This is a genomic window from Bacillus sp. C1 (assembly GCF_054570475.1).
Genome location: NZ_JBTMZT010000002.1, coordinates 749,191 through 806,861, shown reverse-complemented (window position 1 = coordinate 806,861; position 57,671 = coordinate 749,191). Strand labels below are relative to the sequence as shown.

The window sequence follows — 57,671 nt, the reverse complement described above, 5'->3', positions numbered from 1 at the left end:
CCTCCGAAATCTTTATATTTTTAAGTAATACTATAACTAGCGATTTCTGACCGGATAAAAAAGAAAAAAATATATATACTACTAATGAATCTTGTAATGAAAGGAAAGATTATTTTGACTGATAAATATAATGAACGAAGTCGAGCGAAACAAGGCGATTATAAGGAAGAATACGCGGCCGAAGTTGCTCCTCAGCATATCAACTATAACGATAGAGACGAAGTAGATGAAGTAAAATCAAATACAGCGGGGTCAACTGCTGGTTTTATCGCACTCGCTCTTGCTGTATTGTCTCTCTTTACATTCCCTACACTTTTTGGACTTGTTTCCGTTTTACTTGGTATTTATGCATATAATCGCGGAGCTACTGTAACTGGTGGGATCGCAGCTATTGTAGGTGGGATTGCTGCACTTGTCGCTCTCTTATTCCGCATGGCAATTATTGGTTTATTGTTCTCGCTCTTTTAAAGAAAAAAGGTATCTCGCCCTTTGCGAGATACCTTATCCTGTAAAAACATCCTCTGATGGATATCGAATTTTTTGTTTTGCTGGTCGCGCTAGAGAAAATACAAGCGTTAATGGACCAACTAACCCACAAAACATAACAAACATAATAATACATTTTCCAACCGCTGATAACTTTGCTGTAATTCCCATCGTCAATCCAACCGTACCAAAAGCTGAAATTGTTTCAAATAATAGTTGAATAAAACTGAATTTCTCTGTAAGCATCAATAAAAATACTGATACCAAAATAAGAATTTGACTAGCAACAGCAATGGCTAAAGCTCTCGTTACTGTCGATATTTTAATTGTACGATGGAATAAAACAAAGTCTTCTTTCTTTCTAAAAAAGGAAATGACCGATGTAATTAAAATGACAAACGTCGTTAACTTAATTCCTCCACCTGTTGAAACACTTCCTGCACCTATGAACATTAAAATCATCGTAAACAAGATCGAAGTTTCTTCCATTCCTCCATAATCAACCGTATTAAATCCTGCAGTTCTCGGTGTAATTCCTTGGAAAAACGAAGCCCATAACTTCTCACTGAAAGATAGGGGTCCTAGTGTTTTCACATTGTTATACTCTAATATAAAAATTACAATCATCGCAATAACATTAAACGCTACTGTTCCAACAATCATAATTTTCGAATGAAGTGATAGTTTCTGAAAACTACGGCTATACCATATATCAATTAACACTGTAAATCCTAAACCACCTGTAACAATTAAAGAACAAATCCCAATATTAATAATAGGGTCCCCTACATACCTTGTTAAATTATCTGGCCATAGCGCAAACCCTGCATTATTATAAGAGGCGATAACGTGAAAAATACTGTAATATAATCCTTTACCAAAACCAAATTCCGGAATAAATCGAATAGATAAAAAAAAGACTCCTACTAACTCAATACAAATTGAAAAAACAAAAACTCGTTTCACTAACTTTACAAGTCCGCCTATATTCGTTTGATTAAACGCTTCCCCAATTAATAATCGATGACGAAGTCCAATTTTCTTCCCTAGTACCCAAACAATTAAAATAGCAATCGTCATTAATCCGAGTCCACCTGTTTGAATTAACAACATAATGATAATTTGACCAAACATTGTAAAAGTACTAGCGGTATCTACTACTCCTAAACCAGTTACTGTCGCTGCCGATGTTGCGGTAAAAAATGCATCCACCCAACTAATCGACTCTTTTGTCGCGAATGGTAATTTCAATAACATTCCCCCGACAACAATTAAACAAAAAAAGCCCATTGCTAAAATTTGCGGCGGACTTAATCGTATTATACGATTATAAAACCCTTGTTTTTTTGTTGTTTCCATCTCATTAACTCCCTTAATAAAGTAAAACAACTATCCTTACGATAATAACTCGTTTTCAATAAGCAAAATCTTACGGAAAGTAAATTACCACCTAACTTTTTCCATTCCTCACACTTTTAGAGCGAATTTATTCGTATGGATAAATCTTTATACTCTTATAATATAGTTGAGCATAATCCTTTTTTTCCTATATTTCAACTTTTATTTTCACAATCATTGAACTAGTATTCATTCGTTTACCAAACTAATTCTACATACAAAAACACAGTTTTTTGACTATTTTTGTTCCTTATCCTTATTTCACCAATGTGCTCCTAATCATTCTTACTGTTTCCTAAGAAAATACTTAGCTGCTTTTCCATTCCTTATCTACCATGATCAACATATTTCTAAAATCCCCATACCTTTCACTTCAAGTTCACATTGAAGTCACATTTATCTTTTATATTATAACTATCGAAGCTGTCCTCCCTAATAATGAGACATTCCCCAGTGTCTCAAACAGCTTCCATCCCTAATTAAAATTGACATAAATTGTCCCCTTCCCAGGTCATCTTGTATTAACAAGATGACCTATTTTTTTATATTAGAATACCATTCAAATTTCCCAACAAAAAAAGAGTGAATAGATTCACTCCTTTTTTGATTTACTTCCTTTTTTCGAACGGTATTCTTTCCCTTTATTATCATTACCAGTTGTAATTTCCGAACCAAACTCTTGTTGGAATTGTCCTGATTTTGGTGAACCTTGATTGCCACTTCCCTGACTTCCGTTACGGTTACTCATCATTCTCCCCCCTTTCATCATTGTTAGTATGTCTTTCTTGTCGTAATCATACACATAACATTCTTCTATGTAACACATTTTGATTTTTCATTTCATATAAAATGAAACTTTAATCAATCCTCACCAATCAGGCTTTTACGGGCAGCCCGCTTCCCGCAAATCGCAGGATAAATAAAAAAATCCTCCAAAGACAAGGAAGGATTCTCTATTAGCTATAGTTCATACAGCTTCTTTCTATATAAGCTTTTTCGAAATAGATATCATTAGATGCATTTCTTCTTCAGATAGGGCTGAAAATCTTTCTTTTAAATACTGTTTTTTCGCCAATTCCATCTTTATTACTAACTCTTTTCCTTGTTCCGTAATTTCCAAATATACAACACGACGATCGGATAGAGAACGAGAACGCGTCACAAAACCTTTATTAATCAACTTTTCTGTAACAGCTGTAATATGGCTGTTTGATACATGTAGTTCATTTGCTACACGAGAAACCATCTCTTTTTCATTACGATTTAATATGCGGAGCACAAGGAACTCGTTCCAAGGTATATAATCTCCAAAAATTTTCCCAATATCATTCCGCAATGAACGAAACATAGCAAAAACATTTGTAGATAAATCCTCCATTAATTGTTCACGATTATGAGACAACGTTTACATCTCCCTTTTAATTCATATAGTTAAATAAAAACTATATGAATTATATTACCTTATATTTTACATTTTGTCATCTTTTTTCCTTATAAAATCCCTCATATCGGATTCACTTCTTTCATACAAAAAAATACTAGAAAAAACTGTTATTCACTAGATCACGTATCATTTATTATCTATTTGGAAATAAATGATACAGGTTGCTTTTCTAACACGCTGAAACTCACATCAGCCGCAAAAAGGGTGCGATTTGTCGCACCCTTTTTGCTTTATCATGCTATAATAAATTGTAAAAAATACCCTATTTTATAAATTGAATGATCAAGAGGATTATAATGAATTTAAATGAAGAAAAATTTTCTGATCTAAGTAAAAAAGATAAAACAATCGCTATAAGTAGTATTACCCTTCTTATCATTATTGCTATCACCTTTATCTTCTTTGTATCTGTCGGCGTTTTTCGTCTCATTGGTGTCGAATATACATCGCGAACTGCACTATTTCTCTTTTTTTTATTAACTCTCATACTAAATGGCATTAGTAGTTTCTTAATGATATTTTTCAAAGTACTTTTAACACCCCTGCTCGAACACACACCAAAATGGATGTCTTTCTCATCTTTTTCTCTCATAGAAATTTCACTTAATTGGCTTGCTATTCATACTGCAGATGATTGGATGGAAAGTGTTTTGATTTCAAATAGAGCCGAACTACTTATTGTTCTTGTCTTTTTTATTTTGGATAAAGCATGGCCTACTGATAACAAAAAGAAAGAGTAAAATTACAAGCTTTTCTCTATAAAAATTGATACAATAAAAGCAAAATATACGAAAGAGGTGTTACTTATGACATTACAACAATGGGCTGATAAAGGCATGTCCTTTGATACATACGTAAATAACATGACTGTAAACCAGTATGAATTACTACATATTTATAATAACTTTTTAATTCCGAACGAACTACTTCCTGTGTTAGAAGAGCGTCAAAATGACGGATGGCGTGTGATTGTTCTAACTGCTGATTGGTGCGGGGACGCCCTTCTTTGCGTACCCGTTATGAAACGTATTTGTGAAGTTTCCAATATTGAAATGAACCTACTCATTCGTGATGAAAATTTAGAACTAATGGATCAATATTTAACGAACGGAACAGCACGTGCTATTCCAATCTTTATTTTCATCGATAAGGATGGGAAAGAACAAGCTGTTTGGGGACCACGTGCTCCAAAAGTACAAGAACTAGTAACCGCAATGCGTGCTACGTTACCAGAAAAAGACGATCCACAATTTGAAGAAAAACAGAAAGAAATGTATGCGAATTTCCGTGCTACATTAGCTGATGACACTTCACTTTGGGAACATGTTCTGGAAGATATGATTAAAAAAATCGTAAAATAAAAAACTGCCATTTCGGCAGTTTTTCTTATGACATAATGAAGAAATAGAACACCGCTGCTAAAATAAAGCGATAATAAGCAAATGGTGTTAACTTTACACGAGCTAATAATTTTAAGAATGAAACAATCGCCAGCATCGCAACAAGGAATGCTGTAATAAAGCCACTTACAAATAATGTAATATCTGCCGAACTTAATACGTCCCAGCTTTTAATTAAATCTAACCCTGACGCTGCAACCATCATTGGTACTGCTAAAATAAATGTATATTCAGCAGCTGCTGTATGAGATACACGAGCTAGTAATCCACCACTAATTGTAGACCCAGAACGTGAAAAACCTGGCCACAATGCTAAACATTGGAACATACCAATTGTAAATGCTTGTTTATACGTGATTTCATCTAATGTTTTTGCTGTACTTGGTCTTGAAAATTTCTCAGCAACAATCATTAAAATACCACCAACAACTAAACTAATAACAACAGGTCCTGTTCCAAATAAAACTTCTTTAATTTTACTGTGGAATAAAACACCAAGTACTCCCGCCGGAATCATACCGATAATGATATGTAATAAGTTTAAAGATGGCCCTTGTGTTACCTTTCCAATCCCAACTAATGACCATAAACGTTTCCAAAATACAACAACAACTGCTAAAATCGATCCCAATTGGATGACAACTTCAAATACTTTCGCTCTCTCATCATCGAATCCAATTAAATGTCCTGTTAAAATCATGTGTCCCGTTGAAGAAACTGGTAAAAATTCCGTTAATCCTTCAACAGCTCCCATGATTAAACCAATTAACCAATCAGCCACGAGTAGTGCCTCCTTAATACCTTATATTTACTTTTTTTCACACCTTATCATAATACCTTATCCATTTTCAAAGTGCATCTGTTTTTTTTATTCCTTCAAAATATAACAATATATTCACATATGTATATTTCTTTTCTATTTTCTTATTCAATTGTATGATAGAAAGAGTTTGGTTCTACATAGAAAGGAGCTTTTATGAAAGAAACACATTCATTCTTACAAAAAATAAAACAATTTGTATTACTATTTTTCCCGATTTTTGTAACACAAATGTCTTTATTTGCGATGAGCTTTTTTGATACAACAATGTCAGGACATGCGAGTGCTACTGATTTAGCGGGCGTCGCAATTGGAACAAGTATATGGATTCCTGTAAGTACTGGATTAACAGGAATCTTAATGGCTACTACCCCTATTATCGCCCAACTTGTTGGCTCAAAACAAAAAGAGAAAGTTCCTCATATCGTCATACAAGCTGTGTATTTAGCTGTCGCAGTTAGTTTACTTGTTATTCTTATCGGTTTCTTTGTCGTTTCACCAATTTTAAAAGGTATGCATTTAGAAGAACAGGTTGAACACATCGCTGCTCAATTTTTAAACATTATTGCAATTGGTATCATTCCTTTATTTGTCTATACTGTATTACGTGGGTTTATTGATGCATTAGGCAAAACACGTACAACAATGCTTATTACACTGCTTTCCTTACCTATTAACGTCATTTTAAACTATTTACTTATTTTCGGTCATTTCGGCTTTCCGAAACTAGGAGGCGTTGGTGCAGCAATTGCTTCTACAGCAACATATTGGTGTATTTTATTTATTACGATTGTTATTATCCGCATGCAGGAACCATTTGCATCTTTTGGCATTTTCAAACGCTTATACCGACTTTCTCTTTCAAGCTGGAAAGAATTATTAAAACTTGGGGTACCTATCGGATTTGCCATCTTTTTTGAAACAAGTATTTTCGCTGCGGTAACACTCATGATGAGTAATTTTAATACAACAACAATTGCTGCACATCAAGCAGCGATGAATTTTGCTTCACTTTTATATATGACACCTTTAAGCTTAGCGATGGCGATGACAATTGCAGTTGGTTTTGAAGTGGGCGCGAATCGCTATACAAATGCCAAACAATATAGTTTTATTGGAATTGGTTTGGCACTTGCTTTCGCCTTACTATACTCCATCCTACTCTTTTTCTTTGATGATCAAATTGCATCTATTTATACAACAAATATTGTTGTTCATGATTTAGCAAAAGAATTTCTCATTTTTGCGATTTTATTTCAAATCTCAGATGCAATTGCCACTCCAGTACAAGGGGCACTCCGTGGTTATAAAGATGTGAATGTTACCTTAATTATTACACTTATTTCCTACTGGGTCATCGGTTTACCACTCGGTTATATATTTGCAACCTACACTTCTTGGGCAGCGAAAGGGTATTGGATCGGTCTTATTATCGGACTCGCATTTGGAGCCACCTTTCTGCTTGTTCGTCTCTTTCAAGTACAACGTAAATATACAGCGAAAAAAAGTCACTCATTATAGTGACTTTTTTTCATGCATAGTTCCCATTCAAACGTGTAACATAATGAAAAAGAAAGGTGTGAGCCTATGGATGAAAAGAAAAAACAGAAACCCTATAATGAGGAGTTCGCTCCTGAAATCTCACCTGGATACAGACAAGATATTCATCAACCACCTCAATATAAAAACACGTCCTTTTTAATTGGAATTAGTATTTTTGGCGCAATATTACTTGTACTTATTATTTTCGTCTACTTTAAATGAAAGGGGAATTATATGACCAAACAATCTTCCATCTTTTCTAAAAGAGTTGTAAAAGCAGAAAAAGGTTATGCAGGCGATTCTGTAAATGTGCATAAACAAGTAGAACAAGGAAATTTAGAAATCGCAAAAAAAGAAATTGGCCAACAAAATGAGAACCTATGAAGATCTCCTTCCCTACACGTACTTGAGGAAGGAGACTTCTACTAACATATTGTTACAAACAAAAATGTCCCCTGCTTCTGGGGACATTTTATTCTACATACTGCCGCTGCCCTGCAATCTTAAACGTTTCATTCTCTTTTACAATCCTCATTTTAAAGTTTAAACTCATTTCCCCTCTCTTACCATTCTCCATACCCGAAACATATGCTATAGCACAGTAAGTAAAACTTTCATCCATTTCTTCACATATTTCTTCATTAGAAAATCTATATTCTAACGTATGAAAACGATTCGGATAATAGTTTCTCATGAGTTGTCTATAACCACTCTCTTTATTATCTTCTGCAAAGATTTCCAGTCCTATCTTTTTTATCTTCTCTTTATCATGAAGAGAAAAAATAGATAACTGTGCTGTAACAAGATACTCTCCGATTCTTTTCTTTTCATCAAAAGTTAACTGTTCTACTTCTTTTCTCTTTAATTCGTCACATATTTGATACTGACTTTTCGGCTTAAATTTCGCAAAAGCTTGCATTTTATATATTCCTAAAAACAAGATGCAAACGAACAAGATCAAAATCATCATTGCTACTTTTTTGTTTTTATTTCGCATCATATACCCTTTCTATAAGTCATTTATCTTATTTTATCACAAAGATAGAAAATTCTGTTATTATGAAATTAACCTAACTTATTTAAGGGAGAAATGAGGAAAAATATATGTACTCTTACAAACAATATATACAACAAGCACTACCGAATACCACCATACACTCTTATGAACAAAATGAGAACGGATGGGATAATGTAGCGATTATTATGAATCATGAATGGCTCTTCCGCTTCCCACGTAAAGCGGAGTATGCAGAGCGAATACCTCGCGAAAAACAACTATGCGAAGCACTTTCTCAATCATTACAAAAGATAGAAGTCCCCAAATACAATGTTTTGTATAAAAGCGAATCAGATTGCATTCCATTTTGTAGTTACTATAAACTCATTCACGGAAAGCCATTAACAAGAAAGATAATAGAAAGATTGACTGTACAAGATCGTAAAACAATTACCACACAGCTCGCCACCTTTCTCGCTTCTTTACATACCATTCCAATAGAAGAGGCGACAGAATGGGGGTTTGTTGCTGAGAAATCTATCTCATATTGGCGACAACTTCAATTAAAATTGTATGATTCTCTCTCACACATACTTACATCAATAGAAAGAAATGCTTTTAATGGTTTCTTCGAAGGCTTTTTTGAACAGGTGCGTGCATCTGATTTCAAAAGAACAATGATCCACGCTGACTTCACGCATCATCATATTTTATTTGATGAGGAGAAAAGAAGCATTACTGGTATTATCGATTTTGGTGATGCCCAAATTGGAGATTCTGCATTTGACTTTGCTGGATTATATAATGATTTTGGTAGTGATTTTACAAATGACGTTTATAAACAGTACTGCAACTGCACTCCTCATCATGATTCATCTTTTTTGAAACGGGTCATTCGATTTTATCAATATAGTCCATTGCTCCACACCCTTGTATATAGCTTTGAAACAAATAATGAACAGGAAATAAAAAAGAATCTAACAGGTTTACAAACTATGCTTCAGGGAACGAATTAACTTCTTTCCCTTGTTTCATTTTCCTCGTATCTCATTAATTTTTTATCCATTTCTACAATTAGCTTATACATTTGAAACGCCTGCAAAATTTGTAATTGAATCCAAAAAGGAGCTTGTTGTTCTTTTAACCATTGAAATACTCTTGTTTCATTTCCCACTGATTATCCCTCCATTTTCTATTCTCACTTTACATACGTAACATAAATGATGAAATGCTTTTCATGTCAATAACAAAAAAGGATGCAAATTTTGCACCCTTTTTTAATGAATTATTGAATGGTTTTGAATTGTTGCATGTTGCACTTCGTCTACTTTACATTCATTACGAAAAGCGCATCCAATACACTCAGGACGAAATGTTCGTTCTGTATACAGCTTTGGTTGCTGTAACAGCTCTTTCATTCTATATAAATCGTTCATTCCGTCCATAATATCTTGCTCTTTTGGAACATAATCATACTTAATTCCTTCTATTAAATTAACAATTTCAATTCTTTCAGGGAGAATTCCAAAAGCTTTATAGCTAAAAACAGCCGTTAACTTTTGACAAAGTGCAAGCATCTCTTCATTTGCATCAATAACATATTTTTTGATTACAAACGATTGCGAGGACCACTCACCAACTTCAAACGTTAATGAAATGCCCACTCCTAGTTCCTCCATATATGTTTGAAACTTCTCATATAAAAATAAAGGTAGCCTTTTACTCACTTCATTTTTCACAAATTTCAATAAATGGTCCGTTAATTTCGCCAAAACAATATAGTATTCTGCTTTAGAAGCAAACATACGAATCTGTACTTTATGCCAATGTTTTTCCAACAACTCTAACAAAAAAACTGTACTTTGTCTTTCTGGTGGTGACGTGTAATAGTCACTAATAATTTGATTTACAATCGCTTGCACCATTTGTTGCCATTCAAATGAAGAAGGTTCTCTTCTTTTTATATGACGAAAATAAAACTTATGTGGACAACGCATAAAATCATATAAATGATAATCTGTCATCGTTTTAATTGCTATTTTCCCCTGCACCTATCTTCATCTCCCTCTCACCATTTAAGAAAGGTTTTTTACAAATTCAGTACCAAATTGAAGACACTTCTCTACATCTTCATCTTCTGGTGTTAATTCCACTTTTAGCCCCTCTAGTACAACTTCAGCACCACGCTCTCGTAATTTTTCTTCTAAAATATCAACAGCTACTCCATATTTCGGATATGCAGAATCACAAGAACCAAATACCGCTGCTTTTTTACCAGTTAAATGAATTTCATCCATCTCATCATAAAAATCTAAGAAATCATCAGGAAGTTCACCATCTCCCCACGTATACGCCCCTAAAATAATTCCATCATATTCTTCTAATATAGAAGCCTCTGGTGTCGTCATAATGTCAATGACTTCAATCTCATTTCCTGTTTCACGAATCGCTCCAGCTATATGATCAGCCATCTCCTCTGTATTTCCACTCATACTTGCAAAAACCATTACTAATTTACTCAATTGACTCTCTCCCTTAATTATGTATATTTTTTCTGTATTATTTGTTTTCTTCTCATCTACATATTCAGCACGAATTACACGCCATTGCCATTCCATATCTTTATTTTAAAATTCCCTTTGTCACAAACGGAATATTTTTTCATCTCTTTCATTCATCCTAAGGCCTATTAATCCGCTGATAATAATTATCAATTCTGACTGTATGTTTAGATTAATTGAAAATGATTATCAAAGTCAATGATTTTTTTTAAAAAAAATAATGAAAAGGCACAAGCTTGTCCGCCAACGTTTCATATACTATAAATGAGCATAGTTCTTTCTCATTCCTCTCTAACGGAAAGAAATAAAAGCAACTGCGATAGGCGCAGTTGCCTTTTTTATTTTCAAGCTTGTAGTAACTTCATTGTCGCTTGTAAAAATAACTCTGCCCCATCAATTAAAGCGGACTCATCCACATCGAATTTTGGATGATGGTGAGGATAACAAGTATTGATTTTCTCATTTCCAGTTCCTAATTTAATAAAACATCCTGGTGCTTTTCTTAAGTATGCAGAGAAGTCTTCTCCTCCCATTGAAGGAGCGAGTTTTACAATTCTCTCTTTTCCAAACAACTCTACCGCACTTTCTTCTACTATTTTTGTAATAAACGGGTCATTGATTACCGGATCATACCCATAGCGATATGTATACGTGTACGCCGCACCATGTGCCTCTGTAATTCCCTTAGCAATTTGTTCGATCTTCTCTTCTGCTTCTTTTCTCAATGCTTGATCAAAAGAACGAACTGTTCCCATCAAATATGCTGCACTTGGAATAATATTATCTGCTGTTCCCCCGTGGAATTGTGTAATTGAAACAACTCTTTGCATAAAAGCGCTTGTATTTCTAGATACGATATGTTGTAAATTCGCAATGATTTGTGCACCAATTGCTATCGGATCTATCGTTTCTTCTGGCCTAGCAGCATGGCCTCCTCTCCCTTTTACTTCTATTGTAAATACATCAGGAGCAGCCATCATCGGACCATATACGATTCCAATCTTTCCAGTTTCTAACCCCGACATGACATGTAGTCCGATAATATAATCTACACCGTCCATGACACCAGCTTCCACCATTTCTTGCCCACCACCAGGATACACTTCTTCAGCATGCTGAAATAAAAGGCGAATTTCTCCTTCCCATTCTTCATTCATATTTGCGATTGCTTCTGCTGTCCCTAATAAAATTGCAGTATGCGCATCATGTCCACATGCATGCATAACTCCTGAAATAGTTGATGCATACGACTTACATGTTTCTTCTTGAATCGGCAAAGCATCCATATCTGCACGAATTGCTACTACTTTTCCAGCCTTACTCCCCTTTTTTTTTGCCATTACACTGTATGGCGTCGGTCTTGTCACCTCAAAATTTGCAAATGAACACAGTGTTTCATATATAAATTGTGAAGTTTTTTCTTCCTGGAAGGACAGTTCAGGAAATTGATGAAGATGCCTCCGCCACTTTATAATATTTTCCTCTGACACATATATTTGCCACACTTTGTTCAAACGCTCCATTCCTAACGGCCTCCTTTTTATTGCTTATTTCAATGCAATTGCTTACGGGTTTCTTTTTCAGAGAACACTCTTCCTACTCATGTAAAACAACAAATCCATTACAAATTCATGTAGAATGTAATATAATTGTTAAGTTAGGGATTTTCTTTTTTAGTATTTAGTGCTACTATCAAAAAAGAGCCTTTTTATCTTATTTTTACCTAAAATGTGGAATTTTGTTTTTTTCACAATGATGTAGGTTATGATATCTACATATAGTTATTATTTCATAAGAGAGGGAAAGACATGGAAAGATTAAAAGAGATATGGTCTCGACCACTCATACAATGGTTTGCAAAAACTTTTTATTACCTGGCAATTTTATTTGCTTTGCTTTGGTTGTATGGATTCCATGATACAAACACAAGCACATTTATTTACAATGAATTTTAGGGTGGGAACGTTATGAAGTTATTAGAACAAATCGAAAAGTGGGCGATTGAAACTCCAGACCAAACCGCTTTCGTTTGGCGAGATGCGAAAATTACGTACAGACAATTAAAGGAAGACTCTGATGCGTTAGCCCATTGGATTTCTTCCGAGTATGCAGATGATCGTTCACCAATTATGGTTTATGGCCATATGCAACCAGAGATGATCATGAGCTTTTTAGCATGTGTCAAAGCCGGACATGCTTACATTCCAGTAGATTTATCTATTCCAGCTGATCGTGTACAACGTATTGCTGAAAGTTCTGGTGCGAAATTACTTCTATCACCAGTAGAAGTGGCAGTAACTGATTTACCAGTTCGCACTGTATCTGAAAACAACTTAAAAGATATTCTCTTTACTCATAAAGGGAAAACACCAAACCCTACGCATGCGGTAAAAGATGATGAAAACTTCTACATTATTTACACATCAGGGAGTACAGGCAATCCGAAAGGTGTACAAATCACGCATAATTGTCTTGTAAGTTTTACAAAATGGGCAGTAGAAGACTTCCACTTACAAACAGGACAAGTATTCTTAAACCAAGCACCTTTCTCATTTGATTTATCTGTAATGGATGTTTACCCATCATTAGTAACAGGTGGTACGCTTTGGGCAATTGACAAAGATATGATTGCACGTCCAAAAGATTTATTTGCTTCTTTAGAACAATCAGATGTACAAGTTTGGACATCCACACCATCGTTTGCAGAAATGTGTTTAATGGAGCCATCTTTCTCTGAAGGTATGCTGCCAAACATGAAAACATTCTTATTCTGCGGTGAAGTATTATCAAACGATGTAGCAAGAAAACTAATTGAGCGCTTCCCAAAAGCAACAATTATGAATACGTACGGTCCAACAGAAGCAACTGTAGCTGTAACAGGTATTCATGTTACACAAGAAACTGTTGATGCATATCAATCACTTCCAGTTGGGTATTGTAAGTCTGATTGCCGCATTCTTATTATGAAAGAAGATGGCAGCATTGCACCAGATGGTGAAAAAGGTGAAATTGTAATCGTTGGTCCAAGCGTTAGTGTTGGCTATTTAGGAAGCCCTGAATTAACAGAAAAAGCATTTACAGTTATTGATGGCGAACGTGCCTACAAAACAGGAGATGCTGGCTATGTAGAAAATGGTCTTCTTTTCTATAATGGTCGTCTCGATTTCCAAATTAAATTACACGGTTATCGAATGGAGTTAGAAGAAATTGAACATCACCTTCGTGGCTGCTCTTACGTAGAAGGAGCTGTCGTAATTCCAATTAAAAAAGGTGAAAAATATGATTACTTATTAGCGATTGTTGTGCCAGGAGAGCATTCGTTTGAAAAAGAATTCAAACTAACATCTGCAATCAAAAAAGAACTCAATGAGCGATTACCAAATTACATGATCCCAAGAAAGTTCATGTATCAATCTTCTATTCCAATGACACCAAATGGAAAGGTAGATCGCAAAAAATTATTGAGTGAGGTTACAGCATGACCGCATATGGATCATTTTATTTTTTCGCTATAGTAGGCATTTTATTAATACCTACTATCATAGCTGGATTAAAAGGTAAAATGTTGCGTAAATACAATGCTGTTCTAACACTAGTCATGCTTGCTATTATCTTCTCGGATAAACCAAAGCAAGCGATGATGTTAGGAGCATTTATTATTTGGCAATACATCCTTATTAAAGGCTATTTATTATTAAGAAAACAAAAAAATAGCACGTTCATGTTTTACATGGCTGTTATTTTATCGATTTTGCCACTAATTCTGACAAAAATCGCACCATTTGTACCTGAATTGAAATTCATTGTATTTGCTGGTATGTCTTATGTAACATTCAGGGCTGTACAAATGGTATTTGAGGTTCGTGATGGTTTAATTAAAGAACTTACATTCTTTAATTTCTGGGAGTTCGTTTTGTTCTTCCCAGCTATCTCAACTGGACCTATCGATCGTTATCGTAGATTCCAAAAGGATATTCAAAAACCACCAAGTGCTGAAGAATATCAAAAGTTACTATACACAGGGATGAACCGTATTTTCCAAGGTTTCTTGTATAAATTTATTATCGCGTATTTACTACAGAAGTATTTCGTTGATGCGGTATTTGCAAATCAAGATACCATTTTCTCTAATACCATCTATATGTATAGTTACAGTTTATACCTATTCTTCGACTTTGCAGGTTATAGCGCATTCGTAATTGGTGTCAGTTATATGATGGGTATTAAAACGCCAGAAAACTTTAATAAACCGTTCATCAGTCGTAATATTAAAGACTTTTGGAACCGTTGGCACATGAGCTTATCGTTCTGGTTCCGTGATTTTATTTACATGCGCTTCGTCTTTTTTGCAACAAAGAAAAAGTTAATTAAAAATCGCTACACCATTTCATACATTGGTGCCTTTTTAAACTTTTTCATTATGGGGATTTGGCATATTTTAGGTGCACACGTGTATCAGTATATTATTTACGGACTCTATCATGCTGCTTTGTTTATTTTGTTTGATATTTTCGAGCGAAAAAATAAGAAGCATAAGTTTTGGCCAAATAATAAATTCATGCATGTCCTTGCAATTGTGATCACGTTCCATTTCGTATGTTTCGGTTTCCTAATCTTCTCTGGTCACCTAAACAGATATTTCTAATGAATAGCTTCTTATAACTAAGAAGTTACACATAATACATTCCGGATATAAAGGAGATTTTAAAAATGGCAGAATTTAAAGATCAAGTATTAGATATTTTAGAAGAAGTTTGTGAAAATGATATTGTAAAAGAAAATCCAGATGTTCAATTATTTGAAGAAGGTATCCTTGATTCTTTCGGTACAGTATCTTTATTAGTAGAATTCCAAGAACGTTTAGAGATTGAAGTATCTATTTCTGATTTCGATCGTGATGAGTGGGCAACACCAAACATGATCGTTAAGAAGTTGGAAGAGATCCGATGAAAAAAGCGACTTTTGGACCGATGCTCTTAGCATTGGCCCTTTTTGCTGTATTCTTACTTATTCCAACACGCTTCCTACTTCCACTTGTAAGTGATAAGAAAGTAGAACAAGCTGCTGCTTCCAGCGAACAAGAAAAAATACAAAGTATGATTTTACAGCAAAAAATGTTAGAAGATCCGAAATATCTTCCGATGTATGGTTCATCGGAATTTAAACGACTAGATGCATATCATCCATCTAGTTACTTCAAAGTAAAATCTGAAGGCTTTACTCCATTCCTGCTCGGTCGCGGTGGAACACAAGACCTTATTCATGTTTTAAATTTCGCATCCACAATGGATGATTTAAAAGATAAGAAACTAGTCTTTGTTCTTTCACCACAATGGTTTGTACCACATGGAATTGATGAGACACACTTTGCACCCAACTTTTCAAAACAACAAGGCTACCATTTCATTTTTAACAATGATTTAGAGCCTGAAATGAAAAAGCAAATTGCAAAGCGTTTATTAAACTTTGAGATTGTAAAAAAAGAAACATTGTTAAAAACTTCTTTAGAAGGCATTGTCTACGATGATACAAAGCATAAAATAAAAGCAATTGCTACTAAACCTTTCGCTTATCTGTATCGTAACATTTTAGATCGAAAAGACTTATTTAACATCATGTTTAAAATTAAAGCACCTAAAGAACACCTTGACCCTTCATTACAAAATATGAACTGGGAAGAAGCACGTAAACACGCTGATCAAACTGGTGCATTAGAATCAAAATCTAATCAATATGGTATTGAAGACGATTACTTCAATAAAAAAATTAAACTGAAATTAAAGCAACGTGCAGGTTATTTAAAACATGATGCTTATGATAAATCTCCAGAATACGAAGATTTACAACTAGCACTTGATTTATTAAAACAAGCAGGTGCAAAACCGCTCTTCATTTCTGTGCCTGTAAAAGGCCCATGGTATGATTATGCTGGCTTCCCAAAAGAACGACGCGAATTATACTATACGAAAGTTCATGAGCAAATTAAACAAGCTGGCTATCCAATTGCTGACTTCTCAAATCATGAGTATGATAAGTACTTCTTAAAAGATCATATGCACTTAGGATGGAAAGGCTGGGTATACATCGACGAAGCCATCCAGCAGTTTTATAAAACTAACTAATAAAAAGACCGCTTGAATTATTCAAGTGGTCTTTTTATGTATGCATCTTGTAATTTTTTTACCGTTACATTTACTTCTTCCACCACCTGTTCCACAATTTTCTCTGCTGAGTCTTCCCTTGCTAATGAAGACGCTTGTCCAGCCCAAAGGGACATATATTCCCCTTTATTTTGCTTTGCTGCTTCCTGACGTATTTTAGAAGTTAATACATTTTGAACTGGATACATCGGGAGACCACCTTCTTTCCCCTCATGCTGCTCGATAAATACATTACGAATCCCTCGTGCGTATTTTCCAGAAAATGCTCTCGTTACAGTTGTACTTGTATCTGTACTTTGTAATATTGCCTCTTTATATACATCGTGTGTAATACTCTCTTCACTCGTTAAAAAGGCCGATCCCATTTGAACGCCTTCTGCACCTAATACATAAGCTGCCACCATGCCTTGGCCATTCATAATGCCTCCTGCCGCGACGATTGGGATATGTGGTACTGCGGCTACTATTTGTGGGATTAATGCGAATATACCGATCATAGAATCTTGTTCTTTCCCAATAAAAGTTCCCCGGTGTCCGCCTGCTTCACTGCCTTGTCCGACAATTACATCAACACCTAATTCCGCAAGTACCTTCGCCTCTGCTACATTTGTAGCTGTTCCAATTATTTTTGTGTTCTCTTTCTTCAATAATGCGATTTCTTCTTGTTCTAACGTGTGAAATGCAAAGCTTACAACTGGAACTTTTTCTTCCATCAATACTTGCAGTTGCTTTTTATAACCTTTTGGAAGTTGCAAAGGCTCATGATTTTCCTCTATACCTAATTCCTTTCGCACCGGTTCCAACACATTTCTAGCTGCTTGTACTTTTTCTTCTTCAATTTGTATTTCTTTCGTAAGTAACAGATTAACTGCGAACGACTTATCTGTTAACTCTCGTATCTTATAAATAGATTGACGAATTTGTTCGGGGCTCATATAACCAGCCCCAAGCGTTCCGAGTCCACCGCTATTACTTACAGCCGCAACAAGTTCTGGTGTCGTAATCGCTCCTGCCATGCCTGCTTGAATAATTGGATATTTTATTTGTAGTATGTCAGTTACTCTGCTTGTAAACATCGTTCTTCTCCCTTCTTACCTCCTCTTATATCTTCTTGATTCAACAAGCTTTTCCTTCTTGTAAAAGGATTGAACTCCTTATAAACGAATATATTGAAAGTGAAGGAGGAGATTTACATGATTCAGCCAAATGCTCTAAAGCAAGGTGATATGGTAATGATCATTGCTCCAGCAGGACCACCCGCATTAGAACACGTCCTTACAGGAAAAAAAGCATTGGAAGAAATGGGGCTATCCGTCATAGTGGGTCAAAGTGTTTACGAGAAATACGGCTATCTCGCTGGCAATGATGCAATCCGCCTTCATGATATACATGAAGCATTTGCAAACGCTAAAGTAAAAGCTATTTTTTGCGCAAGAGGTGGATACGGTAGTGGTCGTCTTCTTCCTCATATTCAATATGAACTCATTTCAAGCAATCCAAAAATTTTCTGGGGATATAGTGATATCACTGCTTTACATATTGCTTTTTCACAATATGCAAGACTTATTACTTTTCATGGACCAATGATTGAGGAAGTAGGGAAAGGGATTGAACCCCTCTCTTTGTCTTCTTTCAATCAACTATTCCATCCGTATTCGGCCATTTTACTTGGGGCAGAATGTATTGCAACTACATCTACTTGCGTTATTTCCGCCCCATTAACTGGGGGGAATTTAACGGTTTTGGCAAGTACACTAGGCACCCCCTACGAAATCGATACAGCAAATAAAATTATATTACTTGAAGATATTGGAGAAGAGCCCTATCGTATTGATCGCATGTTGAACCAACTACATTTAGCAGGAAAATTGCATGAATGCGCGGGGGTAATCTTCACAAGCTGCCATGACTGCATTACTTCAAAGCAATCTTTATCATTACAAAACATATTGTATGACTATCTCTCCCCGTACAATATTCCAGTATTATTTGGTCTTCCTATTGGACATATACAGCCCAATATCGGGATACCACTTGGAATAACTGTTACAATGAACACTGAAAAAAATACCATTTCTATCCCTCCTGGTATAAAATGTATTCCACACTAACTGACAGTAAACGCTCGGTAAATAAACATTCACAGCAAAAAAGGAAAAGCCTGTATCGCTTTTCCTTTTTATTATCTTTCCTTATACCGAGATTTCTTACTGGTAATAATGAAAAATACGTCCAGATGCTATATCCGCAATTTCTTCCGGAATAAATGTTTTGCTAAGCTCTGTCCCAACATTTAATACCGCTGTTGCTTCTTGATCTAAATTTTTAAACAATTCTTTCCCTCGTATCGTAATAAGGGGCGTTTCTTCCGGCAACACTTCTTTCACAAATTCTAATTGTGTAAAGAACGGTACGATCCATCTACCCTCTCCTTGGAAATAGCGCAAACGAAGTGTTCCTTCTGCTGCAGAGTCATCCGCCTCTATCGATCCAGCAACATAAAACTGAGTTGTTAATAGCAGTTCATAAAATTCCTTCTGTTTTTGTTTATCCTCTTCCGCTAGAACGAGTACTGTTTCTATTTTCTTTACTGGAATTTGCTCCATATGCTGCCACCCCTGTTTTCAAAATGATTGTACTTTGATTATACGAAATATTCTTATTTTTTTCTACATAATTATCCAAATATTTTATTAAAATAGTATCAAATTCACCTTATCTTCTCTACTATCTCTAATGTTGTCACAATAGTAGCAAACTCTTCATGCAAATTCACTAGTGTCATATTATGAATGTCTTCTGCACAATATTGTATGCCATCTGGCCCTTTTCGGTTAAATGTAGCTGTCGCATCACTTACTAAATACGTTAAAAATCCTAAGTTTCCAGCCATCCGTGTTGTTGTCTCGACACAGTGATTCGTCGTTAATCCGACAATAACAACCGATTCACAGTTTTTTTCTTTTAATTGCTTTTCTAAATCAGTTCCAATAAATGCACTGTTAACACGCTTTTGAACGACTATTTCTCCTTGTAATGGTTGCACTTCTTCTTTGAATTTAACTGTTTCTGCATTTGGATGAAACATTGATTCAGCGTTTTCCATGTTCACATGCTGAACATGGAAAATTGGAAAATCTCTTCCCCTCCACTCTTCTAATAAACGTTTCATATTTTCTTCTGCAAAAACGTTATTTCGCTCTCCCCAATACGATAGGTCAAACGCTTTTTGTACATCAATTATAATTAGTGCTGGCTGATTCACTACTACTCCCCCTATTCTCCTGGCTGTAATTGAAATAAAAAGCCAAGTTGTTGTGACGCGGTGATGAAGCAAATATATGCACAAAGCTCTACAATCTCTGCCTCACTCCAATATTGTTTTAACACATCAAACATCTTATCATCTATCGCTGACTGATTATGTACAAATACATGCGCAAAAGTTACAGCAATACTAATCTCTTCTATCTTTTGCACATCCTCTGGTTTTCCTTTTGCCATACAATATGGACATTCATTTCCAAATGCAAGTGTTCTCCGTACTTGCTCTTTTAACTCTTCAGAAAGCGTTCCCGTTTCATATAACGTACTTTCTAACGCACTCCATGATTGTAATATATTTGGACGATGTCCTAATAATTTTTGAAATTTCGTTTCCCCTACATTTGATAATACAATTCTCTCCATCATTTCTTCTCTCCCTTCCTGTTTTATTGTAAAATAAAAGAGACCCTTTTTACATTTCATATGAATCTTTATTTATATATTTTATTTACAAAAACGATTAGTTTACTGGAGGTATGTTTACATATGCAATTAGATCGTATCGATCGTAAAATTTTAAATGAATTATATAATGATAGCCGCCTCTCTATGCGTGAGTTATCAAAACGTATCAACTTATCCGCACCATCTACTACAGAACGTGTTCGTAAGTTAGAGAGCGAAGGCGTCATTCAAAAATATACAATTGATATTGACTATAAAAAAGCAGGGCTCGTTTTAGACTGCATTTTAGAAATCACCTTAAAAAATGGTGATACAACACGCATGCAACAATTTATTCAATCGTATCCATCTGCAAGCTTTTGTTATCGCGTAACAGGAAGTCTTTGTTATATCGTTAAAATTTCTGTCCCATCATTAGTTGAACTTGAGGAATTTATTAATGATGTTTCTTCCTATGCAACAACTGTTTCTCATATCGTATTATCAGAAGTATCCCTTACTCCTGATATCGAACACATTTTTCCAGAAGAATAAAATTAATTTTTATTCACAATTTCATAAAAAACCCCTTACAAAAAGAATAAAAATGTTTTATTATGTATTAAAATACATAAAGTTCGAGAAAGGGGCATTACATTGAAAATCTGGTTTTACGAAAAAACAACTCAAGAAGATGATTTGCTTGGTATATGGGATAATGTTCCCACCATTCCTCGAATTGGGGAAAAGGTGGAAATTTTAAAAGCGGTTCGGACAGTTACAGATATTAAATATGTAAAGAAAGGTAACAATTTTCACGTTGAAATTGTTATCTATTAAAATAGCAGCTCTCCTTCTTACTATTGGAGAGCTGCTATTTTTCGTTTTTCATATGCTTATCATTATTCTGCTTTCCTTATAATAATTTGATCATTCTCTACGACAACCGTTACGTAATCATTCTCTTCTAATGCTAATTGCTTCACAGCCCCATCCGGCAATTTTACCGCCATACGCTGATCTGTTACAACAATTTGGCTATACATTTCATTTTGCTGTAATGATTGGGCCGTCTTATCTTCATTCATAAAACGAAGGGGCGGTACTCCTACTTCTTTTACAGTTCGCCAATTTTTTCGAATAAAAGGCACTAACCATAATAAACTAAGCAAAATCACAACGATCCCAACCCATAGATTACTTTGTGCTTGTAATTCAGCAATCGAAATTGCTTCATCTGCCCCTTCTTCACTCGTTAATTGGATGATGGTTACAATACAATTATTCAATGCATGAACAGCAATATTCGTCCATATATTTTTCGTCTTTATATAAAGAAGAGACATCACAACGCCAAATACAAAAGCACCCACAATATCAAAATGGCCTAAACCAAAAATAAGAGAAGATATAATCACAGCTCGTTTTATTCCCCATTTAAACGCCATACGCTGTAAGAAGAACCCTCGAAAAATCACTTCTTCCATAATAGGTGCAAAAATACACGCTGAAATGAAACCGAATATTTGTGTATACATGCTGCTACTATCCATCACATCGTTATCATTCAACATATCGACTAAAAAATTAGGAAACGTATGTGCCAGTATGTACGATTGGATAAAAGATACACCGAATGCAAAAATCATTCCCATTACAGTTGCTACTATAATTAACTTCCAATTTAATCGTGACGGTTTATCAAAGAAACTAGTAAATATAATATTATGTTTTCTTGTTTTTACATATAACCATAATAGTGGGAATACAAAAAACACAAAAATTTGCATTACAACATCTATGATGCTGTTTGGAGCTCCCGCAAAGGAAAGCGGCAACACCATTACTAACAATCCTAAAATCATCCATGCAAAAAAACTACGAAGTCGTATACGTGAAAATGCGTACTGAATGAAAAACACCTCCAAAACGATATATTTACATTGTAATATGAATATCATTAAAATTCTTCCTATTTTTCTCAGTTCGCTTTTAAACAGCATATCTATTAAGATATATGATACTAACTCTATTTTAATTAATTTTCTACCCTCGCTTCTTATATGAACTATTTAAGAATATATGCAATGTGGTGAATGAATTCATGACAGCATTGCCCGTTTAAAAAATATAATACTACCAGCGTAAAAAGTAGAAACAAATTTAGTTAGAAGAAATTTTCATTAAAATAATGTTTTTTTCTAGGACTTAAAGAAAGAGAAACATGGTGATCTGACGGGGTTTGTTTGTATAAATCAGTGAATGAAATTTTATCAGCGATTTTTCAAATATATCAACCGTTTCTCACAATATATCGACGCAAATTTGAATATATCAGCGATTCGACAAAGGATATCGACCAACCAACAAAAAACGACAAAAAACAGAGCCCCCTAGCTCCTGTTTCCCATCACTCTGAAAAAATCCCCATTGCAATAATGGGGATTTTTCTAGGTATCACATTTAATCATATATTAAAAATATAAACCACTCTAGCTTGATAAAAGCTTTCTTTTCATGGTTATTTTGTTTATTAGAATATTATAATACATCACGTTTTTGGAATAACACGCTTGATGCAATAAGTAAGACTACAACATATGTAAGTACTAACAGTAATGATGTTGTGAACGTAAATTCTGTAAATGGTGGTTCTGTTCCACCGCTAATTAATTTGTTGCTGTCGTACATACTTAAATTTAAATGGAAAAATACAAAAAATTTAGCAGCACCTTTTGCAAACATCATAAGTAACGTGCTAATTGCTCCTTGTAAAAAGAATAAGAACAGTGCAATGATTAATGGTAAGACTGATTTTCGAAAAACATTTGCGAAGAAAAAGGCAAGTGTCGCAAAGAAGAACGGAGATACAAGTTTATATAAGATCCCTTTAAGCAATACCCATAATGTTAACTCTGTTTTCCCACCATTCATAACGATTGCACCAATAACCATCGCGATTAAGGTACCTGCCACGATAACAAAAAACATTGCTAATAAAACTGAAACATATTTAGAAAATAAAATCATAACTCTTTTTCTTGGGCGAATTAACAGCTGCTTAATTGTTCCTTTTTGGAACTCATCAGTAATCGTACGTGAAGCAATGGTAATACCAAAGATTGTCGCAAATAAAATAACTAAACTAATATCTGAATGTGTAAAGTCTAAATATGTTCCGTTAAAATCCTTAGCTTCGCCCCACTTTAATATAAGAAGGACGCCTAAAACTTCCAATGCAGCAATCACACCTATTAAAATATACATTCCTTTTTTCGCATGTAACTTTAACAACTCATTTTGAATTAATGTAAACATTATGCTTTCACTCCCCCTGTAATTGCTAAGAACTCATCTTCTAACGTTTTATTTTGCACTGTAACGCCATATACAAGAACATCCGCATGAACAAGTTTTTTCACAAGTTGTGGGATCTCTTCTTTCGCTACAGATTTCACTACGACGCTTCCTTGTACCTTACCGTTCATGATTTCATTCGCTTTCTGCATTTGATCTACCTCAAATGCCACTACAACCGTTTCATCATGCTTCGCTTGTTCATGTAAGTTATACTCTTGTACAAACTGCCCTTGCTTAATAATCACAACACGATCACACATTAATTCAATTTCACTCAATAAATGACTCGATACGATGACAGCAATATTTTCTTCCTTCGCTAACCGTTGTAAGTAATCACGAATTTGACGAATACCAGCTGGATCTAATCCGTTCGTCGGTTCATCTAAGATTAAAATTTTAGGATTATGAAGAAGTGCTTGCGCAATCCCAAGACGTTGCTTCATTCCAAGTGAATATGTTTTCACCTTCTTGTGAATTGCATGTTCTAATTCAACTAACTTTACAATTTCAGTAATACGCTCTTTACGAATTGGTGTAACTGCCATATTTGCAAAATGCTTTAAATTTTGCATCCCAGTCATATAATCATATAATTCAGGATTCTCAACAATCGCTCCAATTTGTTCTAACGCCTTTTCACGCTCTGTCCGAATGCTATGACCACAAATCGTTATATCTCCTTCTGTCATCGCAATCAAACCCGTCATCATTCGAATTGTCGTCGTCTTCCCGCTCCCATTTGGCCCAAGAAAACCATATACTTCCCCTTCGTGAACTTCAAATGAAAGACCACGAATAATTTCATTTCTTCCGATTTTTTTATGAACGTTTTCTAATTTCACTACTACGTTTCCCAATGATTGTTCCTCCTTTAGATTTCTAGTTTTTTGTCGATGATGTAGGCTATTAAAAGTATTAGTACAAATGTTAATAAGCCTTCAAAACATAAACTAAATATATTTAATCCATCTCCTGGATAAAAAGACGTCTCAAAATATCCTTCACTATTCATTAACTCTACATATCTAATAGAAAGTATAGAACTTCCTATTTTTCCAACAAGATCTATTAATTCTCCGTAAATCATAGCGAAAACAACAAAAAAGACGAAGAATAATATTTTCCCTATGCCCGGCTTTACATTAAACCATTTAATAATTACATTTATAAGGAGTACTAAAGTTAACAAACAAGTTAGATCTACAGCCCATAGAAAGATAGAAAAGAAATAATGAGCTAAGCCATAGCTATGCAAATTTTTAATCGGCCCTTCAATGTCCCCTGCTTTCAGAACTTCAGATATATAACTCGAAAAAAGTTCTAAAAATACCAAACTCATTATAGCTAATACAACTAGCATTAACAGAAAAAAGATTATATTTGCATATAGATATTTTTTTGCTGATATCGCTGTATATCGAATCATGGAATTATTTATTATTTTTTTGAAAGAAGATATCGTTAATAAAAAAATTGAAAATATAGCCATTATAATTAGTATTGTAAATAAAATTAATGTAGTTTCTTGTTTCATAGAAAATGTGCGTTTGGCAGAACCACTCATATAGAAAAAGAGAGTAAGTGAAACTGTGATAAAACTTACATAGAGTACACATAGCTTTTTCTTATTGCACTTATATACATAACCAAGTAACTGATTCATTATTTAAACACCTCCTTAAACAACTCAGTCACTGCTTTTCCTCTCTGAAAACGAAGATCTTCCACATTTTCATGTAATACAATTTCTCCGTTCTTCAAAAAGATAATTTCATCAAAGATATTTTCAATTTCCCCAATTAAATGAGTCGAAATGAGAATGGTACAGTCTTCACGATAAAACTGAAGAATGAGCTCAAGCACATGCTCCCGTGAAACAGGATCAATTCCACCAAGCGGCTCATCTAATATGTAAAACTTTGCTTTTCTTGAAAATGTTAAAATAAGCTGTAACTTTTCAATCATTCCTTTTGACAAAGCTGTAATTTTTTCTTCTAACGGGATTTTAAATGCTGCGATTGCATCGACTGCTTTTTGCATTTCAAAATCTTGATAAAAATCACGATAAAAAAATACCGCATCCTTTACTGTCATCCAATCATCAAATATAGGTCTATCAGACATAAATGAGACAATCTTTTTTGTTTCTAAACCTACTTTCTGTCCTGCAATTGTGATCCTCCCGTCCGAAGGGTGCTGCAAGCCTGCGATCATTTTCAATAATGTCGTTTTTCCGCTCCCATTATCGCCAACAAGACCAATAATCTTGCCTTCTGTAATCTCGATGTTTAAATCACGAATCACTGCCTTTAAACCATATCTCTTCCAAAGTTTCTCGATTTTCAGCAACTGCGTCATCAGTTATCCTCCCTTTTCTCTTCTAATGAAGAGCGAAGAATCAAGAGAATTTCTTCTTCTGTAAATCCTAAATTGTCCATGCCATTTATAAAAGAATAAAGTAGCTCTTTTGCCATATCTTTTCGTAAATCCATAATTCTCTCCCCTTCACTCGTTACATATCTTCCCATCCCTCTACGTGTTACAACAATCCCATCTCGTTCTAATTCTTGAAATGTACGCTGAATTGTATTTGGATTCACTTGCAATTCACTCGCTAATTCACGTACAGAGGGTATTTTGTCACCAAGTGATAAGCGACCTGTTACAATTTCTTTTTTGATGTATTCCATCACTTGAATATAAATCGGTATGTTGGGAGAAAATTCAATTTTCATTTCTTCCCTCCTTTTGTCTTAGTGTACTAGTTAAATAGTACACTAAGACAAAAGATATGTAAATACCCGTAATTTTAAAAATAAAAAAGGTAGTTCCATATACATTGGACTACCTTTCTTCTTAACCTTATTTCGTTATCACCTCTGCCTCACTTTCCTCAAAAGGCCACTTCGGTAACATGTTACGAAGGTCCTTATCGGATCGATAACCAAGTGCGTATTCTGCCTGCATAATTGTATGAATCTCACGTGTCCCTTCGTAAATAACTGGTGCTTTTGCATTTCGTAAATATCTCTCCACAGGGAACTCATTTGAATATCCATAAGCACCGTGTACCTGTACTGCATCATTTGCCGCTTCAAATGCAGCGTCACAAGCAATCCATTTTGCTAAAGATGTTTCTTTTGTATTGCGTTTCCCCTCATTTTTGAGCCAGCCTGCTTTATAAACAAGTAATCGAGAGATTTCTAGATTCGCAGACATTTTCGCAATCATTTGCTGTACGAGCTGATGTTTTCCAATTTCTTTTCCGAATGTTTTACGCTCCTCACAATACTTTACACTTGCTTCTAAACTTGCTTGAATCAGTCCACATGCTCCCGCTGCTACCGTAAATCGCCCGTTATCTAATGATGCCATGGCAATTTTGAAACCTTCTCCTTCTTCTCCAAGGAGGTTTTCTACTGGTACTTTTACATCATCTAAAAATACTTCACCTGTGTTGCCAGCTCTAATACCAAGTTTTCCTTTTATTGCTTTTGTTGATACTCCTGGAAATGTTCGCTCTACAATAAAACAAGAAATACCGCGGTGCTTTAATTCCGGATTTGTTTTTGCAAATATTAAGAAATGATCTGCCACATCACAAAGCGAAATCCACGTTTTTGATCCGTTTAATACGTAGTAATCGCCTTGTTTTACCGCTGTTGTTTGCATAGAAACGACATCTGATCCTGCGTTTGGTTCCGTTAAACCGAACGCCCCAATCTTTTCACCTTTCGCTTGTGAAACAAGATACTTTTGTTTCTGCTCTTCTGTTCCCCATTGAAGAAGTGCCATACTATTTAGCCCCGTATGTACAGATACAGCTGTACGAAAAGCAGTGTCACCACGTTCTAATTCTTCACAAACAATAGCCAGCGTATTATAATCCATGCCCACTCCGCCATATTGTTCCGGGATACAAACGCCCATAAATTGTAGTTCTGCTAAACGCTTCAAGATTTTTTGTTCAAAATGTCCTTTTTCATCCCATTCTTTAATATATGGAATAATTTCATTATCCACAAACGATCTCACTACTTTTCTAACACTTTGTTGTTCTTCTGTTAACGAAAAATTCATTTGTACTTCCTCCTTATATCCATTGATTTTTTGTCATTTCCATAATAATTTCCTGAGAATACCCTAATTTCTGCAAAACCTTTTCTGTATGCTCTCCGTGGAGCGGCGGATATTTCTTCATCTGAACCGGTGTCTTTGAAAGCTTTAACGGTGAGCCTACAAGTTTAAGATTTCCGATTGTCGGGTGCTCCATATGAATTGTCATATCTCTCGCCACTGCTTGTTCTGTTTCTAGCGCTTCTTTTACATTCAGAATGGGACCATTTGGTATGCTAGCTTCATCCAAAAGTTGTTTCCATTCCTCTTTCTTTTTCTTCTTCATTTCTTGTGCAATAATGTCTACGAGCTCTTCCTTATGCAAAAGACGTTTCGCATTTGTTTTATAACGATCTAAACGAGATACACCTTCTCTACCAAGCAATATACAAAATCTATGAAACTGTTCATCGTTTCCAACGGCAACAACAAGTTCTCCATCCTCCGCCTTAAATACTTGATACGGAGCAATATTTGGATGCTGGTTTCCAAGTCTCTCTGGCAATTCTCCTGTACATAAATAATTACTCGCTACATTTACTAATGCTGCTAATTGTGAATCAAATAAAGAAATATCAATTTCCTGTCCTTCTCCCGTTCTATTTCGGTGCTGCAAGGCCGCTAAAATTCCAATACACGTAAAAAGGCCCGTGAGTACATCCGAAATGGCCACTCCTACTTTTGCTGGTTCTTCATCTTTTCCTCCTGTTATGCTCATAAGTCCACTCATCGCTTGAATCATATAATCGTAACCAGGAAGATGGGAAGTAGGACCACTTTGACCAAAACCACTAATAGAGGCGAGAATAAGATCTTCCTTCACCTCTTTTAATACTTCATACCCAAGTCCCATTCTCTCAAGTGTTCCAGGCTTAAAATTTTGCACAACAATATCTGCATGAGAAACAAGCTTTTTCAAAACTTCCTTTCCCATTTCTGACTTTAAATTTAATGTAATCGACTCTTTATTACGATTCGCACAAAGAAAATACGCGCTTTCTCCTTCTACAAATGGTGGTCCCCAGCCCCTTGTATCATCACCATTTCCTATATTTTCAACTTTTATCACTTCAGCACCTAAATCACCAAGAATCATCGTACAAAAAGGACCAGCAAGAACTCGAGATAAATCAATAATGGTAATCCCTTGTAGTGCACATTCCACTTCTTCTCCTCCTATAGTAAAAACCAGTAAAACCAATGAGAAAGACGACATGGTGGTTTTACTGGTCCGTATTCACTAATTATTGTGCTTTTACTTGTGATAACACTGATTGAAATGCATTGATGACTGTATCTACTTCTTCGTAACTAATTGTAAGTGACGGTTCAATACGAATTGTTTTTGAATTAATTAATGTTCCAGCAACAAGAATGCCTTGATCAAACATTGCTTTCGATACTTCATAACCAATTTCATCTTTGTGGAATTCAATACCGATCATTAAACCTTGACCACGAATTTCAAACACTTTGTCTTCATGTCCTTCTGCTGCTTTTTTCAATCCTTTTAAGAAATACTCTCCAACTTCTGCAGCTCGCTTTGGTAAATTTTCTTCCAATAACACATGGATTGTTGCAATTGCAGCTGCACATGCAAGTGGATTTCCGCCAAATGTTGTTGTATGCATAAACGGATTTTCAAACCAACTTTTGAATACTTTTTCTTTCGCAACAATTGCCCCAGCTGGCATTACCCCTCCGCCAAATGCCTTCGCAAGACAAATAATATCTGGGACTACATCATATAATTCTGCCGCAAACATTTTCCCTGTGCGTCCCATTCCCGTTTGTACTTCATCAAAAATAAGTAATGTTCCAAATTCATCACATAGTTCTCTTACTTGTTTCAAATAATTTTCTGGAGGTAAAATAATACCGCCCTCTCCTTGAATTGGTTCTAAAATTACAGCTGCAACATCTTCTCCTACTAATGCACACGTTTCAAATGTTTTTCTCATCATGTCGATATCGCCAAATGGAACGTGGCGGAATCCTGGAATTAATGGTAGAAACGGCTTACGGAACATTCCTTTTGCTGTTCCAGATAATGAACCAAGGCTCTTTCCATGGAAAGCGCGTGTTGTTGAAATGAAAGTTGTTCGCTCACTATACATTTTTGCTAGCTTTAATGCTGCCTCTACACTTTCCGTTCCGCTATTTGTAAAGAAAGCATATTTCAAATCACCTGGTGTAATATCTGCTAAAATTTTTGCAAGAATGGCACGAAGTGGATCTAGTAAATCTTGACTGTGCAACGCTTGGCGCTTTAATTGATCCGTAACAGCTTTTACTACTTTCGGATTGCGGTGACCAACATTATAAATCCCGAATCCACCTAAACAATCAATATATTTTTTACCATTGATATCCATGAAGCAAGATCCTTCGTCAGACCATTCTACTGCTGCGAATTGTCCATCTTTTGTTACCGTTTTTCTATATGCGAGAAAGCCAGGATTTACGTGTTCTCTAAATCCATCTACTGTTTCTTTTTGAATCCAATTCGCTTCCTCTTCAGAAACCTTCTCTTTTTCGATGAGCCCCAGTACTTTCGTAATATAATCATTTACACTCGTATTCTGCACATCTTGTTCATTAGATTTACTTTTCACATTCGTTCCCATCTATTTCACTCCTACAGTCTTTTTATTTGCAAACCAACCAATTGGTTCTACTTCTAAATTTATATTAATCTGCTTAATTTCTTGGAATTCTTCTAAACCAAACGTTCCTAAACTACGACCGATACCACTTTGTTTATATCCGCCCCAAGGTGCCTCGTTGTATGTTGGGTGATAACTATTAACCCACGTAATGCCTGCGCGTAGCTTACGAATGACGCGCATCGCTTTTGCACCATCAACTGTAAATACTCCTCCAGCTAAGCCGTAATCTGTACCGTTTGCTAGCTCAATTGCTTCCTGTTCATCTTTAAACTTTTGGATTACTACAACTGGTCCAAAAATTTCTTCCTGCACAATACGCATATCAGGTTTCACATTGACAAAGGCCGTTGGTTCAATAAAGAAACCGTCACCTTTCCCATCCGTCGTTATACGATTCCCTCCGCAAGCAATTTCTGCCCCTTCATCTTTTCCAATTTCAATATAGCGTAATACTTTTTCCATATGCTCTTGACTTACAAGCGGTCCCATCTCTGATTTTGGATTATCACCAGGTCCAACGTTAATTTGCTTTGCTCGTTCTGCGAAACGATGAACAAATTTATCATGAATGCTTTCTTCTACAAGAATTCTTGATCCCGCTGAACATACTTGTCCACTACCTGCATAAATACCAAACAGAGCGTAATCAACAGCAGTTTCAAAATCTGCATCTGTAAAAATAATATTTGGAGATTTCCCGCCAAGTTCAAGCGAAATCTTTTTCATATTATCTGCCGCTGCCCTCATAATGTGCTTTCCTGTTTTTGTTCCGCCTGTAAAGGAAATCATATCAACTTTATTACTTGCTGCAATCTCGTTTCCTACTATTGGTCCAGCCCCCATTACCATATTGGCAACACCTTTTGGCAACTCTACTTTCTCAAGAATTTCAAATAGCTTCGTTGCAGTAAGTGGTGTCACTTCAGAAGGTTTAAATACAATCGTGTTTCCAGCTGCTAAAGCAGGTGCAATTTTCCACACACTCATTAATAACGGATAATTCCACGGAACAATTAAACCACAAACACCAACTGGTTCTCTTACAACCATCGCTTGCATCGGATCAGCTACATGATATGTTTGTCCGTCTGGCTTTGTAATAAGCCCCGCATAATAGCGGAAACAAGCTGCTGCATCCCCAATATCTCCTTCTGCCTCTCGATATGTTTTTCCGTTATCCATCGTTTCCAAACGCGCAAGTTCTTCTAAATTTTTATCAATTTCATCTGCAATTTTAAATAAATAAGATGCTCTTTCTGCAGCGGAAGTTTCTGACCAAATTCCGCTATCAAAAGTTGCTCTTGCCGCTTCAATTGCATATTTTGCATCCTCGATTGTTCCTTCAGGTGCATATGCAATAACCTTACCATTCGCAGGGTTAATAATAGATCTTTTCTCTTGATTACTAGAATCTTTCCATTCACCGTTTAGATACATTTTTAAATCTAGCACTATATATAATCCCCCTTTGTCAATCGCTCATATATTATATAAGCAAGAATTGTGCCAACATTTTATCCCGCTATTTGCGGACAAAATTCAGCGAAAACAAAGAAATTAGGTGGGAGTCGGGCTGTCCGTAAAAGCCCGATTCGTGAGGGCTAATAATCAATGGGGGATAAAGCCCCCCACTGATTAAAGTTTCACTTTATATACTTAGTAGCCCTAAAAAAACTGACTATTCCCTCAAATAAACCATATAAACTTATGCACTTTTGCATAAGTTATTACATTTCGCATAATTACAACCTAAATAACAAAGAAAAGGAGCAGTCTATGTAGACTCCCCCTTGCTCCTTTAAAAATATGAAATCGTATCAACCGCTATTTCCTTGTCATTCATGATTTTTTGATATTTACGGCTAACAGAGGATTGGCTTATTCCAAGAGCCTTCGCTGCCTTTGTTGTTGTTTTATATTGCTTCATCGCAAGTAAAATTAATTGTTCTTCTACAGAATGCAATGCTTCTTGTAATGGTAAAACTCTTGTAATTACAGGCTTTGATTTTTTAAAATCATATCCAGGAGTTAAAAATTTACTAACAAATTCAGCATCAATGACTGAATCATCTGCCGATACGACTAAACGTTCAATCATATTCTGTAATTCTCTTACATTTCCTGGCCATGAATAAAACTCTAGTAAATTAAGTGCATCAGGAGTTAAATGATAGCTTTTATTATATTTTTCATTTAGCTCCTGTAAGAAATGAAATGCGAGTACTGGAACATCTTCCATTCTTTCTCTTAGCGGAGGAACATGCAGAGGAATTACATGTAAGCGATAAAATAAATCTTCCCGAAACGTGCCAGCCTCCACCATCTTTTCAAGGCTTTTATTTGTAGCAGCAATAATTTGAACATTGATTTTTGTAGGCACTGTACTTCCGATCGGAATTACCTCTCGCTCTTGCAATACTCTAAGTAACTTCACTTGCAAATGTAACGGCATTTCGCCAATCTCATCCAAAAACAAAATACCTTGATCCGCTCGCTTAAAATATCCTTCTTTTCCATTTTTATCAGCACCAGTAAAAGCACCCTTTGTATAACCGAACAGTTCACTTTCTAACAAAGTCTCCGGAATCGCACCGCAGTTTAATTTTAAAAACGGATGTGAAGATCTGTTCCCGAGTTGATGAATCGCTTGTGCAATCACTTCCTTCCCAACACCCGATTCTCCAGAGATAAGAACATTGGAAGAAAAGTCAGCGATTTTTTTAGCTTGATTAATAATGTGCTCCATTTTGGGACTACAATAAATCAGTTTCTTAAGAAAGCGATCTTTATTTTTAAAGCTGTCCAACTCTTTCTTATACTGTTCAGATATCTTTTTTATTTCATGCAATTCCGTCTTTAACCTTGTTGCCTCTGTAATATCCCTTGAAGCAATAATAATACGATGCAGCTCTCCATTTTCATTAAATACAGGATTTCCAACTGCTAATATTTTTCTACCACTTTTTGTTTCCTGTACAATGGATACCTTTTTCTTTTGTTCTAATACTAATCGCGTAACGGATGGACTAAATAATCCATTCTTCTCTAATTCTAAAAGATTCTTTCCTAAAAGATCTTTCAAATTACTTCCCCAAAAATCATTGATAACCGTTTCACTATAACGAATTAATTCTCCTTTATGGTTAACAACTAATATTTCATCGTAAATACTAGATAAGATTGCATGTAAATCTTTATTTAAGTCCTTTATATATTCAATTTCCATGGCCATATCCTCAACCATTGGTAAATCTTGCACAATAATAACCATTCCATCAATTCTTTGGTCGAAGTTTGGAATTGGACTGTAATCAACTAATACTCCCATCTCATTTGTTATTTGTAGTTGATTTAAAATCGTTTTTCCCGTTGCAAATACATTATTAATATGTTCTCCATTAAAAATCTGTTCTGCTGGTACATGCAATACTTTTTCAGAAGTTGATTTAATCATCTTCAAACCAGATTCATTACAATTTACAATCTTCTTGTCACGGTCTACTACAAAAATCCCCATTGGGATAGACGTTAAAATGATTTTCAATATATCTACACTTTGATTTTCTTGTTTAAATAGCTCTGCAAAAACATCCTCTCTTCTTATGTATCCCATTAACTCTCCTATTTCATTTTTCACGATGGCGATCGGTGCCCCAATAATTTGAAAGAGAGCTGTTAAAGAAATATTTTTGCTAAGATGACAAATTGTATCGAGTGAAGCCGCATTTGCAAGCAATGCTTTGGTCGTGATTCCCTCACTTCTTAATAGCAGATCCTTCACATGAACGTATGCAAATAGCTTGTCTTCTCTTTTCAGAAATAGAAAAGATTCTTTTATATGTTTAACATCTATATTCCATTCCTGTTCAGGTTGATCGATGGGCAGAGAAACAATAGGTCTAATTTTGTTATGAGCAATGGAAAACATTCTGCTACTCCTCCTTTAAACTGCTTAACTTGTATTGTATCATTAAAATCGGATTTTTTTAATTAATCTGACAATATACATTTTTTGCTTATTTTAATAAAAAAAGGGAGCATCACCAAAAGATGAGGTAACATGTAGATGCACTCTCCGTTCCGTGTATGAAAATTGATTTATTTACAAAGAATCACCCCATGTTACGTTGATGAATCAAAAAAGGAAGATGAATAGTTCCATCTTCCCCCTTAAAATCAATCGCTACCACTAATTGGAATATCTTCTTGAACATAAGCTAATACCATTCCCGGAATTACTTTGTCTCCTGCTTCCACTTCTAAAGACTGTACTTCTCCGCTACATCCCATTTTAATTACTTCCAGCTTACCACTCATATTTTTAATAGCGAATAGTGGTTCCCATTCATAAATTCGCGAGTCTTTATCAATCGATACTTTTTCAACTGTTCCATAACATGGGCTCGTAATTATTTCATAATACAAAATGAATCATTCCCCTCTTTTATTCTATTAATATTGTTCTGCCAACATTTGTGACTGAAGAATCGTCTGAAAAAAGCTCTGAAAATCCTCTATATCCTCTACTTCAATCTCTAGCTTAGGTGCCCAATATTGCTTTAGTTCAATATCTTCTTGACTTAATAGAACCATTCTTCCATTTTGAATAGAGGTAACCATCGCTTTTCCAAAAAACTGCTGTGAATAGGCAACTGCTATATCATACCGATGATGATTTGATACAATACAGTAATACCAAATCGGTTGTTTTTCAATTTGTTCTAGTAAAATATCCAGTTTCATATGTTCCCTCCCTTTATACTAGAAATGCAACCACCCTCGAAGACGCGACGCTTCTACAACCTTACGAACACCTTCTATATAAGCCGCGATTTTCATATTTACCCCGAAATGTTTTGACGTATTGAATACATTAGAAAAACTAGATGTAATTTTCTCTTTTAAGCATTCATCAACATATTGCTCTGTCCAATAGTATCCTTGGTTATTTTGGCACCACTCAAAATAAGAAACAATAACGCCTCCAGAATTCGCTAAAATATCCGGAACAACTAAAATACCTTTCTCTTCTAACATTGTTATCGCTTCTTTTGTTGTCGGACCATTAGCAGCCTCAATGACAATCTTACACCCAAGCCTGTCTGCATTATGTTTCGTGATCACTCCTCCAATTGCTGCTGGAATGAGTACATCACATTCCTTTTCTAACAACTCTTGGTTAGAGATTGTTTGACTAAACAGGTTCGAGACGACACCAAAAGAATCTCGTTTTTCTAGTAAATACGGAACATCTAAGCCATCTGGATTATAAATGCCGCCTAAAGCATCCGATACTCCTACTACTTTCACACCAATATCATGTAAATATTTTGCTAAATAGCTTCCAACATTTCCAAATCCTTGAATAATCACTCGCATATTTTGAAGTGGAATATGTTTTAGCTCACTGACTAATTGAAGCGTGTAAAACACTCCTTTAGACGTGGCTGTTTCCCGTCCCTGTGATCCTCCTAGCAGTAATGGCTTGCCAGTAATAAAACCTGGAGAGTCAAATTCTCTAATATGGTCATATTCATCCAGCATCCAGGCCATAATTTGCGCATTTGTATACATATCAGGTGCTGGAATATCTTTCGTAGGTCCAACAATTTGGCTTACCGCTCTTACATAACCACGGCTAAGTAATTCTAGTTCTCTAAAACTCATACCCTGTGGATTACAAATAATCCCGCCCTTTGCACCTCCATATGGAAGTCCCGTCACTCCGCATTTCAAACTCATCCAACCAGCAAGCGCCTTTACTTCTTCTGCTGTAACATCTGGATGAAACCGAATACCACCTTTTGTTGGCCCTGCTGCATCATTATGCTGGGCACGATACCCCTGAAATACCTTTGTTCTTCCATCATCCATTCGAACAGGAATACTTACTTCTAAAAAACGCATCGGCTTTTTAAGAAAATCAAATACTTCCTCTGGATAACGCAAAGCTTGGAGTGCTTCTTTTAATATGGCCTGAAATTCCGCTAAAGGATTTTCCACCTCAATTTTTTCTTGAATAGATTTTGTTACATCTTCTTTTTCTGATTGAATTGCCACGATAACACCTCATTTATATATTTTTACTAGTATTAGAAAGCAATAATCGTGCCAAGTGGAAATATTATGCTGGTCGTATCGTTTCAGCCTTCCCACTTATACTTTTGCTCCTCTTCCGTATGAATAGTTGAATGACTTATGCAATATTGCATGATTTTAAAATCTCCAAAATAAAAAACATCGGTAAATTCCGATGTTTTCGTTTCTTACATTTCCTGAACTTCCTCGAAATGCATTTGCGGAGGTGCTGAACGAAACATGTTCGTAATATATAAAAGATAACCGATTCCAATAACAGCCCAGCTAATTCCAAGAATAAGCGAATGAATATTGAGGTTAAACCAGAGCACCGCAACTGTACCTGCTCCTAAAATAGGCATAACTAAGAAATTAAAAAAGTCTTTTGCTGTTTTATATCTTTTTTGTTTGACCACATAGTACGAAATAACAGATACATTAACAAACGTAAATGCAATCAGCGCTCCAAAGTTAATAAGAGATGCTGCTGTTTCTAAATCGATAAACATGGCAGAGAGTGCAATCATTCCAACAAAAATAATGTTGTAAACAGGCGTTCGTAAGCGCGGGTGAATATAACCAAATATTTTCTGTGGAATCACGTTATCTCTCCCCATTACGTACAATAGGCGCGATACACTCGTATGAGAAGCTAAACCAGACGCAATTGTTCCCATAATGGTTCCTACTAAAAAGAAAGTTTGAAATAATTTCCCTCCGACATATAGTGCAATTTCTGGGGCTGCTGATTCTTGATCTTTAAATACGGATGCATCCGGGAAAAAGGATTGTGTAAAGTAGGTAGTGACAATAAATAAAATTCCGCCAATTAAAGCGGTAAGAAAAATCGCTCGAGGAATTGTCTTCTTTGCGTTTGGTGTTTCTTCTGCAAATGTTGTTACCGCATCAAAACCTAAAAATGAAAAACAAAGAATGGTAGCCCCTGCCACTAACGGCGATATGTGTATATCTGATTCGAAAAACGGCTGAATGGAAAAAACTTCTCCGGTTCCCTCTCCTGCTATTAGGCCTTTTATAACGAGAAAAACAAACACAACCATTACTAGCACTTGAAACGTTACTAAGAACGTGTTGAAATTGGCAGTAACATTTACACTAATAATATTGATAAGTGTAATCAGCAGAACAAAGCCAACAACCCATGCCCACTCTGGAACACTTGGAAAAAGTGCTGACATGTAAATTCTCGTCAATAGTGCATTCACCATCGGTAAAAACAAATAATCCAATAACGCAGACCAGCCAACAAGAAACCCAAGCCTTGCACTAATCGTCTTTTGTGTATACGTATAAGCAGATCCTGCAGTAGGAAAAGCCTTTACCATTTTGCCGTAACTTGCGGCTGTAAATAACATCCCCGCTAATGCGATCAGGTACGCCCCAGGAACATGCCCGCCCGTTTTTTCAGAAACAATTCCAAACGTATCAAATCCCACCATCGGCGTCATATACCCAACACCTAGCATAACAATTGACCAAAGTCCTAATGAACGTTTTAAACCAACTACTTTCCCCACCTATCATTCCTCCTGTTTTCTCTATCTAATTTCCATGTAAAGATTCATAGCTAAGCAGAAAACGCTTTCAATGAACCGCGCATGATATACGTCTCATTACAAAACCTCCCTCGTTTTTAAAATATTCATGCAATTATCGAGCCAAAATTGTCTTCACTAAAAAAATTCATAGAATCTCCCTATTTTTTTACGTTCTAAAAGAATGATAGGCGAAGTTATTTTTCTAAGTTTTTCTTTCAATTTCTATTCATTTTGACATAACTTATTCAATCTCTCATACCACTTACCTACAAATGAAATGAAACTTTAATTAGTCAGGAAATACAAAAATCACCACAAAATAATAACATTATGTAAACTGAATCTTAACAAAAAAAGCTGTCTTCACATATGGAAGACAGCTTTTTCAATCTTATTTATTAAAAATCAAATGCGAAATCATCGTCTGATAACTTTTCAACATTCGTTGCTTTTACATACCCGTTTCCTTTTACAGAGAAGAAATCATGGTTTTTCGTATCTGTACGTAAACCGTTTAATACGATTGGGTTAATTTCTTCTTCTTCAAAGCGTGGTTCTAATCCTAAGTTCATAAGCCCTTTATTCGCGTTGTAACGAACAAAGCGATTTACATCTTCGACAAGACCGATAGATGTATAAATTTCTTCTGTATAGGCAGTTTCAATTTCATACAGTTCCACTAATAATTCTTGTGTTTCTTTTTGCACTTCTTGTTGTTCTTCTGCAGAAAGCTCGGCGAAGATTTGTTGTGCTAAAATACCGACGAATACGCCGTGAATGCTTTCGTCGCGAATTATTAAGTTAATAATTTCACCACTTGCAGTCAATTTCCCTTGCCCTGCTAAATATAGCGGATAGAAGAAACCACTATAGAACAAGTAACTTTCTAAAAATACACTTGCTACCATAGCCATGTATAATTCCTTTTTCGTTACTTGTGGCTTTAGTAAACGACGATAGTAACCTGTAATAATACCTGCTTTTTTCTCAAGTAGTGGATGACTATCGACCCATTCAAAGATCTCATCAATCTCTTCTTCTGTTGCAAGTGTTGTGAAGATATGACTGTAACTCTTCGCATGTACTTCTTCCATCGCACCCATGAAAGCTAATACACTTTTTGCTTGCAGGTTCTCAAGATGAACAAGTACAAGCGGCATCCCTTCTCCGCCTTGTTTTGTATCTAGAAGTGTTAATCCTCCTAGCACACGCTTATAAGCAATTTGCTCTTCTTTTGATAATTGCGCCCAAGTATTTTTATCAGAAGATACTGCGATTTCTTCTTCTGTCCAAAACTGAGCAATGTTTTGCTTCCAAAACATTAAACTAAAATCATCTTCTTTTTTATTCCAGTTTACCGCGCGCATTGAATCGCCCCTTCTCTATCAATAAGCTCTTCTAACAAGCGGTAAAGCTTTCAGTTTGTAATGAAAACTTAACCGCTTGTTAGACGTCTTAAATTTTATAACTAAGCATGAGCAGGGTCAGAAAAACCCTGCTCATGATGTCTTACTCTTTATTTTGTATATGAATCAATTTTAGTTTGCATCAAACCGTACAAGCTACACATTCTTCCACGCTTAACTTACGCGTTCTTGTATAATACAGGCTTTTTAATCCTTTTTTATGCGCATAAATGTAATAACGTGCTAATTCACGAGTAGAAATATCACTATTTACATACAGAATTGTACTAATTCCTTGGTCAATATGCTCTTGGATTTCTGCGATTAAATCAATTAATTTAAACTGATTCATATCGTAAGAAGATTTATAATACCAGAATGTATCTTTTGATAAATACGGCATTGGATAATATGTTGTTGCATTTGCATACGTTCTTGATTCAATTTGACTTACGATCGGCATTACGCTTGAAGTCGCATTTTGCACGTAACTGATCGATTGTGTCGGAGCGATGGCCAATCTATATGAGTTGTATAACCCGTGCTTCTGCACCTGTTCCTTTAGACTTGTCCAATCTTCTTTCGTTGGAATATAGATTCCTTCAAATAGTTTTTGCACTTTCTCTGTTTCAGGGCTATAATCTGTCGTTTCATACTTTTCAAAGTATGTGCCGTTTGCATAATCAGACTTATCGAAGTCTTTAAATGTTTCGCCCTTTTCTTTTGCAATCCCCATACTCTTTTCAATCGAGTAGTAGTTTAACATCATAAAGAATGTACGAACAAACTCTTTCGCTTCTGCACTTTCATAAGCAATTTTATTTTTCGCTAAATATCCATGCAAGTTCATAGCCCCAAGCCCAACGGAATGAAGCTCATCATTCGCTTTTTTCACAGTTGGTGCGTTTGGAATGACAGTCATATCAGAAACAGCTGTTAAAGCTTCCATTCCTGCATGAACTGCTTCACGAATTTCTTTATTCTCCATTACATTTACAATGTTTAATGATCCTAAGTTACAGTTAATATCACGACGAATAATATCATCTGTACCGTAGTCGTTAATTTCGGATGTTTCTTGTAACTGGAAGATTTCGGTCTCTAATGTTCAACTGAGGTTGCTACGCTCAGCCCGTTGCTTACACAACTGCTGCATGTCGCCATACAGGACAGACTATATCATCACCTACAGCATAACCTGATTAGGTGCTCCGCTTTTCGAACGCCAATCGCTTGCGCCCTACTCCCCAATGGGATAGTCGTTAGGCTTTTACTTATCTCGATCTTTCAGAAAGTCTCTTATTATTTTATGTTGTTCTGTAATCTATGCACTATACAAAATAATAAGATACTCTCTGACTCTTATACGATCCATTCTAAGATAAGATTTAGCACGGTAGGTTACCTCTCATCGAGGCTTTCCCCGTTTAACGGAGTTTTCGACTAGCATTTCTACTAGAAGGTGCTACATAGTTAACACAAGTTCGACATCTTCACAGTTCCAATATCCTTTAACGGATGCTGCTTGTTCGCATTTGATTTAAACATTAAGTATGGATAACCAGACTCAAGCTGAATCATTGCAATTTTAATGAGCATATCACGCGCACTAATATCAAGCGGCTTCTTCTTCACTTTCGGATTGCTCATTAGTTCATCGTACATTTCATCGATATCTATATCATCTAAATGTTTTCCGTACTCTTTATATACTGTGTAAGGTGCGAAAACATGGAACGGTTCGTTTTTCTCAGCAAGCTCAAAGAACTTACTTGGAACGATAATACCGATTGACAGAGACTGAATACGGCTCTTCTCGTCGGCATTGATTTTTTTGGTCAACTTATCTTCATATTTCTATGAAGGTTGGACTATATCATCAACCTGTAACTGGTTGCCTTGCACTTCGACTGGTGCCTATTTCCAGCCTACTCTACTAGCTTTCGTCTATTGACGTGCGTTCGATAGTCTCTACACCTTCTCGAAAGAATTGATAAAAAGCATTTCTATCAAGCTTGGCACGGTATTACCTGCTATCCACATAAAATGGACCGTAGGCTCTCTTAGTCAGCTTCTTCGTGGGTTCTTTTTCTTCTCCCCTTATTCAACTGATACCGTTAGCCGCTAATGCGACACCCTATTGGCTAGGTTCACAAGGTTTTCTCATATACATTACTGTATAGAGGGACTACCAATTAATCCAAAAACTCTATAATATCCCAATGGAAAATGTTTAAATATACTGCACCGGCACCTTTTCGTTGTCCCAACTGATTCGCATACGAAAACGAATCTTCAAGCAATTTCATAACTGGTACAACACCACTTGCCGCGTTATCAATGCCTTTAATTTGCTCACCACGTGCGCGTAGCTTAGATAGGTTTAAAGCTACTCCGCCACCAATTTTTGATAACTGCATCGCCGTATTAATATTAAATCCGATCGAATTTAAGCTATCATCCATCTCTAACAAGAAACAAGACACCATTTCTCCTCTTCTGCTTCTTCCCGCATTTAAAAAGGTTGGTGTCGCTGGTTGGTAGTTTTGTTTTACGATCATGCTTGCAAATTGTTTTGCTTTGTTAACATCACCGCGTCCTAAGTATAATGACACAATTGAAACGCGATCTTCGTAGCTTTCTAAGTATTGTTTTTGATCATTTGTTTTTAACGCATAATCCTTATAAAACTTAGATGCCGCCATATAAGATTGGAACTCGAAGTTTTCACCGTATGCAACGTTGTATACTTCTTCTACTTCCTCCAATTTATACTCGTCCAGAACGTTGTAATAATAATCGTGTTCATCCATATACTTAATTCGTTCTGCCACGCTATCAAAATGAACGGTATTCTCTCTCGCTTCTTCCATAAAGACCTCTAATGCTTCTTTATCTTTATGAAGTTGATAGAAACCATCTTGCATTTGCGTGATTTCATTATTCAGTTCAATGTGTCGCAATCTCCCGCACCCTTTCTTTAAAATATTCTACATCTTTATTTGTTCCAGATAACTCGAATTTTGATACAATAGGTACTTCGTATCTGGATGAGATTTTATCTGCACTTGCTCCGAACATATCTCCCCAGTTGCGATTGCCACTTGCAGATACGCCTTTTAAATTTGCATTATTGCGTTCTAAAAATTCTAAAACACGTTCTGGCACATTTCCAAAACCTGTTGTATACGTAATAAGAACAAAATCTTCGTCTACTACTAAATCCTCATTAATTTGAACGGCCGGCATATTTAATTTGTGAATGAAACGCTTCACGTTTCCCGTCATAGAATCATATGCAATTAACATCTCCGACCCTCCCTTTCTTCCTTTTATATCTTGATGCCGAATCATGCTTTCCCTATATATTGTATTACGTTTCAAAATAAGACACAAGATATATGTATAAATTCTTTCTTTTTTAAACTTTTACTTTTCGACATGACGAGTCGTTTTTTTCAATACAAAGACTATGAAACAACATTCTAAAACTCATGTCAATAAAGTGCTTTGCAAAAAAATTGTCAACGAATTTAACCATATTTATAAAAATGTTCTCATTATATTTTGTCAAAAAACAATAAATGCTGGAGAAATATATTTCTCCAGCATCACATAAAAAAGAACAGAATCTACGAGGGAATCTGTTCGAAACCGGCTACACATTATTTACATCACACAAGCAAGAAATTTCCTCCCTCATGGAGTAAATGTTTATGAAAGAATACATATCCTTTCTTTTTTGTTACACAATAAAAAATATTATTATAGCACACCATTTTATTCATTCATATAATGAAAATGAAAAAAACTATACATAGAGGATCACTCATTTGCGATGTTCAACACGTACAATATCCTTTATAAATAAATGATGAAAATTTTCGTCTTTGTCCTGCATTGTAAATACTGGCGCCTCTTCATCGAAATATACAACCATTCCCGCTACATATTGATTCATATGCTGAAATTTTACAGTTGCTTGAATTTGGATTTCTTGCTCATATGCTACTTTCAATTTTTCTATCACTTCTTTCGTACGTTTCCGTTTCTCTGGAAACAGAACCATTCCTACAAAGCGATTTCCCGCGCCATCTTTCCACATGTAATCCCAATGTGGTAAAATGCCTTGCTTAAATTCCCCCATCATTCTCCTCCACTTTTTCTTCTATTAAGATCGCGGTGTTTCTGTATATGTATAAATAATTTTTCCGCCGCGCTGTGCATTTCCGCTGAAATGTTTAAAATCTTCTCGATTGACTACAACCTCACGAAACGTATAAAATACATCTTTTGTTACAACATACTCTTCTATCTCTCCACTTTTCAGTTGATCTAAAATTGTATTTGCTAATTGTTGATCCATGTATTTCACCTCTTTGCAATATTTTATCTTATCTTTCACAAGTCGACAATGTTAAATTTCTTACATGCACAGGAAATACCGTATACCACCATAACAGTTTCCTTATACTAAATCTATTCGATGTTCAAGCTTATCTATAAAATTCAAGAAATTGATGAATCACTGGTTGAAATTTTATTTTATGTTACAATAAGAATGACAACTAGGAGGGATAATATGATTCGGAAAGCAAAAAAGACAGACGCGAAAGCAATATCTCCTTTATTGTACAACGCTCTGCACGAAATTGCTGAAAAAATCACAGGTGGGAAGACAGAAACAGAAGTTTTAACAGGACTTGAAACTTGGTTTTCAAAAAAAGGAAATCGACTTAGCTTTGAGAACTGTTTCGTTGAAGAACTAGATGGACAAGCAGTTGGGATTATCGTAGCCTACCATGGCGGTCACGCAGAACGACTAGATACTCCAATTGTAAACCACTTACGAAAACTCCATCAAGATTCATCTATTATGCTAGAAAAAGAAGCTGAACTCGATGAATACTATATTGACACATTATCCGTTTCAAGCGCTTATGGCGGACGTGGGATCGGTTCAAAGCTAATTCAAGCAGCGGAAAATGACGCCTATGAAAAAGGCTATGAGAAAATTGCATTACTTGTAAATTTAGAAAACAAGCGCGCTTTCTCTTTATATAAAAAACTTGGTTACCAAGAGGATAAAACTGTTATGCTTGTTGGAGAGCCATATGCTCATTTAGTGAAGCCACTATATAAAAAGGCTTTCGTTTCTTAAAAAGCTTCCATTTCTAAAAAAAGCACACGATTCTTCATTGTAATCGTGTGCTTTTATGTTAAATTGGTGTTCAATATATTTCCGTTCATCGCCTCGTGAAAAGTATATTCTGTACAACTCCATGGTTTCCTATGAAAAATGGGAGGACCAGACCATCCTCTAGCACGCAGTTCAGCCCCAATCATCGTATTAAAATAACTATGCCCGATGAGTGCAATATGCCCATGTACGCATGCATACCCAACTAACATATCAGTCGCTTGCTTTGCCCTTCCTTGCGCTTCACGACAAGACTCAACACCTTTAGAATATCCAACCACCCATAATGTGCGACCAATAAATGTCCATACTTCAGGTCTGCACTTCACCCAGGGTGGAACATAAAAGCTAGACGGTACTTCCGCCTCTCGAAAAAGAGCACTTTGTATAAAAGAAAGCGAACCCATTAATTTTGCTGCTGACTGTACCGCACGTGTTTGATCGCTCGTTACAATCAGCTTTGCCGATTCGATTGCTTCAATTGTCTCAATTGGTATATCTGTCCTTTTTTCCATACTAGCTACATCATATTCCTCTATCCATTTGTGAAACGATGATACTGTCATTGATTCTGTAACATTACGTAAGCGACCGTGACGAATAAAAGAAATTCGCATCTTTTTCACTCTCCATTCACCGCTCATCACTTATATGATTATGTGTATTTTCTTCTTTTCATCATACCATGGAGAAGAAGAAAGTTATACTTCCTTACATATCCGCCCCGCTCTCATGAATCATAGAAGCATGCACGCCATCTATCCCATCAAAATATGTACTTGTCTCACGCATCCGTATAACCTTTAACTCTTTATATGAAAATATAAATAAAAAAAGCACTATACAACTTCCGACAATTTCAAATGTCATTTTACCGCCCCCATTTCATTATACTCTTATATTGTAATATAAAAACTTTTTATTCACGATATCCCCCTAAATATGGAAATACATTTATACGATTTTTACAAAAAATGACTATTTTTCCGGAAATTTTTCATGGAAACATTTACAAATAAGGGAATATAGTTCAAAATAAAGGGAAATAAAAAAGACTACATTTGTTCTTTTTTAGCAAAACTGTAACAAGGAGAGTTGCTTATGAAAATCGCAGAAGCTGGAGATATTATCGAATTTAAAGGTGGAATGCAAGGCCGTGTTCAAAAAGTAAATAAAAACTCCGTTATTGTCGATATAACAATTATGGAAAATTTCAGAGAACTAGATATGGAACCTCTTACAGTTGTAAATCATAAGAACTATAAAGTTATTAATCAACATGCATAATATAATAGAAAAAAAGGATCTGTATCATTACATACAGATCCTTTTTCATTAACGATTATCGATTGTTTCAGGGTATAAATCGTGATTCATCATACGATATTCAGCCATTTGCTCGTATTTCGTACCAGGACGACCGTAGTTACAATATGGATCAATTGAAATACCGCCACGTGGCGTAAATTTCCCCCACACTTCAATATAACGTGGGTCCATTAATTTAATTAAGTCGTTCATGATAACATTCATACAATCTTCATGAAAGTCTCCATGATTACGGAAACTAAATAAATATAACTTTAAAGACTTGCTTTCAACCATTTTTTGTTCTGGAATATAGCTAATATAAATCGTTGCAAAATCTGGTTGCCCTGTTTTTGGACATAAGCTTGTAAACTCAGGACAGTTGAATTTTACAAAATAATCACGGTTTGGATGATTATTATCAAATGTCTCTAAAATTTCCGGACTATATTCAAATAAATATTTTGTATTTTGATTTCCAAGTAACGTTACATCTTTTAAATCTTCGTCTAATCTTCCTGTCATTTTTTATACATCCCTTCAGTTGAATTCGTAAAAGTTGTTTATACGCCTCGTTTATTTCCCCATACTAATGCATGGAGCTGCGGTAACACTTTTGCATCATTCATCTCTTTACACTGAACAGCTTTTTCGATAAGCCATTCATATTTTTGTAGTAAACTTTTAATAAGCATTGCATCATCTACCGTTTTTGTATCATCATTCCCAACTTGTAAGAAAAATGGTACGTACGGATAACGTTCATGCACCTTTATTGCATATTCAAAGTCACGATCATCAAACACGACTACTTTTAAACTAAACTCTTTTCCTACTAATTTTTCAATAACAGAATCTAACATAATAAAATCTGTTTTCATTTGTGAACTTGGTGGCTTTGGCGAAATTGTAATTTCATCAATATGAAGCAACCATTCTTGCCATTTACTTCCTTGCGTCTCAATTGCTGTACGGATCTGCTTTTCTTTTAATAACTTTAGAAAATCCGCCATATGTTTTAGCAACACCGGATTCCCACCTGAAATGGTTACGTGCGAAAAGTTTTCTCCACCAATTTTAACAAGTTCATTCCAAATTTCTTCTGGTGTCATTTGCCGAATTTGCTCTTTCGCTGATCCATCCCATGTAAAGGAAGAATCGCACCACGCACAACTATAGTCACAACCTGCTGTACGAATGAACATCGTCTTTTGTCCAACAACCATTCCTTCACCTTGAATGGTCGGTCCGAAAATTTCCAAAACAGGAATTTTACTCACCGATCATCCACTCCCGTCTTACTTCCGCATAACTTGTTGGAGTTTCAAATAGACGAACAAATTCAACGCGTGCTCCTTTATATTCACGGACGCGTTCTTCTTTTGCAAGTGCTTCAGTCATCTTTTCATAAATCCAAACGACCATATTTTCAGCCGTTGTATTCATCGCTGGTAACGTCTCATTTAAATAACGATGATCTAAATAAATTTCTATTTCATTTTTCCAAATTTCTTTTATATCTCCAAAGTCAATAGCAAGTCCAATCTCATTTACATAGCCACTAATCCCAAAAACAACTTTATACGTGTGACCATGTAAATTTTTACATTTCCCTTCATAACAGTGCAAATGGTGTGCTGCATCAAATGTAAATTCTTTACTTACCATCACTCGTTTATTATGATATTTCAGTTGTTCACGCTGAATGTCCTTGTCCACTTTTTGTAAGTTTTCTACAATGCGAAATCCAAAAAAATTCTGTTCCATTATACATTCGTCCCTTCGCGTTCTTGTAAATACGTATCTAAACCTGCTTTACGAAGTTTACAAGCTGGACATTCACCGCAGCCATCGCCGATTATTCCGTTATAACATGTTAATGTTTTTTCTCTAACAAACTCGAATGCACCTAGTTCATCTGACAATTTCCATGTGTCTGCTTTATCAATCCACATAAGTGGTGTATGAATAACAAATGGATAATCCATAGATAAGTTTAAAGTAACGTTTAACGATTTTACAAATACATCACGGCAATCAGGATAGCCGCTAAAATCTGTTTCACATACACCCGTTACAATATGACGTGCTCCAACTTGTTTTGCTAACACGGCTGCGAATGATAGGAACAGTAAATTCCGTCCTTCTACAAATGTCGATGGCAATTCACCTTCTTCATGTGTAATTTCCATATCCGTTCTCGTTAGCGCATTTGGAGCAAGTTGATTTAATAAACTCATATCAAGTACTGTATGTTTAATTCCTAGCTCTTTCGCAATAGCAGCTGCACAATCAATTTCTAACTTATGACGTTGGTTATAATTAAACGTCACCGCTTCTACTTCTGCAAACTGCTGCATTGCCCAAAATAAACATGTTGTACTATCTTGACCACCGCTAAAAACAACAACTGCTTTTTCTTTTTTCATCTCACTCATTCTCCTTCTCTAATACGAATAAGAAGAAAGAACGTTCTTGAACTGTCACAATAAAAAAACAAAACAATACCTAAGGATATTGTTGTTTCAATAGTTTTTTATAGAGGGAGTTCACGAACCTCTCCCATGATATACATGGAATTTCTTCTTTCATTGACATCACATATTGTAACATACTGTATATCTCACGGGGAAACTTCTGATTTTTCTGTTTTTGATAATGAAGTTAATTTCCTACTCATACAAAAAACGTGATGAAGATTTCATCACGTTTTTTCCGTTTCATCCACAAGTTCTGCAAACGTTTTTACTTTCCCATGTGGTTTTTGATTTTCTTTTCGTGCCTTCCAGCTGCGCTCTTGCTCTTTCTTTTTGTGTGACATATTTTCAACTCCTTCGTATACTTTCTGTATGTATTATTCCAAAATAAGAGATAAAAATATGCATCAATCCCTTTTCTTTATCTTCTTCAGACAACTATTCCTGACAAATCTGGATTGCATAAGTGGTTTATCTCCGCCAGCTTCTTTTTCTAAATCTTTAAAGAGAGAACGAAAAAAAGAAGCGAGCTGACTACTATCTCGCTTCTTTTCATCATTAAACATCATTTCCATATGAATAATAAATTTTTCTTATCTTTGCAAAATCGCATATTTTGCTTCTTTTAATTGTGTAAGATGACGCTGTTCATGTAAATCAAGGAATTGAATCCATTGATATAGATTAAGTTCCTGAAACACAGCGTGTTTTAAAGAATTTTCGAATAATTCCTTTTCATCTATAATACTATGCAGTGTATGCAACAATTCTGCACGCGAATGTTCAAGTAATTGAATCCCTTGCTGTTTTTTCATTAATGTTTCTGTTGGTTGCATTTGTTGAGGAGCCTCTCGTTTATATGTTCGATCAAGAGTAAGTTGGAGATCTTTGAGCGGAACTACTTTTCTCTCCTTTTTTTGCAAAGCGTATACAAGGGATGAAGTAACTGATTGTTCAATTAGATGCAAGTGATGTAAAATTTGAATGATACTCCATTTATCACGACGCGGTTTTACATTCACTTCCGTATCATTTAACATCTCAATTTCTGATAATAGTGTGTTTCTCGTTATTTGTAATGATTGCAATACGTTTTCCAAACTAACATTCGTATTTGATTGAAGCATAATTCTCCCCCCTCTTTTTTGGTAAAAAGAGGCGTTTCTCATTTAGAAACACCCCTTCAAATAAATCTGAATTTTCTTATATTATCTCATTATTTTATGAATGTGTCGATTGCAAAATACATAAAAATAGAGAGGTATTTTTACAATTTTGTGTCATCTACTGCATGTAACCACGCTTGAATCTCATTAATTACACTTTGTACACATCCATCAACAAATGGTGATGTTAAATTTGCTACCTCTACTAAATCTAGGAAAGATTTACTTCCTCCCTGCTGACAAAGGTTCACATAGTCTTCCCAAGCCTCTTGTCTATTGTCTCTTGCTCGCTTCCAAAATTGCAGTGCACAAATTTGAGCCAATGTATAATCAATATAATAGAAAGGCGAACTATAAATATGCCCTTGGCGTTGCCAGAAGCCACCCCGTTCTAAATAATCATTGTTTTCGTAATCTCGGTGTGGTAGGTACTTTCTTTCAATGTTACGCCACGCTGATTTACGCTCCTCTGGTGATGCTTCTGGATTTTCATACACATAATGTTGATATTCATCAACAGATACACCATATGGTAAAAATAGAAGTGCTGAACTTAAATGTGAGAAATAATATTTATCCGCATCTTCTTCAAAGAATAATTTCATCCATGGCCAGGTGAAAAATTCCATACTCATAGAATGAATTTCACAAGCTTCATACGTTGGCCAATTATATTCTGGAATTTCAAACTTCCGGCTCTCGTATACTTGGAACGCATGGCCCGCTTCATGTGTTAATACATCAATATCACCTGATGTACCATTAAAGTTAGAGAAAATAAACGGAGCTTTATAATTTTCAATATATGTACAATATCCACCGCCAGCTTTTCCTTTTTTCGCAATTAAATCTAACAAGTCATTTTCTAACATAAAATTGAAAAACTCATCTGTTTCTGCTGATAATTCTTTATACATCGTTTTTCCATGATTAATAATCCAATCTGCATCTCCCTTTGGAGTCGGATTACCTGTTGCATATTCAAAACTTTCATCATAATAAGCTAGTTTTTCGACACCGATACGTGCCTTTTGTCTATTTCGTAACTCTGTTGCAACTGGAACGATGTACTCTAATACTTGTTTCCGATAATTTGCTACCATTTCCGCATTATAGTCTGTCCGGTACATTCTCGCATAACCAAGTTCAACAAAATTTTGAAAGCCCAGTACTTTAGCAATCTTCGTTCTTACTTTTACAAGATCATCGTAAATCCGGTCTAGTTCTTCTTCATGATTCTCTAAAAAACCATAATAAGCTTCATTTGCTCTTTTACGCATATCTCTATCTGTATGTTGCATAAAAGGTCCTAGCTGTGATAACGTTCGCTCTTCTCCTTCAAAATCAATTTTTGCTGCCGCTAAAAGCTGTGTATATTGTGAGGATAATTTATTTTCTAATTGCAAATCTTTCACGATTTCATCTGAATATGTTTTCAAGTCACTTTCTGCTAAAGCAAATAACTGTTTCCCATAATAAGCTTCCAGTTCATCACGAAACGGAGAGTTTATCAATGCTTTATAATATTTCGTTGTATAGCCTTGTACAATCGGAGAATATTCATCAAAGAAATCTTGTTCTTCCTTATAAAATACATCTGTTGTATCAACAGAGTGGCGAATGTAACAAATATTTCCCATTGTACCAAAATCATTGCGAATCTCATTAATTACACCAACCACTTGCTTTTGCTCTTCTACTGTTTTTGCATTCTCAAACTGCTCTAAAGCCGCAGTAAATTTTTCTTGTAATTCTTCCGTATTTGGACGTTTATATTCATAGTTCTGAAATGACATGAATATGCCTCCTTCTGCTTATATGTATCTTTACTATAATTCCATTTCCTTTTCTAAATCTCCTTCTATACTTCTTAGAGAGCTGTCAATGAACGCTACCTATGTAGATATAAAATAAAGTAAAACTTTCACCTGCAAATCAATAACAAGATACACAAAAAAGCCTTTGACCATTTTACATCAAAAGTTTTTTCATATGTGATATACATTCATTTTATTTTCTCAACATATCATTCCTCTCGTTGTTCATTTCCAACATATAAAGTAATGGCTAGCTGTTCTCTTCCATCAGAAAAAGAAGATTTCTTGTTGTTTTTTCAACTTGTATTTACCATATATCATTTTTCATATTTTCCAACTTTTTTCAGTAAAGATAACAAGTCACCTTTTTCATCTTTTGTTAACAGTTCAAAGGAATTATGTATAACTTTTTCATGATTTGGAAATATAGAAGCGATAAACTCCTCTCCTTCTCCTGTTAATTGTGCATATATAACACGGCGATCATTCGGACATGGAGTTCGTTTCACAAGCCCCTTTTTTTCTAATTTATCAACAACATAAGTAATACTTCCACTTGCGATTAAAATACGCTCTCCAATTTGTTGAAGCGGCTGGCTTCCTTTATGATATAGTAATTCTAACACAGCAAATTCAGTTGGATTTAGTCCATTACTTTGTATCGATTTATTTGTAGTATCCATAACAAAGCGGTGTACACGGGATAGTGCAATAAACAATTTTAAAGATTGAGAAACATCTTCTCGCTCATCCTTCAATTTCATACGATTTCAACCCTTCATTTAAATTCATAAAAATGCGCGCCCATCTATCAAGTAAAACGTTACTGATAAAGTAAAATAGCTAGTAATAGTTTATCCTTAACCTCCGAGTGATTGCTCAATCACTTTTTAGTTCTATTCTTTCCTATATACTAATCACACATTAAATAAAAACATGACAATTTTAACATAGTTTATATATAATGATACTAAAAAAAGAAGGAGTAATCATTTTGAACGGGAAATTACGCAGCGTAACTATATATGTATTACTTGTGATATTACCCACGCTAGGAATTGGTTTGACGTTTTATTCTTATCACACGTACCAAATGAAAAAAGAAAACAAACAAGCTGCTCATACCGTTTTATTTTTATATAGAGACTACTTAGCTCATCATATTGGTCAAGCCATTTCTGCTTTAGAGATGCTTGCTATGGTCGTACATACCGAAACAGGAAATACAAACGGCATTCAGCAAATATTACAGGAAACTGATGAAAAAGAAAAACGTTTTTCCGGACTATATTACACAAATAAGGATGGCTTAATCACCGCAGCATCAGAAGGCTTGAACGAGATAATTTCTGTCGCAGATCGAAACTATATACTAGAAGCCTTTGAATCTACAAAAACAACTGTATCATCTGTCATTACAGATCGTGTTCTTGGACACCAAGCGATTATGATTGCCACACCAATCTTCACAGAAAATAAACAAACTGCCGGCTTATTATTAGCTAGTTTACGTTTTGATTATATATTTTCTACTTTAAATGCTATTAAACCGCAATATCATTTCGAAGTAACTGATCAACACGGTGTAACCTTTTTAACAGATGATAATAACGAATCGGCTGAACAACATACTAACATGCTTTCTACTCCACTACAAAATTTAAATTGGAAAATCTCTGTTTCTCCATTACCTATTGATAAGACAACCTTATACAAAACGGTTATGGTAGAGTGTATCGTGACTTTATTTTTAATGACAATTTTACTTTTACTCGTTCAATATATTTTGCTAAAACGACAAACGAAATTAGAAAGACAACAAAATGAAATACAAAAAGTTGAATTAGTTGGTGCTTTCGCAGCTAGTACAGCTCACGAAATCCGTAATCCACTGACTGGAATTAAAGGTCTCGTTACACTTTTAAAAGAGAAACACAAACAAGAACAAGACCAATTTTATTTTTCTATTATTGAACAAGAAATAGAGCGTATCAATGAGATTGTTAGCGAATTTCTTATTCTCGGTAAACCGACAGCGATTATTGAAAAAAAGTATGATGTAAGAGATATTATTAAAGAGGTAGCATTAATTGTTCAATCAGAAGCGAATTTGCATAATATTACATTTACCTTGCAGTTACCAGACCATCCTGTTCATATCCGTTGTTCAAAAGATCATATGAAACAAGTGGTTTTAAATATTACAAAAAATGCAATTGAAGCTATGTCATCTGGTGACATATTAACGATTCAAATAACCAGTAATAACAAGCACGCACAATTACACATTATCGACACTGGAAAAGGTATTCCAAAGCATATTCAAAAACACCTCTTTCATCCGTTCTTTACCAATAAAGATACCGGAACAGGTCTTGGCCTTGTCATATGCAAACGAATTCTAGAAATGTATGATGGACAAATTATGATTGATAGCGAGGAAAATAAAGGATCCACTGTCCATATAAAGCTTCCATTAGATTTAACATAATTATCCTTCTCTACGGAGGGTAATTATGTTTATTTCATAAATGCAGTTACAAACATTTTCCAAAAAGCACTTGATTTCCCTTCATATTCTATTTGAAAAAAAGGTATCTTTATAAATGCTGACCATCTTGATGTTTGTTGCTCTTTATAGCGTTGATACTGTAAAATCAGCCTGTCCAATTCTTGACTCACTTGAATGGTTTCCTTACTATTTAATCCGTTTGTTAAACCTAAATGAATCATTTCTTCACGTTTCATATGAATATCACGCGAAAGTTTTTCCATTGTGTACTTCCGTTTTGCTGTAAACATCCATATCCCCCTCATCATTCTTCCATACTCTCTACTTTATTTTTACTCCATACGCACAAATGCATATTGTATCTGTATTTGAATCCTCAGAAATTCTAACATTTTCTCCCTGTAATTTACAAATCTTTATCCTCACTTTGAGAATTATTACAAATTATTCTATCTTTGTAAATACATTCGCAATAATAGACATTTTTTTCATGTTATTTTTTATAAACAGCAGATAAACTCTACTTTTTAATTTTTATTTTATGTATCCCTTCGACATTTTTCTCGTTTAATTTATATAAAAAAAGCAAATCATAATTATGATTTGCGTTTCCATCTGCCTAACAAAAGCAGCAATTTTATTTGATTAGAAAAAGTAAAACTCTAATGAACAGGGATTTCCCCACTGATTAAAGTTTCACTATATAACAAATCACTCAACGAGAAAGGAACTTCTTATATGCGTAAACACATCATCATTTTTTTCATTTCATTATCTGCTGTCATTTTCCCTCTTCAAACGTATGCTCATACAAATAAGATTGCTATTGTCATCGATGACTTTGGAAATAATATGAAAGGAACAGAAAGAATGCTATCCCTTCCCATACCACTTACTATAGCGGTCATGCCCTTCCTTCCCTCTACAAAACAAGATGCAGTAGCTGCACACCAGAAAGGACATGAAGTTATTATTCATATGCCAATGGAACCGATTAAAGGAAAGAAAGAATGGCTTGGTCCGAAAGCCATTACAACTGATTTAAGTAATCGTGAAATTGAAAATCGGATTGAACAAGCAATCCGTGAAGTGCCACATGCAATTGGAATGAACAATCATATGGGTTCCAAAGTAACAGCTGATGAACGAATTATGCGAATTATACTATCCGTATGTAAAAAACACGGCCTATTTTACTTAGATAGTAAAACGAATCCAAAGAGCGTAGTACAAAAAATCGGTCAAGAATTAGACGTTCCCATTGTGGAAAATCAATTATTCTTCGATGATGTTTATACGTCATCTCACATTACAAAGCAAGCACAATTACTTTTACAAAAAATCCAAGAGAAACCTGTGGTAGTTGCAATTGGGCATGTCGGTCCTCCTGGAGAGATTACTTCTCGCGTTATTGAATCCTCTATTCCAAAAGTACGTGAACACGCAGACTTTATTTTCTTATCGGATCTTGTCCTCTCACCACCACCTGTTTCCAATTGAATTCTCCCACCTTCACTTTGTTTAGAGGGATAAAATGATAAAAATAGAGAGCAGCTATATGCTGCTCTCTATTTTTCATACTGTTTCCTAAATCTTATATATATCCATTTTGATTTTTCGACACATAACCCGCTGCTAGGAAGAACAAAAAGTGAACTACACTCATTTTCTCTCTTTGTTTTCACTTGGCATGGGGCAGGAAGATGGGCTGACCACTTCTATACATGGCCGGATCCTCTCTCCCACCTAAAAATAATGGTTTTATGTCATTTTTTCAAAATTATGGTTATGAAGAACAAACAGAGACCTTCACTCATTTTCTCCTTCTGTTTTCACTTGGCATGGGGCTAAAAAAGGCACTGACTGCTTCTATACATGGCCGGGTCCTCTCATCCATCTGAAAAGAATGGTTTTATGTTCGTTTTTTCATTTGGATTTATATATAATCTACATGACTCACGCGAAATCCTTTTTTCTCTATTTTTCCAATTAACGTTTCTAATTCTTTTTCACTTAAGTTATCTGCAATATTTACAATAACACGACGCATATAGCGATCCCCATTGTCCAATGTAAATAATCCACCAATATGATAAGACTTAAGTAGCGTTCCCAATTCCTTAATCGTTCCCTTACAATCTTGCGTCGCAATTGTTATTATATATCCACCTGTTTGCATCCCAAATGAATCTTCAATAACATCAAATATATTAGAATGTGTTAAAATGCCAACAAATTCATTATATTCATTCAATACAGCTAAAAAAGGAAGACGCCTAATTACATAAAAAGCTTGAAAAAAAGAATCCTTTTCAAAAATAAATGCAGATTTATTTTTCACAATATCTTCCACACATACATCATCTAACCCTTCATTACATTTACATTCTAAAATATCTACTTTATAAATAATCCCTTTAAATGTTTTTTCATCTTCTGCAAGTACAGGAATCGCCCTATATCCCTGCTCATTCATAATTTGTAACGCCTGTGCCCCCGAATCATTATCTTTACAAAATATAACCTGTTGTTTCGGCAGAAAATGATATTTAACTCGCAAAATACGTTCCTCCTCACATGACGACATGTAATCTATATATAATAAGGAGACCCATATTTTATGAGTGAAACGACTTTTAAAACGCTTTCATTTCATTAGTTTTCTTGTAACAATTCGCTCTTTTATATAACTGAACTCTTAGTTCCTTTAATCATCAATAATTTCACATGATAATTCATTAAATACTCTAACCCTTCTAGCCATTTTTTCGTCTCTTCTGGTGATTTTCCCCATACAATCATTCCATAATTATGGACAAGTACAGCACCGCCCCCCTCTATAAAATTAGGAACATGATTCTCTAATAAATCAGCAAACTTCTTTTCGTTTTCTACAATTGGAATCGTAATCTCTGTAATTCCTTCTTTTCCAAAAACACGTTCTACAGTACGTTTTTCAAATGTAACTTCTTCTTCTGTTTCATATAACTCTGATATTAAATGACTATCTACAGTTTGAACCTGCAAAATACACTCTGCATTACCTTTTTTATAAATATCCGCATGCATAAAAGATTCAACTGCTGGTTTTTCATCATTTGCAAATACAGGCTCACACATACTATTTACTACAATAAAATCCTCTTCTGCAAATAATCCTTTGTCTTTCCCTTCAATATTGACTAGAAATGTTAATGGTTCTTGTGATGTTCGCATAGATAAACTAATTTTTGTACCATAAAACCAATCCCGAAGAGCTAATTCCATTTTTACATCTCTCAACTCTTTCCACTTCTTTAAAAAAAACAACATTTCGTCACCTCCGTAAAAATATCCCGATAATGGTTCAGCCATTTTTATGTAAAGGAATTATTTTTTGATTATTCCAAAAATTTAATTGAATTATCACATGGGAAACACATTTTGTCAATACGATTTCTCCATTCCACTTGAAATTTAGGCATAGATTTCACGAAAAAA

Annotated in this window: 65 protein-coding genes, 2 pseudogenes and 1 riboswitch; of the genes and pseudogenes, 19 read left to right on the top strand and 48 right to left on the bottom strand. The window is 35.2% G+C overall.

Translation table 11 applies throughout. The features are described from left to right. Positions 1–96: 96 nt before the first annotated feature. On the top strand, positions 97–468 hold the full coding sequence (locus tag ACX5JI_RS10650) for an imidazole glycerol phosphate synthase (RefSeq protein WP_459500997.1): 372 nt from the start codon (positions 97–99) through the stop codon (positions 466–468). 33 nt (positions 469–501) lie between these two features. Here ACX5JI_RS10650 and ACX5JI_RS10645 read toward each other — a convergent pair whose 3' ends face one another. The 3 genes from ACX5JI_RS10645 to ACX5JI_RS10635 form a co-directional block, all read right to left on the bottom strand. After that, positions 502–1,845 (bottom strand): TrkH family potassium uptake protein, encoded by a 1,344-nt coding sequence (locus tag ACX5JI_RS10645; RefSeq protein WP_459500996.1) that lies wholly within the window; start codon positions 1,843–1,845, stop codon positions 502–504. A 631-nt stretch (positions 1,846–2,476) separates the two neighbouring features. Next, positions 2,477–2,632, bottom strand: coding sequence for an imidazoleglycerol-phosphate dehydratase (locus tag ACX5JI_RS10640; protein ID WP_459500995.1), 156 nt, complete (start codon positions 2,630–2,632; stop codon positions 2,477–2,479). A 234-nt stretch (positions 2,633–2,866) separates the two neighbouring features. Then, positions 2,867–3,286, bottom strand: a complete 420-nt coding sequence (locus ACX5JI_RS10635; RefSeq protein ID WP_459500994.1) for a MarR family winged helix-turn-helix transcriptional regulator — start codon at positions 3,284–3,286, stop codon at positions 2,867–2,869. Between the two features lie 338 nt (positions 3,287–3,624). Here ACX5JI_RS10635 and ACX5JI_RS10630 point away from each other — a divergent pair, with 338 nt between their 5' ends. Beyond that, a complete protein-coding gene (locus tag ACX5JI_RS10630) occupies positions 3,625–4,068 on the top strand; it encodes a YrvL family regulatory protein (protein WP_459500993.1) in 444 nt (147 codons plus the stop codon). Positions 4,069–4,134: 66 nt separating this feature from the next. Beyond that, positions 4,135–4,689, top strand: a complete 555-nt coding sequence (locus tag ACX5JI_RS10625) for a thioredoxin family protein (protein WP_459500992.1) — start codon at positions 4,135–4,137, stop codon at positions 4,687–4,689. A 25-nt stretch (positions 4,690–4,714) separates the two neighbouring features. Here ACX5JI_RS10625 and bacA read toward each other — a convergent pair whose 3' ends face one another. After that, the gene (bacA, locus tag ACX5JI_RS10620; protein ID WP_459500991.1) at positions 4,715–5,509 is read right to left on the bottom strand and encodes an undecaprenyl-diphosphate phosphatase; all 795 of its coding nucleotides are present in this window, start codon (positions 5,507–5,509) and stop codon (positions 4,715–4,717) included. A 195-nt stretch (positions 5,510–5,704) separates the two neighbouring features. On the opposite strand from bacA, the gene ACX5JI_RS10615 reads away from it, so the two are divergent. The 3 genes from ACX5JI_RS10615 (at position 5,705) to ACX5JI_RS10605 (ending at position 7,474) form a co-directional block, all read left to right on the top strand. After that, complete coding sequence (locus tag ACX5JI_RS10615) at positions 5,705–7,069, top strand: MATE family efflux transporter (protein ID WP_459500990.1); 1,365 nt, start codon at positions 5,705–5,707, stop codon at positions 7,067–7,069. Positions 7,070–7,135: 66 nt separating this feature from the next. Beyond that, positions 7,136–7,312, top strand: coding sequence for a 2-isopropylmalate synthase (locus ACX5JI_RS10610; protein WP_459500989.1), 177 nt, complete (start codon positions 7,136–7,138; stop codon positions 7,310–7,312). Positions 7,313–7,324: 12 nt separating this feature from the next. Next, positions 7,325–7,474: a hypothetical protein gene (locus tag ACX5JI_RS10605; protein ID WP_459500988.1), complete on the top strand. Its 150-nt coding sequence runs from the start codon at positions 7,325–7,327 to the stop codon at positions 7,472–7,474. A gap of 88 nt (positions 7,475–7,562) precedes the next feature. On the opposite strand, the gene ACX5JI_RS10600 is transcribed toward ACX5JI_RS10605, so the two are convergent. Then, positions 7,563–8,087 carry a biotin transporter BioY gene (locus ACX5JI_RS10600; protein WP_459500987.1) on the bottom strand — a complete coding sequence of 175 codons (525 nt, stop codon included), beginning with the start codon at positions 8,085–8,087 and terminating at the stop codon, positions 7,563–7,565. 107 nt (positions 8,088–8,194) lie between these two features. On the opposite strand from ACX5JI_RS10600, the gene ACX5JI_RS10595 reads away from it, so the two are divergent. Next, on the top strand, positions 8,195–9,103 hold the full coding sequence (locus ACX5JI_RS10595) for an aminoglycoside phosphotransferase family protein (protein ID WP_459500986.1): 909 nt from the start codon (positions 8,195–8,197) through the stop codon (positions 9,101–9,103). On the opposite strand, the gene ACX5JI_RS10590 is transcribed toward ACX5JI_RS10595, so the two are convergent. The 4 genes from ACX5JI_RS10590 to ACX5JI_RS10575 form a co-directional block, all read right to left on the bottom strand. Next, positions 9,100–9,261 (bottom strand): hypothetical protein, encoded by a 162-nt coding sequence (locus ACX5JI_RS10590; RefSeq protein WP_459500985.1) that lies wholly within the window; start codon positions 9,259–9,261, stop codon positions 9,100–9,102. The two genes, ACX5JI_RS10595 and ACX5JI_RS10590, sit on opposite strands and share 4 nt — an antisense overlap. A 103-nt stretch (positions 9,262–9,364) precedes the next feature. Continuing rightward, a complete protein-coding gene (locus ACX5JI_RS10585; RefSeq protein WP_459500984.1) occupies positions 9,365–10,138 on the bottom strand; it encodes a hypothetical protein in 774 nt (257 codons plus the stop codon). A 24-nt stretch (positions 10,139–10,162) separates the two neighbouring features. Beyond that, positions 10,163–10,609: a flavodoxin gene (locus ACX5JI_RS10580; protein WP_459501074.1), complete on the bottom strand. Its 447-nt coding sequence runs from the start codon at positions 10,607–10,609 to the stop codon at positions 10,163–10,165. 383 nt (positions 10,610–10,992) lie between these two features. Continuing rightward, on the bottom strand, positions 10,993–12,171 hold the full coding sequence (locus ACX5JI_RS10575) for a M20 metallopeptidase family protein (RefSeq protein ID WP_459500983.1): 1,179 nt from the start codon (positions 12,169–12,171) through the stop codon (positions 10,993–10,995). Between the two features lie 285 nt (positions 12,172–12,456). On the opposite strand from ACX5JI_RS10575, the gene ACX5JI_RS10570 reads away from it, so the two are divergent. The 5 genes from ACX5JI_RS10570 (at position 12,457) to dltD (ending at position 16,770) form a co-directional block, all read left to right on the top strand. Then, positions 12,457–12,603, top strand: coding sequence for a teichoic acid D-Ala incorporation-associated protein DltX (locus ACX5JI_RS10570; RefSeq protein ID WP_097895407.1), 147 nt, complete (start codon positions 12,457–12,459; stop codon positions 12,601–12,603). 12 nt (positions 12,604–12,615) lie between these two features. Then, positions 12,616–14,130 (top strand): D-alanine--poly(phosphoribitol) ligase subunit DltA, encoded by a 1,515-nt coding sequence (dltA, locus tag ACX5JI_RS10565; RefSeq protein WP_459500982.1) that lies wholly within the window; start codon positions 12,616–12,618, stop codon positions 14,128–14,130. Further along, positions 14,127–15,293, top strand: a complete 1,167-nt coding sequence (gene dltB, locus ACX5JI_RS10560; protein ID WP_459500981.1) for a D-alanyl-lipoteichoic acid biosynthesis protein DltB — start codon at positions 14,127–14,129, stop codon at positions 15,291–15,293. Before dltA ends, dltB begins: the two co-directional genes overlap by 4 nt. A gap of 65 nt (positions 15,294–15,358) precedes the next feature. Then, positions 15,359–15,598, top strand: coding sequence for a D-alanine--poly(phosphoribitol) ligase subunit DltC (gene dltC, locus ACX5JI_RS10555; RefSeq protein WP_459500980.1), 240 nt, complete (start codon positions 15,359–15,361; stop codon positions 15,596–15,598). Beyond that, positions 15,595–16,770 carry a D-alanyl-lipoteichoic acid biosynthesis protein DltD gene (dltD, locus tag ACX5JI_RS10550; protein WP_459500979.1) on the top strand — a complete coding sequence of 392 codons (1,176 nt, stop codon included), beginning with the start codon at positions 15,595–15,597 and terminating at the stop codon, positions 16,768–16,770. The genes dltC and dltD overlap by 4 nt, the downstream gene beginning before the upstream one ends. A gap of 17 nt (positions 16,771–16,787) precedes the next feature. Here the strand turns inward: dltD and ACX5JI_RS10545 are convergent, their stop codons facing one another. Then, a complete protein-coding gene (locus ACX5JI_RS10545) occupies positions 16,788–17,885 on the bottom strand; it encodes an NAD(P)H-dependent flavin oxidoreductase (protein ID WP_459500978.1) in 1,098 nt (365 codons plus the stop codon). 117 nt (positions 17,886–18,002) lie between these two features. Between ACX5JI_RS10545 and ACX5JI_RS10540 the strand changes: the two genes are divergently transcribed. Then, positions 18,003–18,920 (top strand): S66 peptidase family protein, encoded by a 918-nt coding sequence (locus tag ACX5JI_RS10540; RefSeq protein ID WP_459500977.1) that lies wholly within the window; start codon positions 18,003–18,005, stop codon positions 18,918–18,920. Positions 18,921–19,016: 96 nt separating this feature from the next. Here the strand turns inward: ACX5JI_RS10540 and ACX5JI_RS10535 are convergent, their stop codons facing one another. The 3 genes from ACX5JI_RS10535 to ACX5JI_RS10525 all read right to left on the bottom strand — a co-directional run bounded on the left by ACX5JI_RS10535 (position 19,017) and on the right by ACX5JI_RS10525 (position 20,499). Then, positions 19,017–19,415: an SseB family protein gene (locus tag ACX5JI_RS10535; protein ID WP_459500976.1), complete on the bottom strand. Its 399-nt coding sequence runs from the start codon at positions 19,413–19,415 to the stop codon at positions 19,017–19,019. Between the two features lie 104 nt (positions 19,416–19,519). Beyond that, the gene (locus tag ACX5JI_RS10530) at positions 19,520–20,089 is read right to left on the bottom strand and encodes a cysteine hydrolase family protein (RefSeq protein ID WP_459501073.1); all 570 of its coding nucleotides are present in this window, start codon (positions 20,087–20,089) and stop codon (positions 19,520–19,522) included. After that, positions 20,086–20,499 carry a carboxymuconolactone decarboxylase family protein gene (locus tag ACX5JI_RS10525; protein WP_459501072.1) on the bottom strand — a complete coding sequence of 138 codons (414 nt, stop codon included), beginning with the start codon at positions 20,497–20,499 and terminating at the stop codon, positions 20,086–20,088. Before ACX5JI_RS10525 ends, ACX5JI_RS10530 begins: the two co-directional genes overlap by 4 nt. 123 nt (positions 20,500–20,622) lie before the next feature. On the opposite strand from ACX5JI_RS10525, the gene ACX5JI_RS10520 reads away from it, so the two are divergent. Together ACX5JI_RS10520 and ACX5JI_RS10515 are read left to right on the top strand one after the other, a co-directional pair. Then, on the top strand, positions 20,623–21,075 hold the full coding sequence (locus tag ACX5JI_RS10520) for an Lrp/AsnC family transcriptional regulator (protein WP_459500975.1): 453 nt from the start codon (positions 20,623–20,625) through the stop codon (positions 21,073–21,075). A gap of 102 nt (positions 21,076–21,177) precedes the next feature. Next, on the top strand, positions 21,178–21,360 hold the full coding sequence (locus ACX5JI_RS10515; RefSeq protein ID WP_459500974.1) for a DUF3913 family protein: 183 nt from the start codon (positions 21,178–21,180) through the stop codon (positions 21,358–21,360). Between the two features lie 62 nt (positions 21,361–21,422). Here ACX5JI_RS10515 and ACX5JI_RS10510 read toward each other — a convergent pair whose 3' ends face one another. The 22 genes and pseudogenes from ACX5JI_RS10510 to ykzS form a co-directional block, all read right to left on the bottom strand. Further along, entirely contained in the window at positions 21,423–22,433 is a 1,011-nt protein-coding gene (locus ACX5JI_RS10510) for a CPBP family glutamic-type intramembrane protease (RefSeq protein ID WP_459501071.1), read from the bottom strand. Between the two features lie 628 nt (positions 22,434–23,061). Then, entirely contained in the window at positions 23,062–23,838 is a 777-nt protein-coding gene (locus tag ACX5JI_RS10505) for an ABC transporter permease (protein ID WP_459500973.1), read from the bottom strand. Beyond that, on the bottom strand, positions 23,838–24,740 hold the full coding sequence (locus ACX5JI_RS10500; RefSeq protein WP_459500972.1) for an ABC transporter ATP-binding protein: 903 nt from the start codon (positions 24,738–24,740) through the stop codon (positions 23,838–23,840). The genes ACX5JI_RS10505 and ACX5JI_RS10500 overlap by 1 nt, the downstream gene beginning before the upstream one ends. 14 nt (positions 24,741–24,754) lie before the next feature. Beyond that, on the bottom strand, positions 24,755–25,546 hold the full coding sequence (locus ACX5JI_RS10495; RefSeq protein WP_459500971.1) for an ABC transporter permease: 792 nt from the start codon (positions 25,544–25,546) through the stop codon (positions 24,755–24,757). Then, positions 25,546–26,241, bottom strand: coding sequence for an ABC transporter ATP-binding protein (locus ACX5JI_RS10490; protein ID WP_459500970.1), 696 nt, complete (start codon positions 26,239–26,241; stop codon positions 25,546–25,548). The genes ACX5JI_RS10495 and ACX5JI_RS10490 overlap by 1 nt, the downstream gene beginning before the upstream one ends. After that, complete coding sequence (locus tag ACX5JI_RS10485) at positions 26,241–26,618, bottom strand: GntR family transcriptional regulator (RefSeq protein WP_459500969.1); 378 nt, start codon at positions 26,616–26,618, stop codon at positions 26,241–26,243. Before ACX5JI_RS10485 ends, ACX5JI_RS10490 begins: the two co-directional genes overlap by 1 nt. A gap of 127 nt (positions 26,619–26,745) precedes the next feature. Beyond that, entirely contained in the window at positions 26,746–27,963 is a 1,218-nt protein-coding gene (locus ACX5JI_RS10480) for an acyl-CoA dehydrogenase family protein (protein WP_459500968.1), read from the bottom strand. Between the two features lie 13 nt (positions 27,964–27,976). Continuing rightward, the gene (locus ACX5JI_RS10475) at positions 27,977–29,164 is read right to left on the bottom strand and encodes a CaiB/BaiF CoA transferase family protein (RefSeq protein WP_459500967.1); all 1,188 of its coding nucleotides are present in this window, start codon (positions 29,162–29,164) and stop codon (positions 27,977–27,979) included. A 79-nt stretch (positions 29,165–29,243) separates the two neighbouring features. After that, positions 29,244–30,626, bottom strand: a complete 1,383-nt coding sequence (locus ACX5JI_RS10470) for a putrescine aminotransferase (RefSeq protein ID WP_459500966.1) — start codon at positions 30,624–30,626, stop codon at positions 29,244–29,246. Then, entirely contained in the window at positions 30,627–32,120 is a 1,494-nt protein-coding gene (locus ACX5JI_RS10465) for an aldehyde dehydrogenase family protein (RefSeq protein ID WP_459500965.1), read from the bottom strand. It abuts the gene before it with no gap. A gap of 346 nt (positions 32,121–32,466) precedes the next feature. After that, entirely contained in the window at positions 32,467–34,596 is a 2,130-nt protein-coding gene (locus ACX5JI_RS10460) for a sigma-54 interaction domain-containing protein (protein ID WP_459500964.1), read from the bottom strand. Positions 34,597–34,844: 248 nt separating this feature from the next. Continuing rightward, positions 34,845–35,093 carry a biotin/lipoyl attachment domain-containing protein gene (locus tag ACX5JI_RS10455; RefSeq protein ID WP_459500963.1) on the bottom strand — a complete coding sequence of 83 codons (249 nt, stop codon included), beginning with the start codon at positions 35,091–35,093 and terminating at the stop codon, positions 34,845–34,847. 27 nt (positions 35,094–35,120) lie between these two features. Further along, positions 35,121–35,411 (bottom strand): SAV0927 family protein, encoded by a 291-nt coding sequence (locus tag ACX5JI_RS10450; RefSeq protein ID WP_459500962.1) that lies wholly within the window; start codon positions 35,409–35,411, stop codon positions 35,121–35,123. An 18-nt stretch (positions 35,412–35,429) separates the two neighbouring features. Continuing rightward, complete coding sequence (locus ACX5JI_RS10445; protein ID WP_459500961.1) at positions 35,430–36,728, bottom strand: Glu/Leu/Phe/Val family dehydrogenase; 1,299 nt, start codon at positions 36,726–36,728, stop codon at positions 35,430–35,432. A gap of 206 nt (positions 36,729–36,934) precedes the next feature. After that, complete coding sequence (locus ACX5JI_RS10440; protein WP_459500960.1) at positions 36,935–38,284, bottom strand: APC family permease; 1,350 nt, start codon at positions 38,282–38,284, stop codon at positions 36,935–36,937. Positions 38,285–38,703: 419 nt separating this feature from the next. Further along, the gene (nrdF, locus tag ACX5JI_RS10435; RefSeq protein WP_459500959.1) at positions 38,704–39,672 is read right to left on the bottom strand and encodes a class 1b ribonucleoside-diphosphate reductase subunit beta; all 969 of its coding nucleotides are present in this window, start codon (positions 39,670–39,672) and stop codon (positions 38,704–38,706) included. 181 nt (positions 39,673–39,853) lie between these two features. Then, a complete protein-coding gene (locus ACX5JI_RS10430) occupies positions 39,854–40,804 on the bottom strand; it encodes a ribonucleotide reductase barrel domain-containing protein (RefSeq protein ID WP_459501070.1) in 951 nt (316 codons plus the stop codon). Positions 40,805–41,187: 383 nt separating this feature from the next. Then, positions 41,188–41,550 (bottom strand): annotated as a pseudogene (locus ACX5JI_RS10425) (ribonucleotide reductase barrel domain-containing protein); the annotation flags it as partial. 359 nt (positions 41,551–41,909) lie between these two features. After that, positions 41,910–42,674 (bottom strand): annotated as a pseudogene (locus tag ACX5JI_RS10420) (ribonucleotide reductase barrel domain-containing protein); the annotation flags it as partial. Continuing rightward, a complete protein-coding gene (gene nrdI / locus ACX5JI_RS10415; protein ID WP_459500958.1) occupies positions 42,661–43,020 on the bottom strand; it encodes a class Ib ribonucleoside-diphosphate reductase assembly flavoprotein NrdI in 360 nt (119 codons plus the stop codon). The gene nrdI and the pseudogene ACX5JI_RS10420, both read right to left, overlap by 14 nt. A gap of 520 nt (positions 43,021–43,540) precedes the next feature. After that, positions 43,541–43,858: a hypothetical protein gene (locus tag ACX5JI_RS10410; RefSeq protein ID WP_459500957.1), complete on the bottom strand. Its 318-nt coding sequence runs from the start codon at positions 43,856–43,858 to the stop codon at positions 43,541–43,543. Between the two features lie 24 nt (positions 43,859–43,882). Continuing rightward, positions 43,883–44,077, bottom strand: coding sequence for a protein YkzS (ykzS, locus tag ACX5JI_RS10405; protein ID WP_459500956.1), 195 nt, complete (start codon positions 44,075–44,077; stop codon positions 43,883–43,885). A 216-nt stretch (positions 44,078–44,293) separates the two neighbouring features. On the opposite strand from ykzS, the gene ACX5JI_RS10400 reads away from it, so the two are divergent. Further along, the gene (locus ACX5JI_RS10400; protein WP_459500955.1) at positions 44,294–44,872 is read left to right on the top strand and encodes a GNAT family N-acetyltransferase; all 579 of its coding nucleotides are present in this window, start codon (positions 44,294–44,296) and stop codon (positions 44,870–44,872) included. Between the two features lie 53 nt (positions 44,873–44,925). Here ACX5JI_RS10400 and ACX5JI_RS10395 read toward each other — a convergent pair whose 3' ends face one another. Then, positions 44,926–45,528, bottom strand: coding sequence for a histidine phosphatase family protein (locus tag ACX5JI_RS10395; protein WP_459500954.1), 603 nt, complete (start codon positions 45,526–45,528; stop codon positions 44,926–44,928). A 94-nt stretch (positions 45,529–45,622) separates the two neighbouring features. After that, a complete protein-coding gene (locus ACX5JI_RS10390; RefSeq protein ID WP_459500953.1) occupies positions 45,623–45,781 on the bottom strand; it encodes a hypothetical protein in 159 nt (52 codons plus the stop codon). Positions 45,782–46,012: 231 nt separating this feature from the next. On the opposite strand from ACX5JI_RS10390, the gene ACX5JI_RS10385 reads away from it, so the two are divergent. Beyond that, positions 46,013–46,198, top strand: a complete 186-nt coding sequence (locus ACX5JI_RS10385; RefSeq protein WP_459500952.1) for a YkvS family protein — start codon at positions 46,013–46,015, stop codon at positions 46,196–46,198. A gap of 48 nt (positions 46,199–46,246) precedes the next feature. Here the strand turns inward: ACX5JI_RS10385 and queF are convergent, their stop codons facing one another. From queF to ACX5JI_RS10345, 8 genes are all read right to left on the bottom strand, one after another. Further along, positions 46,247–46,744 carry a preQ(1) synthase gene (gene queF / locus ACX5JI_RS10380; protein ID WP_000147751.1) on the bottom strand — a complete coding sequence of 166 codons (498 nt, stop codon included), beginning with the start codon at positions 46,742–46,744 and terminating at the stop codon, positions 46,247–46,249. Between the two features lie 38 nt (positions 46,745–46,782). Beyond that, positions 46,783–47,499, bottom strand: coding sequence for a 7-carboxy-7-deazaguanine synthase QueE (gene queE, locus ACX5JI_RS10375; protein ID WP_459500951.1), 717 nt, complete (start codon positions 47,497–47,499; stop codon positions 46,783–46,785). Beyond that, entirely contained in the window at positions 47,492–47,986 is a 495-nt protein-coding gene (gene queD / locus ACX5JI_RS10370) for a 6-carboxytetrahydropterin synthase QueD (RefSeq protein WP_459500950.1), read from the bottom strand. Before queD ends, queE begins: the two co-directional genes overlap by 8 nt. Further along, positions 47,986–48,648 (bottom strand): 7-cyano-7-deazaguanine synthase QueC, encoded by a 663-nt coding sequence (queC, locus tag ACX5JI_RS10365; RefSeq protein ID WP_459500949.1) that lies wholly within the window; start codon positions 48,646–48,648, stop codon positions 47,986–47,988. Before queC ends, queD begins: the two co-directional genes overlap by 1 nt. A 93-nt stretch (positions 48,649–48,741) precedes the next feature. Continuing rightward, a riboswitch (PreQ1 riboswitch) is annotated at positions 48,742–48,785 on the bottom strand. Between the two features lie 138 nt (positions 48,786–48,923). Beyond that, entirely contained in the window at positions 48,924–49,040 is a 117-nt protein-coding gene (locus ACX5JI_RS10360; RefSeq protein ID WP_000018497.1) for a DUF6254 family protein, read from the bottom strand. 249 nt (positions 49,041–49,289) lie between these two features. Continuing rightward, positions 49,290–49,823 carry a DinB family protein gene (locus tag ACX5JI_RS10355; RefSeq protein ID WP_459500948.1) on the bottom strand — a complete coding sequence of 178 codons (534 nt, stop codon included), beginning with the start codon at positions 49,821–49,823 and terminating at the stop codon, positions 49,290–49,292. 140 nt (positions 49,824–49,963) lie between these two features. Then, positions 49,964–51,658: a M3 family oligoendopeptidase gene (locus ACX5JI_RS10350; RefSeq protein WP_459500947.1), complete on the bottom strand. Its 1,695-nt coding sequence runs from the start codon at positions 51,656–51,658 to the stop codon at positions 49,964–49,966. 338 nt (positions 51,659–51,996) lie between these two features. Further along, the gene (locus tag ACX5JI_RS10345; protein ID WP_459500946.1) at positions 51,997–52,443 is read right to left on the bottom strand and encodes a MarR family winged helix-turn-helix transcriptional regulator; all 447 of its coding nucleotides are present in this window, start codon (positions 52,441–52,443) and stop codon (positions 51,997–51,999) included. A 230-nt stretch (positions 52,444–52,673) separates the two neighbouring features. Here ACX5JI_RS10345 and ACX5JI_RS10340 point away from each other — a divergent pair, with 230 nt between their 5' ends. After that, positions 52,674–54,170, top strand: a complete 1,497-nt coding sequence (locus tag ACX5JI_RS10340; RefSeq protein WP_459500945.1) for a DUF3149 domain-containing protein — start codon at positions 52,674–52,676, stop codon at positions 54,168–54,170. 29 nt (positions 54,171–54,199) lie between these two features. Here ACX5JI_RS10340 and ACX5JI_RS10335 read toward each other — a convergent pair whose 3' ends face one another. Continuing rightward, positions 54,200–54,481 (bottom strand): Spo0E family sporulation regulatory protein-aspartic acid phosphatase, encoded by a 282-nt coding sequence (locus tag ACX5JI_RS10335; RefSeq protein ID WP_459500944.1) that lies wholly within the window; start codon positions 54,479–54,481, stop codon positions 54,200–54,202. A gap of 448 nt (positions 54,482–54,929) precedes the next feature. Between ACX5JI_RS10335 and ACX5JI_RS10330 the strand changes: the two genes are divergently transcribed. Then, a complete protein-coding gene (locus tag ACX5JI_RS10330; protein WP_459500943.1) occupies positions 54,930–55,691 on the top strand; it encodes a divergent polysaccharide deacetylase family protein in 762 nt (253 codons plus the stop codon). A 436-nt stretch (positions 55,692–56,127) separates the two neighbouring features. Here ACX5JI_RS10330 and cbpA read toward each other — a convergent pair whose 3' ends face one another. Together cbpA and ACX5JI_RS10320 are read right to left on the bottom strand one after the other, a co-directional pair. Beyond that, positions 56,128–56,751, bottom strand: coding sequence for a cyclic di-AMP binding protein CbpA (gene cbpA / locus ACX5JI_RS10325; RefSeq protein ID WP_459500942.1), 624 nt, complete (start codon positions 56,749–56,751; stop codon positions 56,128–56,130). Positions 56,752–56,873: 122 nt separating this feature from the next. Then, positions 56,874–57,503, bottom strand: coding sequence for a class II aldolase/adducin family protein (locus ACX5JI_RS10320; protein ID WP_459500941.1), 630 nt, complete (start codon positions 57,501–57,503; stop codon positions 56,874–56,876). Positions 57,504–57,671: the final 168 nt, after the last annotated feature.

Excerpts from the sequence above, each read along its gene's own strand:
- ACX5JI_RS10625 (WP_459500992.1), top strand. The coding sequence starts at position 4,135 with ATGACATTACAACAATGGGCTGATAAAGGCATGTCCTTTGATACATAC.
- ACX5JI_RS10630 (WP_459500993.1), top strand. The coding sequence starts at position 3,625 with ATGAATTTAAATGAAGAAAAATTTTCTGATCTAAGTAAAAAAGATAAA.
- ACX5JI_RS10495 (WP_459500971.1), bottom strand. The coding sequence starts at position 25,546 with ATGAATCAGTTACTTGGTTATGTATATAAGTGCAATAAGAAAAAGCTA.
- dltC (WP_459500980.1), top strand. The coding sequence starts at position 15,359 with ATGGCAGAATTTAAAGATCAAGTATTAGATATTTTAGAAGAAGTTTGT.
- ACX5JI_RS10645 (WP_459500996.1), bottom strand. The coding sequence starts at position 1,845 with ATGGAAACAACAAAAAAACAAGGGTTTTATAATCGTATAATACGATTA.
- ACX5JI_RS10480 (WP_459500968.1), bottom strand. The coding sequence starts at position 27,963 with ATGAATTTTTCGTTAACAGAAGAACAACAAAGTGTTAGAAAAGTAGTG.
- ACX5JI_RS10335 (WP_459500944.1), bottom strand. The coding sequence starts at position 54,481 with ATGTTTACAGCAAAACGGAAGTACACAATGGAAAAACTTTCGCGTGAT.
- ACX5JI_RS10640 (WP_459500995.1), bottom strand. The coding sequence starts at position 2,632 with ATGAGTAACCGTAACGGAAGTCAGGGAAGTGGCAATCAAGGTTCACCA.
- nrdF (WP_459500959.1), bottom strand. The coding sequence starts at position 39,672 with ATGCGCGCGGTAAACTGGAATAAAAAAGAAGATGATTTTAGTTTAATG.
- ACX5JI_RS10400 (WP_459500955.1), top strand. The coding sequence starts at position 44,294 with ATGATTCGGAAAGCAAAAAAGACAGACGCGAAAGCAATATCTCCTTTA.
- dltB (WP_459500981.1), top strand. The coding sequence starts at position 14,127 with ATGACCGCATATGGATCATTTTATTTTTTCGCTATAGTAGGCATTTTA.
- ACX5JI_RS10345 (WP_459500946.1), bottom strand. The coding sequence starts at position 52,443 with ATGAAATTGAAGGATGAGCGAGAAGATGTTTCTCAATCTTTAAAATTG.
- ACX5JI_RS10360 (WP_000018497.1), bottom strand. The coding sequence starts at position 49,040 with ATGTCACACAAAAAGAAAGAGCAAGAGCGCAGCTGGAAGGCACGAAAA.
- ACX5JI_RS10610 (WP_459500989.1), top strand. The coding sequence starts at position 7,136 with ATGGATGAAAAGAAAAAACAGAAACCCTATAATGAGGAGTTCGCTCCT.
- ACX5JI_RS10545 (WP_459500978.1), bottom strand. The coding sequence starts at position 17,885 with ATGTTTACAAGCAGAGTAACTGACATACTACAAATAAAATATCCAATT.
- ACX5JI_RS10320 (WP_459500941.1), bottom strand. The coding sequence starts at position 57,503 with ATGTTGTTTTTTTTAAAGAAGTGGAAAGAGTTGAGAGATGTAAAAATG.
- ACX5JI_RS10600 (WP_459500987.1), bottom strand. The coding sequence starts at position 8,087 with ATGCGAAATAAAAACAAAAAAGTAGCAATGATGATTTTGATCTTGTTC.
- ACX5JI_RS10570 (WP_097895407.1), top strand. The coding sequence starts at position 12,457 with ATGGAAAGATTAAAAGAGATATGGTCTCGACCACTCATACAATGGTTT.
- ACX5JI_RS10350 (WP_459500947.1), bottom strand. The coding sequence starts at position 51,658 with ATGTCATTTCAGAACTATGAATATAAACGTCCAAATACGGAAGAATTA.
- dltA (WP_459500982.1), top strand. The coding sequence starts at position 12,616 with ATGAAGTTATTAGAACAAATCGAAAAGTGGGCGATTGAAACTCCAGAC.
- ACX5JI_RS10410 (WP_459500957.1), bottom strand. The coding sequence starts at position 43,858 with ATGGGGGAATTTAAGCAAGGCATTTTACCACATTGGGATTACATGTGG.
- queF (WP_000147751.1), bottom strand. The coding sequence starts at position 46,744 with ATGACAGGAAGATTAGACGAAGATTTAAAAGATGTAACGTTACTTGGA.
- ACX5JI_RS10460 (WP_459500964.1), bottom strand. The coding sequence starts at position 34,596 with ATGTTTTCCATTGCTCATAACAAAATTAGACCTATTGTTTCTCTGCCC.
- ACX5JI_RS10485 (WP_459500969.1), bottom strand. The coding sequence starts at position 26,618 with ATGAAAATTGAATTTTCTCCCAACATACCGATTTATATTCAAGTGATG.
- ACX5JI_RS10505 (WP_459500973.1), bottom strand. The coding sequence starts at position 23,838 with ATGTTTACATTAATTCAAAATGAGTTGTTAAAGTTACATGCGAAAAAA.
- queD (WP_459500950.1), bottom strand. The coding sequence starts at position 47,986 with ATGGAACAGAATTTTTTTGGATTTCGCATTGTAGAAAACTTACAAAAA.
- ACX5JI_RS10605 (WP_459500988.1), top strand. The coding sequence starts at position 7,325 with ATGACCAAACAATCTTCCATCTTTTCTAAAAGAGTTGTAAAAGCAGAA.
- ACX5JI_RS10490 (WP_459500970.1), bottom strand. The coding sequence starts at position 26,241 with ATGACGCAGTTGCTGAAAATCGAGAAACTTTGGAAGAGATATGGTTTA.
- ACX5JI_RS10330 (WP_459500943.1), top strand. The coding sequence starts at position 54,930 with ATGCGTAAACACATCATCATTTTTTTCATTTCATTATCTGCTGTCATT.
- ACX5JI_RS10650 (WP_459500997.1), top strand. The coding sequence starts at position 97 with ATGAAAGGAAAGATTATTTTGACTGATAAATATAATGAACGAAGTCGA.
- ACX5JI_RS10540 (WP_459500977.1), top strand. The coding sequence starts at position 18,003 with ATGATTCAGCCAAATGCTCTAAAGCAAGGTGATATGGTAATGATCATT.
- ACX5JI_RS10470 (WP_459500966.1), bottom strand. The coding sequence starts at position 30,626 with ATGGGAACGAATGTGAAAAGTAAATCTAATGAACAAGATGTGCAGAAT.
- ACX5JI_RS10535 (WP_459500976.1), bottom strand. The coding sequence starts at position 19,415 with ATGGAGCAAATTCCAGTAAAGAAAATAGAAACAGTACTCGTTCTAGCG.
- ACX5JI_RS10385 (WP_459500952.1), top strand. The coding sequence starts at position 46,013 with ATGAAAATCGCAGAAGCTGGAGATATTATCGAATTTAAAGGTGGAATG.
- ACX5JI_RS10450 (WP_459500962.1), bottom strand. The coding sequence starts at position 35,411 with ATGAAACTGGATATTTTACTAGAACAAATTGAAAAACAACCGATTTGG.
- ACX5JI_RS10520 (WP_459500975.1), top strand. The coding sequence starts at position 20,623 with ATGCAATTAGATCGTATCGATCGTAAAATTTTAAATGAATTATATAAT.
- ACX5JI_RS10615 (WP_459500990.1), top strand. The coding sequence starts at position 5,705 with ATGAAAGAAACACATTCATTCTTACAAAAAATAAAACAATTTGTATTA.
- ACX5JI_RS10395 (WP_459500954.1), bottom strand. The coding sequence starts at position 45,528 with ATGCGAATTTCTTTTATTCGTCACGGTCGCTTACGTAATGTTACAGAA.
- ACX5JI_RS10355 (WP_459500948.1), bottom strand. The coding sequence starts at position 49,823 with ATGCTTCAATCAAATACGAATGTTAGTTTGGAAAACGTATTGCAATCA.
- ACX5JI_RS10390 (WP_459500953.1), bottom strand. The coding sequence starts at position 45,781 with ATGACATTTGAAATTGTCGGAAGTTGTATAGTGCTTTTTTTATTTATA.
- queC (WP_459500949.1), bottom strand. The coding sequence starts at position 48,648 with ATGAAAAAAGAAAAAGCAGTTGTTGTTTTTAGCGGTGGTCAAGATAGT.
- ACX5JI_RS10575 (WP_459500983.1), bottom strand. The coding sequence starts at position 12,171 with ATGGAGCGTTTGAACAAAGTGTGGCAAATATATGTGTCAGAGGAAAAT.
- ACX5JI_RS10525 (WP_459501072.1), bottom strand. The coding sequence starts at position 20,499 with ATGGAGAGAATTGTATTATCAAATGTAGGGGAAACGAAATTTCAAAAA.
- ACX5JI_RS10595 (WP_459500986.1), top strand. The coding sequence starts at position 8,195 with ATGTACTCTTACAAACAATATATACAACAAGCACTACCGAATACCACC.
- ykzS (WP_459500956.1), bottom strand. The coding sequence starts at position 44,077 with ATGGATCAACAATTAGCAAATACAATTTTAGATCAACTGAAAAGTGGA.
- dltD (WP_459500979.1), top strand. The coding sequence starts at position 15,595 with ATGAAAAAAGCGACTTTTGGACCGATGCTCTTAGCATTGGCCCTTTTT.
- nrdI (WP_459500958.1), bottom strand. The coding sequence starts at position 43,020 with ATGTTAATTGCATATGATTCTATGACGGGAAACGTGAAGCGTTTCATT.